The organism is Kistimonas asteriae, from assembly GCF_018263925.1.
GTDB lineage: Bacteria > Pseudomonadota > Gammaproteobacteria > Pseudomonadales > Endozoicomonadaceae > Kistimonas > Kistimonas asteriae.
Genome location: NZ_JAEVHF010000021.1, coordinates 1 through 57,671, shown reverse-complemented (window position 1 = coordinate 57,671; position 57,671 = coordinate 1). Strand labels below are relative to the sequence as shown.

55 protein-coding genes and 1 pseudogene (1 of these 56 running past the window's edge) are annotated in these 57,671 nt (G+C 48.4%); 25 read left to right on the top strand and 31 right to left on the bottom strand.

Annotated features, from left to right (window positions below):
• Nucleotides 1-718, bottom strand: partial view of an OmpP1/FadL family transporter gene (locus tag KHS78_RS19255; RefSeq protein WP_211830406.1) — the 5' portion only. Its footprint begins 515 nt before the window's first position; only the first 718 of its 1,233 coding nucleotides appear in the window; it begins with the start codon at nucleotides 716-718; its stop codon lies off the left edge, out of view.
• Nucleotides 719-923: 205 nt separating this feature from the next.
• Here KHS78_RS19255 and KHS78_RS19250 point away from each other — a divergent pair, with 205 nt between their 5' ends.
• From KHS78_RS19250 to KHS78_RS19235, 4 genes are all read left to right on the top strand, one after another.
• Nucleotides 924-1,847, top strand: coding sequence for a LysR family transcriptional regulator (locus tag KHS78_RS19250; RefSeq protein ID WP_211830404.1), 924 nt, complete (start codon nucleotides 924-926; stop codon nucleotides 1,845-1,847).
• 47 nt (nucleotides 1,848-1,894) lie between these two features.
• A complete protein-coding gene (locus KHS78_RS19245) occupies nucleotides 1,895-2,743 on the top strand; it encodes a pentapeptide repeat-containing protein (RefSeq protein WP_211830403.1) in 849 nt (282 codons plus the stop codon).
• 107 nt (nucleotides 2,744-2,850) lie between these two features.
• Nucleotides 2,851-3,339, top strand: coding sequence for a hypothetical protein (locus KHS78_RS19240; protein WP_211830401.1), 489 nt, complete (start codon nucleotides 2,851-2,853; stop codon nucleotides 3,337-3,339).
• Between the two features lie 192 nt (nucleotides 3,340-3,531).
• Complete coding sequence (locus KHS78_RS19235; RefSeq protein WP_211830399.1) at nucleotides 3,532-4,521, top strand: PfkB family carbohydrate kinase; 990 nt, start codon at nucleotides 3,532-3,534, stop codon at nucleotides 4,519-4,521.
• A gap of 208 nt (nucleotides 4,522-4,729) precedes the next feature.
• On the opposite strand, the gene KHS78_RS19230 is transcribed toward KHS78_RS19235, so the two are convergent.
• On the bottom strand, nucleotides 4,730-4,954 hold the full coding sequence (locus KHS78_RS19230; protein WP_211830397.1) for a hypothetical protein: 225 nt from the start codon (nucleotides 4,952-4,954) through the stop codon (nucleotides 4,730-4,732).
• Nucleotides 4,955-5,405: 451 nt separating this feature from the next.
• Here KHS78_RS19230 and KHS78_RS19225 point away from each other — a divergent pair, with 451 nt between their 5' ends.
• From KHS78_RS19225 to KHS78_RS19195, 7 genes are all read left to right on the top strand, one after another.
• Nucleotides 5,406-6,704 carry an SLC5/6 family protein gene (locus KHS78_RS19225; RefSeq protein WP_211830396.1) on the top strand — a complete coding sequence of 433 codons (1,299 nt, stop codon included), beginning with the start codon at nucleotides 5,406-5,408 and terminating at the stop codon, nucleotides 6,702-6,704.
• A gap of 81 nt (nucleotides 6,705-6,785) precedes the next feature.
• On the top strand, nucleotides 6,786-8,066 hold the full coding sequence (locus tag KHS78_RS19220) for an L-cysteine desulfidase family protein (protein WP_211830395.1): 1,281 nt from the start codon (nucleotides 6,786-6,788) through the stop codon (nucleotides 8,064-8,066).
• A gap of 73 nt (nucleotides 8,067-8,139) precedes the next feature.
• On the top strand, nucleotides 8,140-8,526 hold the full coding sequence (locus tag KHS78_RS19215) for a RidA family protein (RefSeq protein WP_211830393.1): 387 nt from the start codon (nucleotides 8,140-8,142) through the stop codon (nucleotides 8,524-8,526).
• A 243-nt stretch (nucleotides 8,527-8,769) separates the two neighbouring features.
• Nucleotides 8,770-9,510 carry a sulfite exporter TauE/SafE family protein gene (locus tag KHS78_RS19210; RefSeq protein ID WP_211830391.1) on the top strand — a complete coding sequence of 247 codons (741 nt, stop codon included), beginning with the start codon at nucleotides 8,770-8,772 and terminating at the stop codon, nucleotides 9,508-9,510.
• Nucleotides 9,511-9,547: 37 nt separating this feature from the next.
• Nucleotides 9,548-10,567: a D-cysteine desulfhydrase family protein gene (locus KHS78_RS19205; protein ID WP_211830390.1), complete on the top strand. Its 1,020-nt coding sequence runs from the start codon at nucleotides 9,548-9,550 to the stop codon at nucleotides 10,565-10,567.
• A gap of 59 nt (nucleotides 10,568-10,626) precedes the next feature.
• Nucleotides 10,627-12,042: a Na+/H+ antiporter NhaC family protein gene (locus KHS78_RS19200; RefSeq protein ID WP_211830389.1), complete on the top strand. Its 1,416-nt coding sequence runs from the start codon at nucleotides 10,627-10,629 to the stop codon at nucleotides 12,040-12,042.
• Nucleotides 12,043-12,107: 65 nt separating this feature from the next.
• Entirely contained in the window at nucleotides 12,108-12,494 is a 387-nt protein-coding gene (locus tag KHS78_RS19195) for a RidA family protein (protein WP_211830388.1), read from the top strand.
• Nucleotides 12,495-12,636: 142 nt separating this feature from the next.
• Here the strand turns inward: KHS78_RS19195 and KHS78_RS19190 are convergent, their stop codons facing one another.
• Both KHS78_RS19190 and KHS78_RS19185 read right to left on the bottom strand, forming a co-directional pair.
• On the bottom strand, nucleotides 12,637-12,945 hold the full coding sequence (locus KHS78_RS19190) for a hypothetical protein (RefSeq protein WP_211830387.1): 309 nt from the start codon (nucleotides 12,943-12,945) through the stop codon (nucleotides 12,637-12,639).
• A gap of 73 nt (nucleotides 12,946-13,018) precedes the next feature.
• Nucleotides 13,019-13,918, bottom strand: coding sequence for a LysR family transcriptional regulator (locus KHS78_RS19185; protein ID WP_211830386.1), 900 nt, complete (start codon nucleotides 13,916-13,918; stop codon nucleotides 13,019-13,021).
• Between the two features lie 178 nt (nucleotides 13,919-14,096).
• On the opposite strand from KHS78_RS19185, the gene KHS78_RS19180 reads away from it, so the two are divergent.
• Nucleotides 14,097-15,086, top strand: a complete 990-nt coding sequence (locus KHS78_RS19180; RefSeq protein ID WP_211830385.1) for a D-cysteine desulfhydrase family protein — start codon at nucleotides 14,097-14,099, stop codon at nucleotides 15,084-15,086.
• A gap of 74 nt (nucleotides 15,087-15,160) precedes the next feature.
• Here KHS78_RS19180 and KHS78_RS19175 read toward each other — a convergent pair whose 3' ends face one another.
• The 13 genes from KHS78_RS19175 to glmU form a co-directional block, all read right to left on the bottom strand.
• Nucleotides 15,161-15,412 (bottom strand): hypothetical protein, encoded by a 252-nt coding sequence (locus KHS78_RS19175; protein ID WP_211830383.1) that lies wholly within the window; start codon nucleotides 15,410-15,412, stop codon nucleotides 15,161-15,163.
• A 39-nt stretch (nucleotides 15,413-15,451) separates the two neighbouring features.
• A complete protein-coding gene (locus tag KHS78_RS19170) occupies nucleotides 15,452-16,153 on the bottom strand; it encodes a tetratricopeptide repeat protein (RefSeq protein WP_211830381.1) in 702 nt (233 codons plus the stop codon).
• Between the two features lie 69 nt (nucleotides 16,154-16,222).
• The gene (locus KHS78_RS19165; RefSeq protein ID WP_211830379.1) at nucleotides 16,223-16,795 is read right to left on the bottom strand and encodes a DUF2589 domain-containing protein; all 573 of its coding nucleotides are present in this window, start codon (nucleotides 16,793-16,795) and stop codon (nucleotides 16,223-16,225) included.
• 16 nt (nucleotides 16,796-16,811) lie between these two features.
• Nucleotides 16,812-17,264 carry a DUF2589 domain-containing protein gene (locus KHS78_RS19160; RefSeq protein ID WP_211830378.1) on the bottom strand — a complete coding sequence of 151 codons (453 nt, stop codon included), beginning with the start codon at nucleotides 17,262-17,264 and terminating at the stop codon, nucleotides 16,812-16,814.
• Nucleotides 17,265-17,415: 151 nt separating this feature from the next.
• The gene (locus KHS78_RS22700; RefSeq protein WP_211830377.1) at nucleotides 17,416-17,646 is read right to left on the bottom strand and encodes a helix-turn-helix domain-containing protein; all 231 of its coding nucleotides are present in this window, start codon (nucleotides 17,644-17,646) and stop codon (nucleotides 17,416-17,418) included.
• A 506-nt stretch (nucleotides 17,647-18,152) separates the two neighbouring features.
• Nucleotides 18,153-18,413: a hypothetical protein gene (locus KHS78_RS19150; RefSeq protein ID WP_211830375.1), complete on the bottom strand. Its 261-nt coding sequence runs from the start codon at nucleotides 18,411-18,413 to the stop codon at nucleotides 18,153-18,155.
• 22 nt (nucleotides 18,414-18,435) lie between these two features.
• On the bottom strand, nucleotides 18,436-18,651 hold the full coding sequence (locus tag KHS78_RS19145; protein ID WP_211830373.1) for a hypothetical protein: 216 nt from the start codon (nucleotides 18,649-18,651) through the stop codon (nucleotides 18,436-18,438).
• A gap of 145 nt (nucleotides 18,652-18,796) precedes the next feature.
• Entirely contained in the window at nucleotides 18,797-19,321 is a 525-nt protein-coding gene (locus KHS78_RS19140) for a hypothetical protein (RefSeq protein WP_211830371.1), read from the bottom strand.
• Nucleotides 19,322-19,600: 279 nt separating this feature from the next.
• Nucleotides 19,601-19,861: a hypothetical protein gene (locus KHS78_RS19135; protein ID WP_211830369.1), complete on the bottom strand. Its 261-nt coding sequence runs from the start codon at nucleotides 19,859-19,861 to the stop codon at nucleotides 19,601-19,603.
• A gap of 81 nt (nucleotides 19,862-19,942) precedes the next feature.
• Entirely contained in the window at nucleotides 19,943-20,197 is a 255-nt protein-coding gene (locus KHS78_RS19130) for a hypothetical protein (RefSeq protein WP_211830367.1), read from the bottom strand.
• Nucleotides 20,198-20,292: 95 nt separating this feature from the next.
• The gene (locus KHS78_RS19125; RefSeq protein ID WP_211830365.1) at nucleotides 20,293-20,703 is read right to left on the bottom strand and encodes a hypothetical protein; all 411 of its coding nucleotides are present in this window, start codon (nucleotides 20,701-20,703) and stop codon (nucleotides 20,293-20,295) included.
• Nucleotides 20,704-21,440: 737 nt separating this feature from the next.
• The gene (gene glmS, locus KHS78_RS19120; RefSeq protein WP_211830363.1) at nucleotides 21,441-23,273 is read right to left on the bottom strand and encodes a glutamine--fructose-6-phosphate transaminase (isomerizing); all 1,833 of its coding nucleotides are present in this window, start codon (nucleotides 23,271-23,273) and stop codon (nucleotides 21,441-21,443) included.
• Nucleotides 23,274-23,364: 91 nt separating this feature from the next.
• A complete protein-coding gene (glmU, locus tag KHS78_RS19115) occupies nucleotides 23,365-24,747 on the bottom strand; it encodes a bifunctional UDP-N-acetylglucosamine diphosphorylase/glucosamine-1-phosphate N-acetyltransferase GlmU (RefSeq protein ID WP_211830361.1) in 1,383 nt (460 codons plus the stop codon).
• Between the two features lie 224 nt (nucleotides 24,748-24,971).
• On the opposite strand from glmU, the gene KHS78_RS19110 reads away from it, so the two are divergent.
• The 4 genes from KHS78_RS19110 to KHS78_RS19095 all read left to right on the top strand — a co-directional run bounded on the left by KHS78_RS19110 (nucleotide 24,972) and on the right by KHS78_RS19095 (nucleotide 29,505).
• A complete protein-coding gene (locus KHS78_RS19110) occupies nucleotides 24,972-25,712 on the top strand; it encodes a TrmB family transcriptional regulator (RefSeq protein ID WP_211830359.1) in 741 nt (246 codons plus the stop codon).
• A gap of 235 nt (nucleotides 25,713-25,947) precedes the next feature.
• The gene (locus tag KHS78_RS19105) at nucleotides 25,948-27,264 is read left to right on the top strand and encodes a hypothetical protein (RefSeq protein WP_211830357.1); all 1,317 of its coding nucleotides are present in this window, start codon (nucleotides 25,948-25,950) and stop codon (nucleotides 27,262-27,264) included.
• A 365-nt stretch (nucleotides 27,265-27,629) separates the two neighbouring features.
• Nucleotides 27,630-28,766, top strand: coding sequence for a cellulase family glycosylhydrolase (locus KHS78_RS19100; protein WP_211830355.1), 1,137 nt, complete (start codon nucleotides 27,630-27,632; stop codon nucleotides 28,764-28,766).
• A 97-nt stretch (nucleotides 28,767-28,863) separates the two neighbouring features.
• On the top strand, nucleotides 28,864-29,505 hold the full coding sequence (locus tag KHS78_RS19095) for an META and DUF4377 domain-containing protein (protein WP_211830353.1): 642 nt from the start codon (nucleotides 28,864-28,866) through the stop codon (nucleotides 29,503-29,505).
• 30 nt (nucleotides 29,506-29,535) lie between these two features.
• On the opposite strand, the gene KHS78_RS19090 is transcribed toward KHS78_RS19095, so the two are convergent.
• A complete protein-coding gene (locus tag KHS78_RS19090; RefSeq protein ID WP_211830351.1) occupies nucleotides 29,536-30,441 on the bottom strand; it encodes an oxygenase MpaB family protein in 906 nt (301 codons plus the stop codon).
• A gap of 493 nt (nucleotides 30,442-30,934) precedes the next feature.
• Here KHS78_RS19090 and KHS78_RS19085 point away from each other — a divergent pair, with 493 nt between their 5' ends.
• The 4 genes from KHS78_RS19085 (at nucleotide 30,935) to KHS78_RS19070 (ending at nucleotide 34,732) form a co-directional block, all read left to right on the top strand.
• On the top strand, nucleotides 30,935-31,468 hold the full coding sequence (locus KHS78_RS19085; RefSeq protein WP_211830349.1) for a hypothetical protein: 534 nt from the start codon (nucleotides 30,935-30,937) through the stop codon (nucleotides 31,466-31,468).
• Between the two features lie 413 nt (nucleotides 31,469-31,881).
• Nucleotides 31,882-33,354, top strand: coding sequence for a DUF945 family protein (locus KHS78_RS19080; protein ID WP_211830347.1), 1,473 nt, complete (start codon nucleotides 31,882-31,884; stop codon nucleotides 33,352-33,354).
• A gap of 121 nt (nucleotides 33,355-33,475) precedes the next feature.
• Nucleotides 33,476-33,865 carry a DUF2721 domain-containing protein gene (locus tag KHS78_RS19075; RefSeq protein ID WP_343216942.1) on the top strand — a complete coding sequence of 130 codons (390 nt, stop codon included), beginning with the start codon at nucleotides 33,476-33,478 and terminating at the stop codon, nucleotides 33,863-33,865.
• A 246-nt stretch (nucleotides 33,866-34,111) separates the two neighbouring features.
• The gene (locus KHS78_RS19070; protein WP_211830345.1) at nucleotides 34,112-34,732 is read left to right on the top strand and encodes a hypothetical protein; all 621 of its coding nucleotides are present in this window, start codon (nucleotides 34,112-34,114) and stop codon (nucleotides 34,730-34,732) included.
• A 117-nt stretch (nucleotides 34,733-34,849) separates the two neighbouring features.
• Here KHS78_RS19070 and KHS78_RS19065 read toward each other — a convergent pair whose 3' ends face one another.
• From KHS78_RS19065 to KHS78_RS19055, 3 genes are all read right to left on the bottom strand, one after another.
• A complete protein-coding gene (locus tag KHS78_RS19065; RefSeq protein WP_211830344.1) occupies nucleotides 34,850-35,218 on the bottom strand; it encodes a hypothetical protein in 369 nt (122 codons plus the stop codon).
• Nucleotides 35,219-35,264: 46 nt separating this feature from the next.
• Entirely contained in the window at nucleotides 35,265-35,771 is a 507-nt protein-coding gene (locus KHS78_RS19060) for an ImmA/IrrE family metallo-endopeptidase (protein ID WP_211830343.1), read from the bottom strand.
• Between the two features lie 87 nt (nucleotides 35,772-35,858).
• Nucleotides 35,859-36,167: a PadR family transcriptional regulator gene (locus KHS78_RS19055; RefSeq protein WP_211830342.1), complete on the bottom strand. Its 309-nt coding sequence runs from the start codon at nucleotides 36,165-36,167 to the stop codon at nucleotides 35,859-35,861.
• A gap of 54 nt (nucleotides 36,168-36,221) precedes the next feature.
• On the opposite strand from KHS78_RS19055, the gene KHS78_RS19050 reads away from it, so the two are divergent.
• Entirely contained in the window at nucleotides 36,222-36,923 is a 702-nt protein-coding gene (locus KHS78_RS19050) for an ABC transporter ATP-binding protein (RefSeq protein WP_211830341.1), read from the top strand.
• Entirely contained in the window at nucleotides 36,916-37,722 is an 807-nt protein-coding gene (locus tag KHS78_RS19045; protein ID WP_211830339.1) for an ABC transporter permease, read from the top strand. The genes KHS78_RS19050 and KHS78_RS19045 overlap by 8 nt, the downstream gene beginning before the upstream one ends.
• Nucleotides 37,723-37,822: 100 nt before the next feature.
• On the opposite strand, the gene KHS78_RS19040 is transcribed toward KHS78_RS19045, so the two are convergent.
• From KHS78_RS19040 to KHS78_RS19030, 3 genes are all read right to left on the bottom strand, one after another.
• Nucleotides 37,823-38,860, bottom strand: a complete 1,038-nt coding sequence (locus KHS78_RS19040) for an RICIN domain-containing protein (RefSeq protein WP_211830337.1) — start codon at nucleotides 38,858-38,860, stop codon at nucleotides 37,823-37,825.
• A gap of 352 nt (nucleotides 38,861-39,212) precedes the next feature.
• The gene (locus KHS78_RS19035; protein ID WP_211830335.1) at nucleotides 39,213-41,312 is read right to left on the bottom strand and encodes an ankyrin repeat domain-containing protein; all 2,100 of its coding nucleotides are present in this window, start codon (nucleotides 41,310-41,312) and stop codon (nucleotides 39,213-39,215) included.
• Between the two features lie 233 nt (nucleotides 41,313-41,545).
• Nucleotides 41,546-43,597 carry a hypothetical protein gene (locus tag KHS78_RS19030; protein ID WP_211830334.1) on the bottom strand — a complete coding sequence of 684 codons (2,052 nt, stop codon included), beginning with the start codon at nucleotides 43,595-43,597 and terminating at the stop codon, nucleotides 41,546-41,548.
• A 344-nt stretch (nucleotides 43,598-43,941) separates the two neighbouring features.
• Here KHS78_RS19030 and KHS78_RS19025 point away from each other — a divergent pair, with 344 nt between their 5' ends.
• Both KHS78_RS19025 and dsdA read left to right on the top strand, forming a co-directional pair.
• Nucleotides 43,942-45,294, top strand: a complete 1,353-nt coding sequence (locus tag KHS78_RS19025; protein WP_211830333.1) for a GntP family permease — start codon at nucleotides 43,942-43,944, stop codon at nucleotides 45,292-45,294.
• Between the two features lie 79 nt (nucleotides 45,295-45,373).
• Nucleotides 45,374-46,729, top strand: a complete 1,356-nt coding sequence (gene dsdA, locus KHS78_RS19020; protein ID WP_211830332.1) for a D-serine ammonia-lyase — start codon at nucleotides 45,374-45,376, stop codon at nucleotides 46,727-46,729.
• 1 nt (nucleotide 46,730) lies between these two features.
• Here the strand turns inward: dsdA and KHS78_RS19015 are convergent, their stop codons facing one another.
• From KHS78_RS19015 to KHS78_RS18990, 6 genes are all read right to left on the bottom strand, one after another.
• Complete coding sequence (locus KHS78_RS19015; protein ID WP_211830331.1) at nucleotides 46,731-48,467, bottom strand: ankyrin repeat domain-containing protein; 1,737 nt, start codon at nucleotides 48,465-48,467, stop codon at nucleotides 46,731-46,733.
• A gap of 337 nt (nucleotides 48,468-48,804) precedes the next feature.
• Complete coding sequence (locus tag KHS78_RS19010) at nucleotides 48,805-49,599, bottom strand: CARD domain-containing protein (protein WP_211830330.1); 795 nt, start codon at nucleotides 49,597-49,599, stop codon at nucleotides 48,805-48,807.
• A 442-nt stretch (nucleotides 49,600-50,041) separates the two neighbouring features.
• Nucleotides 50,042-51,442 (bottom strand): ankyrin repeat domain-containing protein, encoded by a 1,401-nt coding sequence (locus tag KHS78_RS19005; protein ID WP_211830329.1) that lies wholly within the window; start codon nucleotides 51,440-51,442, stop codon nucleotides 50,042-50,044.
• A gap of 177 nt (nucleotides 51,443-51,619) precedes the next feature.
• A complete protein-coding gene (gene dsdC, locus KHS78_RS19000; RefSeq protein ID WP_211830327.1) occupies nucleotides 51,620-52,540 on the bottom strand; it encodes a DNA-binding transcriptional regulator DsdC in 921 nt (306 codons plus the stop codon).
• A 91-nt stretch (nucleotides 52,541-52,631) separates the two neighbouring features.
• Nucleotides 52,632-53,864 carry a BaiN/RdsA family NAD(P)/FAD-dependent oxidoreductase gene (locus KHS78_RS18995; RefSeq protein ID WP_211830325.1) on the bottom strand — a complete coding sequence of 411 codons (1,233 nt, stop codon included), beginning with the start codon at nucleotides 53,862-53,864 and terminating at the stop codon, nucleotides 52,632-52,634.
• Between the two features lie 156 nt (nucleotides 53,865-54,020).
• A complete protein-coding gene (locus KHS78_RS18990; RefSeq protein WP_211830322.1) occupies nucleotides 54,021-54,575 on the bottom strand; it encodes an RBBP9/YdeN family alpha/beta hydrolase in 555 nt (184 codons plus the stop codon).
• Between the two features lie 796 nt (nucleotides 54,576-55,371).
• Between KHS78_RS18990 and KHS78_RS18985 the strand changes: the two genes are divergently transcribed.
• Nucleotides 55,372-57,228, top strand: a complete 1,857-nt coding sequence (locus KHS78_RS18985; protein ID WP_211830320.1) for an ankyrin repeat domain-containing protein — start codon at nucleotides 55,372-55,374, stop codon at nucleotides 57,226-57,228.
• A gap of 321 nt (nucleotides 57,229-57,549) precedes the next feature.
• On the opposite strand, the pseudogene KHS78_RS18980 reads toward KHS78_RS18985, so the two are convergent.
• Nucleotides 57,550-57,671, bottom strand: a pseudogene (locus KHS78_RS18980) (IS1595 family transposase); the annotation flags it as partial.

Here is a 57,671-nt window from a genome sequence, read left to right as displayed (position 1 = left end):
CAGTGGATACCTTGCCTTCCAGCTTCAGTTTTACCTCGGAGCGGTAGCTCAAACCAACTCGGGTCGCATCCGTTGCCTGCCAGAGAATGCCGGCGTTCCAACCATAACCCCAGTCATCGCCTGTCAGCTTTGAGATATCACCACCATTTGGCAGAAAGCCAGGAATCGGTGTCGCTGATGAAGAGGTCAGTGTCGCATCCGCATAGACAAAGTTCACACCAAACCCAACGCTCAGGTCATCATTCACCCGGTAGGCAACGGACGGATTCAGGTTATAGGTTGTCAGCTCAGTTTCATCCGCAGCCGGCGTAATACCGGACGCATTGCCATAGTGCGTCGCCAGACCGAAGTTACTGAAACCACCGATACCCACAGTCCAACGCTCATCGATAGGGCGGACATAATAGAACGTTGGGACAACCGCTTCATCGGCGACATTCTTCGCCGTGCCACGACCTTCCAGCTCAACATCCACTTCCGGCTTGATGTAGCTGACAGCTGCCGTAAACATCTGGCTGTCCAGCAGGGACATGCCGGCGGCATTCCGTGCAATCACAGAGGCATCGTCAGCAATCGCCGCTTCACCGGCGAAGGCGCGTCCCAGGCCTGCAGCACTGTGCTCATTCACCTGGAAACCGGCCGCATTGGCCAGCATGGGAAGTGCCGCCAGTACCGCGACGGACAACGATGTACGGGTAAAACGGGGGGTGCGTGACATATAGGAAATTATCTTTGGTATGTGTGGGTGTGTTCCTGTTCGGTCTTGCTGCCGATGACAGGATACTTACAAAATGCAGGCACTCTACCCAGATAGCGGTTTGCTTCCTATTGATTTATCCAGCTACCAGATTTGCGTTTTATGCATATCACGCACAAAAACAAATTTACCTATACTTGCGCCCCACTGTACCGCTGGCCGCCCCATGGATATCGAAGAGCTCCGACGCTATGACCTGAACCTGCTGGTTCACCTGCATGTTCTGCTCCAAGAGTGCAGTGTCAGCCGCGCGGCCAGACACCTGAATCTCAGTCAGTCCGCCATCAGCCGCTCACTACAACGCCTGCGCGAGCATTTTCAGGACGAACTCTTCATCCGCCGTCCCCATGGTTTGCAGCCCACCGCCCGCGCGCTGGCATTACAGAGCGACCTGGCCACCCTGTTAAAACAACTTTCACTGTTGGTGCATCCGGCAGCCTTTGATCCGGCACAATGCAAGCGTCACTTCACCCTCAGCGCCATGGATCACATCGCTGTCCAACTGATCCCGGATCTGCTGGCCTGGCTTCGCCGGGTAGCCCCACAGGTTCGATTGGGTCTGCACCCCTGGAATAACGACAGCATTCGCGACATGGCCTCCGGCCGGTTGGATCTGGCGATCAACTTTGTCGCCCAGGATAGACCTGACCTTTACCAGCGAACACTGTGTCCGGCAACGCCCGTCGGCATGGTCAGCCATGATCACCCGCTGGCCAGCCAAACCGCTCTGACCATGGCAGAATTACTTTCAGTACCCCATGTAAAGGTCGACATTGCCGAGTTTTCTGAAATGGGGCGTTTTGATCGTGAGCTGGCGCGTAAAGGACTTGCCAGAACGATCATCCTTGAAACCAGCGATATCCAGCTGGGCCTTGAAGTGGCCGCCAGTAACCAGGCCCTGATGATTGGCACCCGGGAAATGTCGAAGGTTCTGGCCCGTCGCCACAACCTGGTGTTACTGGAATTGCCTGAAGGTGTCACCTTCATGCAGCTGAACTATCTGTTGACCTGGCATCGACTGCAACATAAAGATCCAGCACAGTGCTGGTTCCGACAGGTCATATACGACCATTGCCTTTCATTGCGCTAGTGGCAGGGCATGACCACCACACAATGAATCGATGAGATAAATGCCTCATGAATGACAATGAGCTGGAAATACGACTTAACACGTTACGAGAACGCATAAAAAACCAAAAAACAAAGGTTGTTGAACCCGTAGCGGACTCTCAGCCTCCACAAACGTTCCATGGTGATATCACACCCGGTTGCTGTATCACTCACCAAGATCTGTCCAGAATCCACTGGCAATCCGTCCGTGCCAGTGACCTGAATCTGAGCCACTGCACGTTCCGGAATGTGGATTTTACGGGTGCGGAACTGGAAGGGCTACACGCCACCCATTGTCATTTTGAACATTGCCGGTTTCGCAGTGCTGACCTGACAGCCAGCCGCTTTGAGCACTGCACGTTTTACCATGGGGATGAGCACCAGCGATGTGACTTCAGTTTCTGTAACCTGAAAGAGGCACAGTTCACCGAGTGTGACCTGTCCTTCTGTTCATTCAGCCGAGCCGATGCTTATGGCATCGAAATTGATCACTGCCGAGCCCAGGGCTGCGATTTCAGCCTAGCTTCTTTCAGTCGTATGCTGAGCCGGAAAACAGCCATCGCACTCGCCACTATCACCAATACAAACCTAGCCTACAGTGACTTTGAGGGCGTTGTACTGGATAAGTGTGAACTACCAAACAATCGCTGGATTGGCGTCAACTTCACCAACGCCAACCTTGAGGGAGCCAACCTCTGTGGTGGGACAATGTCATTTGAACATTGCCATGGGCTCAGTTTAGCGAGTGCAGACCTACGCAATACAGAACTGCATGGTCTGGATCTTCGTAAGGTCAATCTACAGGGCGTGAAAATTCTAGAATGGCAACAACAGTCCCTGCTGGAATCATTAGGGTTAATCATATTTCCTGACTAACCATAATCAACTAACGTTTTATGACGTTTATTTACCATCACTGTCTATACTTTTCTCCCGGGCAAACTGCCCGGTTTTAAGTATAATTATTTTGAGGAATAAAAGACATGAGACGCTTGCTATATGTCGTAAGTCTGTTTTTTTTAATAAGCAGTATCCCAGTTTATGCTTCTAAGGATCCTGATCTTATACGTCTAGAGTCATTTAATGATTTCCTGTCAGCAATCATCAGACAAACGGGTGACAGAACAGTATTAATGAGAGGAAGTGTTGAGCCATGGCCAGAGTCTTTACCTGCCCCAGAGCGCCCATGGTATGATGATGGCGTCGTACATATCCATTATAAATATGTATTCACTCCCACGATTACAGGTATTACTGGCGCCCCTAAAATCCTTTTATACAGTCGAGATACCATTCCTTATAAACGCATAGATGTTTACGGAAAATTGCAATTGTTCAGTCCAATACAAGACAGCAGTAACACCGGTATGATTCTGCTTCGCGCCGAAAGCATTAATGAAATAGATGCCGAGGATATTAATGCTGTCTCAATTAGAGATATGTCATCACATCTTTCCCAACAGGGGTGGTAATAGTTCGTTCTCCCCAATCTTTTTCAGCTAATTTCGGTTGCAAAAGACTGGCAGACTACCAATGTCGTTTGTCAGTCTCTATCCACAACCTGCCAAATTCATACTCAGGCTTTATCCTGAAAACAGAAACCGCTAAGGTTACGCCCCGACTGACGACTACCCTCCGGCTGTATTCAGGAATCTGCCGTCTCCATGAAAAGCAATGAACAACGCGTCCTGGATCTCATCCAACAAAACCCGGCGATCTCCCAGAAAGAGCTGGCAGAAAAACTGGAACTGTCCCGCTCTGCCGTAGCAGGCTACATTTCCCAGTTAACCCGCAAAGGGCAGATACTTGGCCGCGCCTATGTCCTCCCCGTACAAAAACGCATTACCGGTATTGGTGCACTGACCCTGAACCGCACCCTGTCCATTTTTGGCGCGATGGACAATGAGCACACCGCCAATGCCAGAACCTCGTATACCGCCGACGGTATGGCGCGACTGGTTGTTGAACATCTTGTTAACCTGGGCAACCAGACATCCTTGATTGCCTGGGTCGGCGACGATTACAAAGGCGACTGGCTGCTGGAAGATGCCCGGAAAATCGGTATTCAGGCAGATCAGTGCATCATTCTGAAACAAATGCAAAGCGGCTCCCGCACCCGGATTATTGAACGGGGCGGAAAACGACTCATGACGCTGAATGACATGGATATCTACAACCATGTCACCTTTGGTCACCTGAAAAGCCGCTGGCCCCATATTGCCAACTCCCGCCTGGTCTTCATGGACAGTGATTTACCGGAAGAAGCCATCAGCTACATTATTCGCCACTGCCGAGAAGAACATATCGACTTATTCATGGCGCCCTCCTCTGTGTCTAAAACACGACGACTGCCATACGAGTTGCAGGGCATCAAACTGCTATTGCTGACCCTGCCACAGCTGGAAGAGTTGATTGCAGAACCCGTCACAAAGGAGACGATGATAGCTGCGGCAAAGACTGTCCTTGCCCGCGGCTGCGGGGCTGTCTGCCTCATACAGCCAGACACCACACCACTGATACTGGATGCACAGGGTGACAGGCCTCTCACTATTCAGTTACAACATTCACAGCATCAGGCAGGCGACAGCACAGGGCTGATTGCTGCCACCATCCATCAGTACCTTGAGATCGGTGAAACCCTCTTTACGGGGTAATGGATAGCGTCCCACCATTCAACTCCCTGATTTTAAAATCAGGGAGTCCAGCCGTTAGAAACAGACAATTTCCCGGCACACCCAACAAATGTCTTCAAAATCAGGGGGGGCGCTTGTCAAATCGGTAAAAAACGTCAGAGGTGGAAATAGAAGTTGACCAAGAATACCGCCAAGATCATGGTGATCAGCCCCCGATGGTAATCAGGCATTAGCGGTTCATACTGGCAATATCCGTCCTTATCGCCGCCATTTCTGTTCTAATACCTGCAAATTCTCTGTGCATCTCTGATTTAACGGCCTCTATCTTATTATTCAATTCGTGATAGCGGTTATCCGTTTTCATCTGTACCTGCATGATGGCTTCCTGCATGGCAAGAATATCTTTCTTGCTGGCGTTATAGTCCGGATCCAGCCTTCGCGGCCAGCTCTTCATCAATGCTGATTCTCTTCAGCTCGTTGAACAGGCCCTTTGCCATCACCACGCCTCACCATATCAGGCACCAAGCCTAGGCCATGCGTTCTGAACATCAAGTCACGCTCGATGACATTCCTTCCAGGCCACTGAAATGACTGATTCTGAAACACACTGACTTATTTCTTAAAAACACCTTATTTTTCATCATTTTGACAAATTATCGTCTCTCTAAAAGTTTCGTTATCGACTTTTGTATCTGACGCAAACAGGCAAGCCAAACGATTTCACTCGCCCACCGAATATCCTTCACAATTCAATGGTCTTTGTTGATAAGCGTCAATAAGCCCCGAACCGGTTATCCCTAGGATACGCACCACCAACAAAAGTTTGTCGCGAAAACATTTGTTTACTCTTTTGAAGACCAACGCCGACTGACGGGGGAACGGAAGTCGGCCCGGGAGTGAATGTAATGACTGTTAATGCTGCTGTAGCTGCTCCGGCGACGGGGACAGGGGTAAACGCTGGCCAGAAAGTGGCCTTTGGCCAGCTCGACTGGGGCTGGGTTGTGATGAGTATCGGCATGGCCATCGGCGCCGGTATTGTGTTCCTGCCGGTACAGGTGGGCATGATGGGGATCTGGGTATTCCTGCTGTCTTCCCTGATTGGTTATCCGGCCATGTACATGTTCCAGAAGCTGTTCATCAACACGCTGGCGGAGTCCGACAGCTGTAAGGATTACACCAGTATCATCACCGAATACCTGGGCAAGAACTGGGGCATGGCGCTGGGCATCCTGTATTTCATCATGCTGGTGATCTGGGTGTTTGTTTATAGCCTGGCCATCACCAACGACAGCGCCTCTTACCTGCGTACCTTTGGTGTGACGGAAACCCTGCTGTCAGAGAATCCGCTGTACAGCCTGTGCCTGATCGCCGGCATGGTGTTCATCGCGTCCTACAGCGAAAAGATCCTGTTCCGTATTTCCGGTTTCATGGCCATGTCTGTTCTGGCGACTGTACTGGTGCTGGGCGCCTTCATGGTACCGCACTGGGACATGTCCAACGTCAGCGCCGTGCCACCATCCGGGGAACTGTTCAAGAACGCCATCATCACGTTGCCGTTTACGCTGACCTCCATCCTGTTTATCCAGTCCCTTAGTCCGATGACCATCGCGTTCCGGGAACATAGCCAGAATATGGAAGAAGCCCGGTTCCGCTCACTGCGCGCAATGAAAGTCGCCTTCGGCCTGCTGTTCTGCATCGTGTTCTTCTATGCCATCTCCTTCACCCTGACCATCAGCCAGGTGCAGGCGGTGGATGCGTTCAACCAGAACATCTCTTCACTGGCGATCATTGCACAATACATGTCCGGCTCCGTGACCAACGGCCTCGGCATCATGATCAATATCTTCGCGGTCGCGACCTCCTTCCTGGCGATCTTCCTGGCCTTCCGTGAAGCCTGCACCGGTATCGTGATGAACACGCTGCGCCGTCGCTACACCGACGACCAGATCAATCAGGGCACCATCAAGAAAGGGGTCACTGCCTTTATCATCCTGATCTCCTGGGCAGCGGTGATCACGAATATACCGATCCTGTACTTCACCTCCCTGTGCAGCCCGATCTTCGGCCTGGTGGGCTGTCTGATCCCGGCTTACCTGGTGTACAAGATTCCGCGCCTGGCCAAGTACCGCGGCCTGGCCACCAACATCATTATCGTCGTGGGCATACTGCTGGTGATCTCTCCGCTGCTGGCCTTTATCGGCTAAGCGAAAGCAACCACGACCATACGACTGAACAAAACAAAGGGCAGCCCAGAGGCTGCCCGACAGATTGACGAGGAATTTACTATGTGGCGCACTGAGTGGGAACAATACATCCGCATCATCAATGACAAAGTCATACCTTCCCTGGGCTGTACCGAACCCATCTCCACCGCCTACGCCACCGCACTGGCCGTGGAACTGCTGAACCGCACTCCAGAACAGCTCACCGTGCTGGTCAGCGGCAACCTGATGAAAAACGGCATGGGCGTGGGCGTACCGGGTACCGGTATGGTCGGCCTGCCGATCGCCGCGGCCGTCGGTGCTATCGGCGGTGACCCGGACGCAGGTCTGGAAGTGCTGAAAGACATCACCAGCGAACACGTCAGCAAGGCCAAGCAGATGGTGGAAGCCGGCCATGTTTCCGTCGCCATCAAGGACGTGCCCAACGTTCTTTACACCGAAGTGCAGGTCAGCGCCGGTGATGACAGCGCCCGGGTGATCATCAAGGATCACCACACCCAGGTAGTTCTGAAAGAATTGAACGGCAAGCCTGTCTTCGAGGCGAGCAGTGATACTGTTGCCACTGAAGAAGCAGCCGCACCGGTTCAGCTCACCGTTGCTGATATCTATGAATTCGCCACCCAGGCGCCGTTCGACCGGATTCGTTTCATCCTGGAATCCGCCCGCCTGAACAAGTCCATTTCTGCCGAAGGCCTGGAAGGCGACTACGGCCTGAAAGTCGGCAAGACCCTGAAGAAAAACATCACCCGCGGCTACCTGTCAGAAGACCTGGCCGTGCTGGCGATGATGCGCTCTTCTGCTGCCTCCGACGCCCGCATGGACGGCGTCATGCTGCCTGCCATGAGTAACTCTGGCAGTGGTAACCAAGGCATCGCCGCCACCATGCCGGTGGTTGCCGTGGCCGAACGTCTCAATGCCAGCGAAGAAACCTTGGCCCGCGCACTGATTCTAAGCCACCTGACCGCCATCCATATCAAGAGCCACCTGGATACCCTGTCCGCCCTGTGCGGCGCCACCACTGCCGGCACAGGCGCCAGTGCGGCTATCACCTGGCTGCTGGGCGGTGACCAGGAACAGATCCAGTGCGCCATCTTCAATATGGTGGGCGATATCACCGGTATCTTCTGCGACGGCGCCAAGACCAGCTGCTCCCTGAAAGTGTCCACTGCCGCCAATGCCGCGGTGAAAGCCGCCCTGCTGGCCATGGACAATATCCGGGTCACCCGCCACGAAGGCATCATCGAGGAAGATGTGGAAAAGACCATCGCCAACCTCGGCATGCTTGGCAACCAGGGCATGAAGGAAACCGACCGCATGATCCTGAAGATCATGACAGCTAAGTAAACCAACCTCACACGTTCATACGGCAGTGGTTCAATCGCCGCTGTCGTCATCTGTTTCTGAAAGGAGAAAGAGGATGTCAGAAGCCATCAACACTACAGCAGCACCTGCTGCCATCGGCCCTTACGTTCAGGCTGTAGATACCGGCGCCATGGTGTTCACATCCGGCCAGCTACCCATTGACCCTGCAACCGGTGAAATGCCTGCCGATGTCGCAGCCCAGGCCCTGCAATCCCTCAACAACGTGAAAGCCATTGTTGAAGCGGCCGGTCTCTCTGTCAGCAACATCGTCAAGATGACCGTATTCGTGAAAGACTTGAACACCTTCGCTACCGTGAACGAGGTTTACCAAAAGTTCTTCGATGATAGCAACGCTGGCTATCCTGCCCGTTCCTGCGTGGAAGTGGCACGTCTGCCCAAGGATGCCCTGGTGGAAATTGAAGCCATCGCACAACGAAAATAATCCCTGCCCATACTCCACTAAATGCCTTCTGTCGTATTTAAGACGGGAGGCATCATCCTCCCCTTCAAGTTCCCTCTTTATTTCTCGTTCCTCTTCCTGACCTTCAAACCTGCGAGATTTCTACCCTTTAAAAAGCGGCATAACAAACAGTTATACCCGCCCGAAAATTAGTGAATTGCCGCCAAGCCCCCCTCAATCGAATAATGCCAACACACCGAATACACACGGCAATAGACGATTATTATGGATTGGTTCCTGCTTTTACTGACGACGTTTTTCGCGGCCACACTTCAGGCTGCCACCGGTTTTGGCTTCGGCCTGATTGGGGTAACCATGTTTGTTATCCTGCTGCAATCCACCTCGGCCGTACAGATTGTCATTATTGTGACCTTCGCCATGTCCGTGCTGCACTGGCTCAAGATTCGCTCCCAGGCGCCCGGCGAGCTGGTGAAGAAGATCATGATCGGCTGTGCGGCCGGTTACCCCATCGGCATCGCCATCTTCAGTTACTTTGACCTGACAGCACTTAAGATTTCCGTTGCCGGATTGATTCTGTTTGTCAGTGCCCAGAACATCCTGGAACTGATCAAGACACGCCGCGGTTACGCCTCCAGCTTTTATCCCATGGGCTCACGCCACTGTGCCGGTGTCGGCACTGCCTCCGGCATCATGGCCAGCGCGCTCGCCATGCCGGGTCCGGCTGTCATCGCCTACCTGACCCGCTGCCCGATCGACAAAGACCAGATTCGCGCCACCGTGGTGACCTGCTCCACCTTCTCCTACGGCGTGGCTCTGATACTGCAGGCCGCCTTCGTCGGGATTGAGCCGGCCACCATGAAGATGTCCATGATGCTAATCCCGGCCGCTTTCGTCGGCGCCTTTTTCGGGGATTACATCGCCAAATTCATCAACCCGACCCTATTTAAAAACATCACCCTGCTGGTTCTTCTGGGCAGCGGTTTGAACATGCTCATCAACATCTGATTGCTCTGAATACCAATACCACGAAAGGATATTGACCATGTTGACCAACAAGTTCCCCAAGGCAAATCTGGCACATCTGCCGACGCCCCTGGAGTTCATGCCGAACCTGACCAAGCACCTGAACGGACCCAAACTGTGGATTAAGCGTGACGACGCCACCGGTCTGGCCATGGGCGGTAACAAGGTTCGTCAGCTGGAGTACTACGTGGGCAAGGCGCAGGCTGACGGCTGCGACGCCCTGCTGACCACCGGCGCCGTACAGTCCAACCATGTTCGCCAGACCATCGCCGCCGCCCGCAAGATGGGCTGGTATGTGGAAGCCCAGCTGGAGCACCGCGTCGACGGCCGGATGCCGGAATACGACAACAGCGGCAACCCTTTCCTGGACAAGCTGATGGGCGCCAAGCTGCACTACTACCCGGTGGGAGAAGACGAGGGCGGTGCGGACCAGGCCATGTACGACCGCGCCGAAGAACTGAAAAAAGACGGCTATAACCCGTTTGTTATTCCGCTGGGCGCAGTAGGCAAGACCCCGTGGGGCGCACTGGGTTATGTGGAGTGCATTGAAGAAACCCTTCTGCAGGCTACCGCTACCGGTATGAAGATTGATGCCATTGTGGTTCCGACCGGTTCCGCCAACACGCACGCCGGCGTACTGGGTGGCGTGATCGGCCTGGGTCTGGACATTCCGGTTTACGGCTTCTGCGTTCGTCGCGACATGTACGCACAGCATGAACGTGTTCTGGTCAAAACCCGAAAAGTTCTCCAGTTACTTGATATCGATGAAAACGCAGTGACCGGCGATATGGTCAAATGCGACGACTGGGTGCTGGGTCCCGGCTATGGTCAGCTGACTGAAGAGGTTGAGGAAGCGATTGCCATGCTGGGCCGTGAGGAAGGCATCCTGCTGGATCCCACCTATACCGCCAAGAGCATGGCCGGCATGATCCGCATGATCCGCGAAGGCGAGTTCACCAAGGATCAGAACATTCTCTACCTGCACACAGGCGGCACCCCGGCCCTGTTCGGCTACCCGGAACTGGTTGCCGGTAAGTAATCCTTTCATCCCATGTAGGGGGGGGCTGACAGAGTCCCCCAAGCACCGGAGCATTTCCGATGTCGCAGTCTCATAAGCTTGAGTTTTATGTGGGTAAGATCGGCGGAATCATTCCACTGGTCACCATGATCGGCCTGATGCTGTTGCTGACCTTCAACGGCATGGGTGGCCCGAAAGCGTCCTGGGCGCCGGGCTTCATGGCCATCATTTTCGGTTTGCTGTTAGTCAAGAATAAGCGGGATTACTGCCAGTCCATTTTGGACGGTATCTCTGACAAAACCGGCGTTGTAGTCATCACCGCCTGGATCTTCGCCGCCGTCCTCGGCGCCCTGATGAAAGCGGGCGGCCTGGTCGACGGCATTCTCTGGTTTGGCATGTCCACCGGTATTCAGGGCAGCCTGTTCCTGGTGATTGTCTTTGCGTCCACCGCCCTGTTTGCCATGGGTACCGGTTCCTCCAACGGCGCCAACCTGGCACTGGCCCCTATTCTTTTTCCTGCCGGTGTTTACCTGGGTGCCGATCCGGCGTTTGTCGCCCTTGCCCTGCTGTCCGGTGCCGTATTCGGTGACAACGTCGCGCCGATTTCTGATACCACCATTGTCGGCTGCACAACACAAGACGCCGATCTCGGCCAGACGGTTCGCGAACGTTTCCCGATCTCCCTCTCTGCTGGCGCCATTGCCCTGGTGGCACTGGTCACGTTTGGCGGTGGCAGCGGTGTCAGCGACATTGCCTCCCTGGATACAGCAACCCTGCGTCCCGAAAATCTGCTGATGCTGCTCGCGGTCGCCGCGGTGGTTGGCTCTGCGCTGACAGGCCGTCACCTGATCGAAGCCCTGAGCTACGGTATTGTGACGGCGGCTGTCGTGGGTATCGGTATCGGCTCTTTCTCACTGCATGACCTGTTCCATGTGCCTGCCCAGCGCGGCCTGACGAACGGTATCATTGAGAACGCCATTGCCGGTGTGACTGGTGCGGTACTGTTCGTCATCATGATTCTGGGGGTTATCAAGGTCTTCATGAACAGCGGCCTGATGGACAACATCCTGGCCTTTATCATGAAACGGGTTTCCAAAAGTGCCCGTGGCACCGAGCTGCTGATGTTCTTCTCCGCCTCTGCCTCGTCCCTGATCGTCAGCGCCAACGCGCCTTCCCAGTTGCTGGTTGGCCCGACCCTGGTGCGTCCACTGGGTGAACAGAATGGCATCTCACCAGAACGCCGTGCGAACCTGATGAGTGCCGCAGTCTGCTCTATCTTCTACATGATGCCCTGGTGTCTCGCCGTCATGGTCTGGTACACGTCCATCGAAGCGGCTGCGATCTCTTCAGGACTGGCCATTCCCAGCGCCGCCATCAGCTTTATGGCGCCCTATCCCTGGGCACTGCTAGGCGTAATGATGTTCTCCATCTTTACCGGCTGGAAGCGTTCTCCCAAGGCACCCCGTGTCATGGTCAGCGAACCCCAGCTGTCTTAACCAACACTATAGAATCCACACTGGCGGTGCCTTAAGCCGCCAGCACGAAATAACAGGTAAAAATGATGTCCGATACTATCGCTACTGAAAAAGCCCCCGCCGCCATTGGTCCTTATGTGCAGGGCGTTGACCTGGGCAACATGGTCTTCACCTCCGGCCAACTGCCGATTGATCCGGCCACCGGCGAAATGCCGGCAGACGTTGCCGCACAGGCACTGCAATCACTGAAGAACGTGCAGGCAATTATCGAAGCATCCGGTCTGTCCGTACGAAACATCTTCAAGATGACGGTCTTCGTTAAAGACCTGAACACCTTCGGTACCGTAAACGAGGTTTACCAGACGTTCTTTGAAGAGAATGACGCGCCATTCCCGGCTCGTTCCTGCGTGGAAGTCGCTCGCCTGCCGAAAGATGCGCTGGTTGAAATTGAAGCGATTGCACTGCGTAAGTAACCGAAAAATAGCGTTTGTTTTTCGGATGATCTGACCGTTTTACCTGTCATCACCAGTAATAGGGTGACAGGTAAAACAGGCAATTAGCCTGAACGTTCTTTAACAAGAAACCATCTGCTGAAACGTATGTTTATCCACAGCATTAGTGCAGAACTTTTTCACCGGTGGGTTCCGGTATGGTATCTACCACGGTTTCCTTGACCGGCTTTTCGGTTTCCTTGGTTTGCGGACGGATCTTGATCTCCACCACCATACCCATCAATGTGGCCGCGCGGGACATGGTTCTGAGATCCAGCTCATAAGGACGGTCCATATCCATAAGATCAGTCAGTTGCGCATCCGTGAAACCCAGCCGGGCGGCGAATTCCGAAACGGTCTGCTTACTTTTTTCCAGGTAATTGGTGATATGGGTCACCAGCAGGTAACGCAGGGGGTATAAGTCGTCAGCCATGACATCCTGTTTTATTTATTACTGTTATTGTGCCAACAGAGTATCCCCCCTTCCCCCGGATTACCAGTGAGCGTCAGGCTGCCAGGTGTTCAAACAGCAGGGTATTGAACGCCTCGACCACCACCGGCTGCACAACTTCCTTGGCCTGAACCACAAAATAGTCCCATTCCGTGACCGGTTCGAAAGGTCGAATCACCACGCCACCTTCCCGTTGGTGGACAATAAACGGATCCAGCACCGCGATACCCACACCTTTTCTCACCAACTTGAACAGGGTGTTCTGCTCCCGGGCTTCCAGCACAATGTGACGTTTAATCCGTTGCCGAAGAAACACTTCTTCCACCTTTGTGCGAAACGGACTGCCATATCCCAGGGTCATGAACCGTTCATGGGCCAGATCTGTCGGCATTAATGAGGCTTTCTCTGCCAATGGGTGCCCTTCCGGCAAAACAACCACCGCCCGGTTGCGGCACAGCAGTCGGCTGTTGAATTCGGTATCGGTTGGGTCAATATCCGTGACAATGGCGCTATCGACCTGACGAGCCCGCACCATATCCAGCAGCTGCACCCGGGGGGCTGATTCCAGTTCGATTTCCACATCCGGATGTTGCTGACAAAACTCGGCAATGACATCCACCAGGAAACTGTCGGAACAGATCGGCATCACACCCAGGCGCAAGTGCCCCTTGTTATTGCGTGCAATAGCATCGGCCGCCTTGGCCAGGCTGTTCATCCCGACGAAGACCCGTTCCACATCCCGGTAAAACAGATGAGCTTCCGGCGTTGCTTCAATCTTGTTGTGGGTGCGGATAAAAAGGGAAAAGTCGAGACGATATTCGAGGTCTGAGAGTAACCGGCTGACGGCTGGCTGGGAAATGCAAAGCAGTTCCGCCGCCCCAGTCACCGAACCGGACAGCATGAAGCTGCGAAACGCCTCAATCTGCCGGATCTTGATCTTTGAATCCGCGGTCATACCTGCACACTCGTACTGCAACCTGTGAACCTTGCAATGTACCGGTTATCCGGAATGGCATATTGATGCATATCAGGCGGTGGATTCCGGTTTCGATTAACGTCATTGTTTACGTATTAATCTTTCAAGAAAGTATCTGTCCGTTATGCTGTTAACGGCGTCCAACGTGAGAAGCACCATGTCACTGACTGCATTTCCCAAGGTTTCCCTGGGGCACTTCCCTACCCCCATCGAACCGATGACACGGCTGGGTGAAAAACTCGGCGGTTATCACCTGTTTATCAAGCGGGACGACTGCACCGGTCTGGCTACCGGCGGCAACAAAACCCGTAAGCTGGAATACCTGCTGGGCGATGCACAGGCTAAAGGCGCCACCGTTTTGCTGACAGCTGGCGGTCTCCAGTCCAACCATGCGCGCCAGACCGCAGCGGCGGCGGCACGGATGGGCCTGACATGTGAGCTGTTTCTGGAAGAAGTTCCGGGCACACCGGAAGAAAACTACCATGACAACGGCAACATCCTGCTGGACAACCTGCTGGGCGCAACGATCCATCACCATGAAGCCGATGCGCCATTAATGCGCAACATGGTCGCCCGTGCCGCGACATTAAAAGAACAAGGCGAAGTGCCATATATCATCCCTGTCGGTGGTTCCAACGGGGTCGGTGCACTGGGTTATGTGGCCTGTGCGCTGGAAATCGTCCAGCAGGCCTGTGATATGAATCTGCATTTTGATGCGATTGTGGTGGGTTCAGGCAGTGCTGGCACCCAGGCGGGACTGTTGGCAGGCCTTGCGCTGGCGGCGGTAGATATTCCCGTCATCGGAATTAACGTCAGTACCAATGAACTAAGCCAAAAGCAGAAAGTGAAAGCAGTACTGGAAGAATGTTATCCACTGCTCAATCTTGAGCCTCTGCCTGATACCGCCATTCAATGTCTGGATAGCTATTTCTATCCCTCCTACGGCGTGCCGAATGATAAAACGCTGGAAGCCATAAAGCTGCTTGCCCAAACAGAGGGGCTGTTGCTGGATCCAGTTTATACCGGCAAGGCCATGGCGGGATTACTGGATCTTATTGGGCAAAATAAGATCCAGAAAGATCAAAATATTCTGTTTGTTCATACAGGAGGGCAAGCTGGCCTGTTCGCTTATGCTTTGTCTATATAAAACATCATCTATAGCAACAACTGAACAAACTAAGCATCGACTGTAGATAAACGTGTCTCTTTCAAAAGACACGTTTATTTGCCATTCCCATTTACACTCAACCAAAAATTTAACACTTGACCTACACCAGCAGTTAGAACACCGATAAGAATATCAATTTGATCCATGAAAGAGTTTTCCCCTTTCTGCATATTTAGCTCGTCACTTGCTTCAACATAAATAATTGCTCCTATAATAATGAAATAAGCTGTGACAAATAAAAAACTAATAAAAAGCTGCGGCATCAACGAGTACACTTCTGAAAAAGCCAACTTATTATCATCCATGAGTAATACTCTTGCAATTAAAATCGATATAGCAATTTATTAATGCGTATTCAACTTCAACATTGATTTCGAGAGCTCAACTCCATGCGCCTTTTCCTTCGTGGTTAAAGTATATGTATTTTCAATTGCCCTAATGGTTCGTTCAGCACCTTTGTAACCATGATCGAATGCTGATTTAGCCAAACCATAAGCAATTACGGGATTAGACTTTCCCCCTACTTGCCCCATGGAATACATCATACTCAGGTCGTTCATTGCGTTTGTTACGCCACGTTTTGCTGCATTTAGGAAGTGACTAGCTGCATATTCAAAACTCCTCGGCAAATTTTTACCATTGTAATACTCTCTCGCCAAAAGATACTCTGCTTTAGAATTACCTGTTTGGGTACTCGCAGTCATCAATTTGATCGCATAATCAATAGACCGCTCAACGCCTCGCCCTTCCAGATAGCAGATAATAAGATTATATTGAGCCGTTTCATGGCCTTGTTTGGCAGCCATTTCCCACCAGTGCATCGCTTCTTGCAGGCTATTTTTAGCTACTGCAATAACGCCTAATGCAAATTGTGCGTTAGCATTCCCCTTACAGGCTGCTTTCGTATAAAAAATAATCGCGTCATGTAAGTTTTTTTCTATCCCTTCACCTATTTCCTTTTTTCTTCCACATTGGTAAGCGTAAGCTCCATCCTTATCATCTTTCGTTAATGCTTGTAGCTGTTCAAAACTTAACGTATTGGGCATTACATTATTCTCATTAATAAACTTCTAGAGCGCCCCTCTATCTGATAAATCAGATGAAGGGCACTACTTTTAATCGCCAGATGCCCGTTTTATAGCAATAGGCTCAACAGCACTGGCCAATAGATCCATTAACTTAGACATTCCTTCTTGAGGTGGTTGTTGCTTGGCAACAACCTTAATGTCATATTTAGCTGTATTATCTGTAGAACGTGTGTTTTCCCGTTGGGATGACACCTTGCCTGTGAACTTCGCACTACCCCAACCCCAGTTCGCTTTGGCTTCAAGTTCAGCAGAGGCTGAGTTTGTACTTTTACTGCTAGTTGAAGCATTAACCTCCATTGAAAAATCAATGTTAACCGATTCAATCAAAAGTGCAGGAATGGGTACCAAACCCAGCAATGGAGCTTTGATTGAAACAGTTTGTGATTTGATTTCACCAGTACCATCATCAACCGGTCGCTCCAGATCAAATTCCAGGCACTTGGTTTTAGACGCATCACCGTCTTTTGAAAAGCCAATCTCATGGATAAAGTTTACCATGCAACTTGCAAGGTCATATTGTGCTTTACAAGAAGCAGCCAGGGGTCCACCAATCAACTCTTCAAGGGGCAGTCCACGTAAACTATTAGCGATTTCACTCATGAATATTTCCTCGTTATCAGGGAATAGTTTTTACAACATGATTATTAACACGCACCAAACCTTCTGGTGGGTCATCTTTTACAATTGTTACTTTTACTTTGCAGTTCTTCTTTTTATTACCTAATAGTCCACCTCCCATCACATCCATCTTAAGTTTTTTTCCTCCAGCCTCTTTCTCACTACCAACATCAGAAAGACTGGCTTCAAACTCAATTTCAACACTATCAAGGCGCAAAGAATTAAGAGGTACAATACTGAACAAGGGTAAATCAACTTCTTGTAGTGTTGCGTCATTAACATCAGTATTAGGAATCATGACTTTGGTTGTTTTAGCAACAAACCTGTTTTTATTATCACGATCAAAATAGCGGGAGATCGTCTTTATATGTTGACGTTCCATAATCTCTCTGGCACCGATCATCGCATTAGTGATACCATCAACCAAATCATCCAGCGTATTATTCGACATGAGCACAGCTACCTTCTTAGATCAATAGACACTGCCGCAATGGCATGCATATAAATGCAGCAGCCCAGATAAAACCCCGATTTTTTCGCTAATAAAATCCAAGCAATGACTTGGCTGAAAACTAAATAGCCCTATATAGTTGGTTATATTACTATTCATTCTTAATCCTCAAAATCAAATCATAATCCAAGCTATTAAATATATTTAATAGCGAGCTGAATTTTGGAATTACTTTTCCATTTTCAATTCGTTCGATTGTTGAGACAGCAACACCTACATCCAACGCTAATGATTCTTGGCTTCTATTAGATCTCACTCGTATGATTCGACAGATATCACCAACCCTCTTGGGACTGGACAGCTGTATCTCGCTATTATTCATTATTATTTATTTCCTTTTTTTAATAATTCTAAAAGCAAAGGACCAGTAACGTAACAGCATGCATGCTATTGATTTTTTGAAGCAAGATATTGACCAGCTATTCAACAAATAAAGGTATTAATGATATTATTCAACTTGGAAAGTTATATTAGTAGTAACAAACAATTTCACGATTCTTGGCAGAGCACTGCCAAAATTTCAATCATAAAGCATCATTACTTGAAAAAATAACCAGCATTCAAAGGATAACCAAATAAAGTCACAAGCCACCTGAGGTTGGCAACTTATAATTTCAAGGTATAGCAGCGCTAAAAAGAAGTCTGTTGATGTAAAAACAAATTACCATCATCCTTATTACAAGCGTTTTTCTCTTTCGAAGGATACAGTCAGGCAAAAAGGAAAGAAGAAATACTGCGAACCTACAGGATCTGCTCAATATGCATAAGTAGGACTGTGCAGGCTCGCCGTATAGAAGGGATATTTATAATTACCTGAGACAGGGCTTATCAATCAGTATAATTACCGTTAGCATGGTGTCCTAAAAACTCTTCATATTTTTTCTGGTATTCAGTAGCTTCCTCCGCTGAATATTGTTCTTTCACATGCTGATGGAAGGCTTTTGACATTTTATCGGTGGCACCTACATGCTGCTGCCATAAAGTCTTTCCAGGTGAATACCATTCTTTAGCCTTCTGCGTTTCTGCCTTCTCATAAAGCGAGACTTGCACTGTCTCCAGCGCAGCTTCAAATTGTTTATCTGTAATCATAACTTAAACCTTTCCTAGTCCATTAATTTTTATAAATCTCAATAAAATCAATATATTTCATGCCACCATTGACAGAAATAGTTACCAAGTATTTTCTATCATCTGCAACATCAACTACATAAACGCCTTTTCCTTGTACTTTAGACTCCACCCAGTTTTTTATATAATTTTCGTTTCCTTGATCGATTTTAAGATTATTAATACAGTGACGCGCGTCAGATGTAATACTTACAGCCATTTTTTCCTCCCAGATACTTTAACCAGTACGTTTATTGCTTTCAACTAAGCAATAAAACATTGAACTTTAATATGTGTTGATAATTATATGTCAAAGAACAAAACACAAACTTCCACTCACTATTATTAGCCTGCCGGCACTATAATTATGAATGAACTCTCGTTATATATACCATATGACGTATATCTTTACTGACGTAATCAAGTATTTTCTCTTCAAATGAAGGACTCCATTTATTGGGCTTGTTTTTCATCGCACTAAGCAGCTTATCCAGCTGATCCTCCCCCATTTTTATAATATCATCGACACTATCTGCTAGTTTGTCACTCGTTAGATCCTCTTTAGTATTTGCCAGTTTAATGCAATCAAAGATCTTAGCTAATACCATCTGTATGGCTTCAATTGGTTTTGTCGGTGCGCTCGTCATTGCCAAATCAGTCCACTTTACCAGTAGATCCCTCAATATCGCGCTGTCTTTAGTCCAATCATATGTAAGATGATCCGTTTGCTTTGCCATATAGTTAATAGCAGCAATTGCTTTTTTCATCCTAATTTCTGCATGATTTTTGAACTGCGATTCATAAATAATCCACTCATCTAACGCATGCTTCTGCGCATCAGCCTTGGTTTCATCGTATAGCTTTCTTAATTCATTTGCAGTAATAGTCATACAATCCACCTCTATTAATTTGTATTAAGGACATCCCAACAAGTCCATTCATAATGACAACTCTATACCATGCGATATATTTAACCTGTATTCGACACCATATATTTCAAAAATCGCTTTGAACAAACTTAATACAATGCTCATTGCGAACATTACACAAACAACAACTCAATTAAACTTCATGAGCATTAGTGTCCGTAGCATCATGGCGACAACACTGTAGATAATGTCTAATAGAGCTAACACCAACTTTTATCATAAGACTGTGCGAGAAATTATTTATATGATATCTAACTTGGGTTCTTCATTATTTCCTTCTATTACACCCGCAACAATAGAATCAATCGTAAGAACCCCATGCAGTGTTGCCCAAGCCTGCTGGTTATTACTATCGAAAAGTGTTACCGCAATATTGCCTGGAAGATCAACATTACTAACTAACACCGTATCAAATGGTTGCAATGTAAGTTGCTGTTGAATACCGTCAACATCGTAATAATCAAATCGTGCTTTTATATTAGTATCATTAACAAATTCCATAATCACACCTTCTACACTTATCGCGTACTCTAAGAATGTATCGAACATTCAATATATGCCCAAATCAGATAAAGGCATTTGTTATCTGACAGTAAAATAATCATCCCACGCATTTACTAAACGGTTAATTATATTACTGGGAACATCATCTCTATTGAATGTTTTCGTATGACCAAAGTAATAAAATTTTCTATCATCAGTAGCCATATGATCGCGAACCGGCTCATCAATACTTCTACTAAAATGTATTTCTGCATAGTTTTTATTCTTATAGTAAACCCACGACTCATTAAGTGAATCATCCTCAAAATTTGATACAATCCAATCAGGCATCATTTTATATCACCATTTTTCAGAAATAACGTTTTCAAAAAATCTATAAAGAAACCTGGACAAACAATAACCGCAGGTTTCTTTATATTCAGCATCTATCAGGCATCTTCAATAGTAATCTTGCAGTGTGTTCCCCTGGCATTACCGTAAAGCGCCTGACTCTTAGGATCCTTCATGCTTCGGCTGACTTTATTTGGCATTTCCTTTCCTCCGACCACTGACTGCAGTTCACCACTGCTATCATGTAACCAGGCAACTATTGTCGACATGGATAGAGAAATATTGTACTCAACACCCTCAATCCTCTGCCCGTTAGATCGAATATCCATATATCGCTTACTACCTTTCACTTTGTAATAGTAAGCACCCTCAAGCTTTGGATACTTTACTGGCTCAAGCTTGACTGCATCTTCTTTTTTACCTCCTCCGTAGAAAATATCATTTCCATAAGTAAGATAACCAAAATCCTCTCCATTATTGGATAATTTCATGATTTTATAACTAGCCATTACACTTCCTCCTATTAGAAATAACATCACACATGTGACACATAGATATTTTTATGTTTTGTAATCATAAAAGTTCAATAGACATTTATATGCTTCATTCTCCCATCTATTAAACTGGGCAACATTAAACGCTAAGTAACAACAATAGAATCAACATACTTTATTAATGACTCTACCGTAATCGACACAATATAATGGCGATCATATGGTACGCAAACAACATATGTCCCACTGTGCTCTGCCTTCATTGCAACCCAGTTTTTTATATGGAGCTCACTAAATATTGATATCCTGAATGTTTCTATATCATCCCTTGCTTCAGATGTTAAACAGACTGCCATATATTCCCTGACCACCTTTTCAAAAGTAAGCTCTAATCGTTAAAAATTATTCTGTTATATATAGATTACTTCTACCAGCTTCATTCGATGTTTTATCAAACTAATCACTTACAGTTTCAGAGTAATAGAGATAAACCAAACATTTAACAGCATGAATGCTATTGATAAATATTCCTGAGTAATTAATGCATAGATTGTATATAGTCGACAAAGAGATTAAATCTATATCGCGCTAATCTATAAAACAGATAGAGTAACATTTGCAGTCAGAAAATTGGAATTTAACAACACACGACAAACATGCTTTTTTATTCTATACAACTTTACCCTTTAGAAAAATCGCCATCCTCAGAGTTTTTTACAGGGAAATAAAAAACGGGGCTTTCGCCCCGTTTTTTATTCGACGGTTACTGACTTTGCTAGGTTCCTCGGCTGGTCCACATCCGTGCCTTTAATGATGGCCACGTAGTAGGACAACAGCTGCAGCGGTATGGTGTACAGGATCGGCGCCACGATATCGTGCACCTTCTCCAACGGAATCACCTGGATACCGTCACCAGCCACCAGCCGCGCATGACGGTCAGCAAACACATACAACTGGCCGCCGCGGGCGCGGACCTCTTCCATATTGGACTTCAGCTTTTCCAGCAGCTCGTTGTTAGGGGCGACGACAACCACCGGCATATCGCTGTCGATCAGCGCCAGCGGCCCGTGCTTGAGTTCACCGGCTGCATAGGCTTCTGCATGGATATAGGAAATTTCCTTCAGCTTCAGCGCCCCTTCCATGGCGATGGGGTACATGGTGCCCCGCCCTAGGAACAGGCTGTGATGCTTGTCCGCAAAGGCTTCTGAGAGCTGTTGGATAGAGTCATCCAGCGTCAGCACATTGCGGATCATGTGGGGCAGTTCACGCAGTTCTCGGACAATTTCCGCTTCCTGTTCGGCATCAATCCGACCGGTGGCCCGCGCTGTGGCAGTAACCAGCATAAGCAGTGCCGTCAGCTGGGTAGTGAACGCCTTGGTGGACGCGACACCAATCTCTGCGCCTGCACGGGTCATGAACGCCATGTCGGATTCACGAACCAGGGAAGAACCGGGCACATTGCAGATAGTCATGCTGCTCATGAATCCCTGTTCCTTAGCCATTCGCAAGGCTGCCAAGGTATCCGCCGTTTCGCCGGACTGGGAAATGGTCAGGAACAGGCAGTCGTCAGGGACAAAGGCCTTGCGATAACGGAATTCTGAAGCGATCTCTACCCGACAGGCAATGCCATAGGTTTCAAACCAGTAACGGGCGACCATTGCGGCATGATAGCTGGTACCACAGGCAATGATCTGTACCGCACGTACCCGGCGCAGAATTTCCACTGCACGGTGTCCGAAGGATTCAAGCACGATCGTATCTGCCGTCATGCGATCTTCCAACGTGCTGGCAATCGCATCAGGTTGCTCGAAGATTTCCTTCAGCATGAAGTGGCGGTATGGCCCCTTGTCACCGGCTTCGTGGTCCAGATCACTGTCCACTACTTCACGTTTGACCGGCAGGCCGGCGCTGTCGAAGATACTGACGCCTTCACGGGTAATTTCCGCGACATCCCCTTCTTCCAGGAAGATGAAACGATGCGTGACAGGCAACAATGCCAGCTGGTCAGACGCCACAAAGTATTCGCCAATACCCACACCAATAACCAACGGGCTACCTGAACGGGCCACCACCAGCCGCTCGGGATTATTCCGATCCATCACGACCGTGCCGTAGGCACCTTCCAGTTGATGCACGGCTTTCTGCAGCGCTTCCAGCAGGGAAAGCCCCTGTTTCTGCTCATGGTGCACCAGGTGGGCAATCACCTCGGTATCGGTTTGAGACACAAAGGTATAACCCTGCTCCTGCAGGTAATGCCGCAGCAGTTCATGGTTTTCGATGATGCCGTTGTGCACCAGCGCAATATTGTCGCCGGAGATATGGGGATGGGCATTCGCCTCACTGGGCGCACCATGGGTTGCCCAACGAGTGTGAGCAATACCGGTTCCACCACTGGCCGGTTCTTCGGCCAGTGCGTCTGCCAGTGCCTGAACCTTGCCCAGGCGACGCAGGCGAGCAATGTTGCCGTCTGCACCAATCACCGCCAGACCGGCAGAGTCATAACCCCGGTATTCCAGTCGCTTCAATCCTTCCACGAGGATCTGAGCCACGTCCCTTTGCGCAACTGCGCCCACGATGCCGCACATAATTCTGTTCCTGTACTCTAAACGACAGTATTCGTTTTTGGCTGAAAGAAGAAATATGTCGTTTTCTTTCAGCCCATCGGTTAGTTGGCCTTCAGGCCTTTTTTTCCGGACGTTTCCAGCCCTCTATGTTTTTCTGCCGTCCCCGGGCCACACTCAGGTTTTGTCCCGGAATATCACGGGTAATGGTGGAACCGGCGCCGACTGTTGCGCCTTCACCCACAGTGACCGGCGCCACCAGCGAGGAATTGGAACCAATAAAGGCGCCATCACCAATCACCGTGCGGAATTTGTTCACGCCGTCGTAATTGCAGGTAATAGTGCCCGCACCGACATTCACGCCCGCGCCGACGTCTGCATCACCAACATAGCTCAGATGGTTCACTTTGCTACCAGCGCCAATCACCGTCTTCTTGGTTTCAACAAAGTTGCCGACCTTGGCGCTATCCTCAAGATGGGTGCCGGGGCGGAGACGGGCAAACGGCCCGATATCACAATTAGATGCCACCACGGACTCTTCAACAATGCTGTTAGCCTTGATACGGGTACCCGCGCCGATCATTGCATTACTGATTACACAACCGGGGCCGATTTCCACGCCATCTTCCAGCACGACAGCGCCTTCAAATACACAGTTAATGTCGATTACAACATCATTGCCTGCCTGAAGAGTGCCGCGAATGTCCAGACGACTCGGGTCAAGCAGGGTGACACCATCCGCCATCAGTTTTTCCGCCTGCTGGCGCTGCAACTGACGCTCCAGCGTAGCCTGCTGGGCACGGTTATTCACACCCTGAACCTCTGTCGCGCTTTGTGGCTGGGCATGCACCACGGCAGTACCTCCGGCTACCGCCATGGCCACGATATCCGTCAGGTAATATTCACCCTGTGCGTTCTCGCAGGAGAGCTTGTCCAGCCAGGTATTCAGGTGCTTGCCCGGAATCGCCATAATACCGGTATTGATTTCGGTGATGGCGTGCTGCTCCGGCGAGGCATCCTTGTCTTCCACAATGGCCTGGATGGCGCCGGTGGCATCCCGCACGATCCGGCCATAGCCGCTGGGGTTGGGCAAGTTGATGGTCAGCAGCGCCAGACGTTCACCGTTGCACGCCGCGGCCAGGGACTCCAACGTCGCGGACTGGATCAGGGGCACATCGCCGTACAACACCAGCACAATATCCGCCTCACCACAGGCCGGCGCCGCCTGCATGACAGCATGGCCGGTGCCCAACTGTTCTGTCTGTTCCACCCAGTTGACGGCATAATTGTCCAGCCGCTCGCGAACCTGGTCCGCCCCGTGGCCAATCACCACGTGCAGACCACCGCCTGCATCCGTCCGCTTCGCCTGCAGTGCCTGGGCAGACAGGATGACATGCTCCAGCATGGGACGGCCGGCAATCGGGTGAAGCACTTTTGGCAAGGCGGATTTCATCCGGCTGCCCTGGCCCGCGGCCAGAATAATGGTTTCGATTTTCATGACAATTCACATAATCCGATGATGGCATCCAGCCCGCCCGGACAACATTTACCGGAAACCACTGGACACACAGTCGCTGTACCACAGCAAAGAGCCTGCCACGCAGGCAGGCCCCAGAAATTCGATCAATCTGTCAATGTTTCATTGACAGTAATACTAGCTTAAAGCCATATTATTCGGTTTAAGCTTCCTGACAATAGGTTTTGTCATACATTTTTTGACAAATGAATCTCGATACCCTCAAACAGCTTGATCTGGATGACCGCGAGATCAGCATCTACATGACGCTGTTCCGCCTGGGGCCGGCCTCTATCCGCGACATTGCCGGGCAGACCGGCGTCAACCGCGGCACCACCTACGAAACCCTGAAGCGCCTCGCCGCCCGGGGTATTGTCAGTTATTTCCCGAAAGGTAAGCGCCGGGTATTCCGTGCGGAAGATCCCGAACGGCTGCTACAGCTGGCGGAAGAAAAACAAAACGCCCTGAAACACACCATTGAGCAGCTGAAAACGGACATTATTCCCGGCCTGCACCACCTGAAACCCGATTTCAGCAGTGGTAATGTCAGCTTTTATGAAGGCGATGACGGCATTGAGTTGGTATTGAAAGATATCCTTGCGACGGTCGCCACACAGCCTGAGAAAACCTATTCGGTCTTTTCCTCCAAGTCACTGCGCCAGCACCTGTACCGTCCGTTTCCCAACTATACGACGCAACGTATACGGCAGAAGATCAGCGTTAAGGTCATCGCCCTGGGTGAAGGGGGTGAAGATGCAGAGTTTTCCGAACGAAAGTGGATCCGCACTCAGGGCCAGCCGGATGCCAGCTATATCGCGATTTATCCCCCAAAAGTCGCCATGATCTCGCTGGCTTCCGAGAACTACCCGGTGGCGACGGTCATTGATTCTGTCGAAATTGCCACTGCCCAGCAGGTGATATTTGATACGCTCTGGCAACTACTCTGACATCAAGTAACCACAGAAATCTGGTGGAAATTGAGTTCAGAGGCTAGCCCTATGCAAACTGAATACGACCAGAACGCCCATAACAATAAAAGAGCAAAAAACCATAACAAAAAGAAATAGTTAATTAGTCAAATCACTACAGTAAAAAACAATAAATAACGTCACGGGTTGAACCAATACCAGCATTGGAGAGTCTTATTTATATGTATCAAAAGGAAATTGAGGAAAATCCATCATGGATAGAGTCAGGCATAGCTTCCGTCATTCATCTCGAAGTCTTAAAAAAAGTCGCACAAAAACTGTCAAAACACCCAATAAGGGCAAAGTATCAAAAGCGGATGTTGAACCGCATAGCTCCCAAGGATCAACTCTTTCTACAGCTAAGCAACCATTAACAGACTTTATTGGTGCTCGCGCAACAAAAAGCACACTAATCAGGATGGAGCAGGTCATACTTGCTGGTAAAGATACCACTCCATCACAACCTGAAACCTCAATGGAACCAATCTGTGAGCCTGAGACGAGCGCCCCTGAAACGACTCCATCGTCTTCCCTCTCACATAAAGCATTCACAACTCAAACTCCCAACGCAGAGCAACATACTCGTGTGGCCACTATTTTCACATTGAGTGGCCTGAAGAATACCTCTGTACGAATGAAATGGATGAAGCCACTACAGAGGCTTACCCGCACAATTTCAGCTGAAACGATCACTTACATTGAGAGTATGAAGGAGCAACCCTTACAGGACCTTTTATCCCAGTGCAGTGTCAAACAACAATTAGGTTTAGCCAAAAAACACAGTGTAGCGTTGGCAGAAACTGCCCCTCAATTCGAACCAGAGGCGAGCGAAGAATGCCAGAAGTTCTTTAAGTACAGTAAAAGATACCTATTGAATGGCGAAGGAAAAAGCGTGCTGGAACAATGCCTGTCTCCAACCGTCGCCGCTACCATGAAACAAGGCCTACCTGATATACCGGTGAAGTACTTTCTCCCTAATTACCCTTCATCGTTCGTCGCACTCAATCAAACACATCGTATGACAGATGCAACACATATACCTGACCCAAAAACAGGAACCGATGAACGCCATGTTGAAGAAATGGAAGAGATAGATGACCTGGCTGATGTGGAGGGCCAGGAAGGAATGACCGCGACGGCAAAGACGGTCAAGATACCTTTCAATCCCAACAGTGAGTTGCATAAAACCATGATTATTCTTTCGCGGCTCAATGATATGTATCGATCAGTCAGTCTTGCCATCACTGAACATGCTTCCCAATTGGCAGGAGAAGAGAGGTACGAGGAATCCACTCGTCTGCTTGAGCAAGTTAAAATGATCAAGGAAAAGATCAAAACCATTGACCTCAATATCCTGACATTGATGCATGCCCTGATGAAAAAAGAGTGGCCAGAGCATTTTTCCGAGGGTTCTTACCAGCATGTTGTGATTATCGATGAGCAAGGTAAAAGCTGTTTGAATCTCGACTCTTACCAACCCAGACGTGGCTATTTGGATATGGAGCCATTAACGCCTGTTGGACCACTTTGATGCACTCAACAGCAATGATCCTTACTCGCTGTGATCAGTGTATCACTGATCACAGCGGAATTTGACTCAGTAGAAAAGGCTACAATCCACCAAAACATCAGCCAAGTAGCCTGGTTTTTTGACCATTAAGACGAATCGTTCAGTAGTGCCAAGCGTTACTAGCTGACCGGCAACCTCCTTTGGTGTCTGCACTCATTCTATTTACAGAACCTCTCAATATAGGCGTCCATGTTTGAATATTAGATAGAATTGCCTACATTTGGGGCGTCACCGACAACACCTCCCTTCTGCAACCTCGCCAGGCCACTATGATCTCCTCAACCACAGATGCATTGCTGCGACCATCGCCCCTTCGCTGGCTGTCGATGGTCATTTTAACCGTGGGAATGATCCTGACCAACTCCCTTTATGGTCAGGACAAACCCATTCCAGCACTCAGCTATCAGCAGATGATAGGAACAGGCTTTGCTACCAGCTGGTTCAAAACAGAACCTCCCGAGACGTCAGAACTGCCCGACAGCCATCTTATTCAAACCATGATTGATCTTCGCAAAGCCGGCTTCAGTAATCTCCGTTTAAGAGCCAGGGCGGATATCTACGGGTTTGCCGACGTCATCACGGACACAGGCACTGAACCCACACAACACCTGGATAAAGCCACTATGGAGCGCTTCCTGACGGAGCTGGAGCGTGTCATCACTATTGCCAATAACCATGGCATAACGCCCATCCTGTCATGGATTCATCACGAAGCGGAAAGCCGTGCCAGCGCACAGGATTGTGAAAACTATGTCGCCTGGTGGTCAGCGGTTGCCAGGCATTTCAGGGATTTCCCCCAAACATTAGGATTTAACCTGATGACCGAGATTGGAATCCAGGGGTTTGGCGGCCTGCGCGTTGATCCATCGCTCTCCAATGAATGGATGCGCCAGGCGATAACCGCCATACGGTCCACCGGTGATAACAACGCCACCAGAAATCTCATCCTTACCTCTCCCCTAAAGACCGAGAAAGGACTCAAAAAGTTGGAAAGTGACCTGTTTAGCAGGGCGCACATACTGGCCGAATGGCATCGTTATGCCTCTGGCCCAAACCAGCAAGGGGGCAGCAAAGACTGGCACGGTGACGGTTCGCCAGAAGAGCGTCGTATTTTACTGGATGCCGTGTCAACAGCGCGGCATTTCCAGCAGTCCACAGGCATTCCAACCTGGCTGGGTGCCTGGATGCCCTGGGACAACGCCAACGCCTCGCTTGATCAACAGGAAATCGACGCATTTGCCACCTTCTTCACCACCACCCTGGCCAGCCACCAGATCCCCTGGTCCATGAATGAACTGAATGCGGTCTACAGCATCAAGGATAACCAGTGGCGAAAAAGGGTCAGAACCGGCCGGGAACACTCTCTGGTTATTAATATGGAAGATGTCATAAACGCCATTGAAAAAGGCCGGAAAAAAGGGGAAAAAATGGCATCGAAAGACATTTCTACCATTGGAAAATAAATCAGAGATTTCGGTTGTTACGACTGATGTCGTTTACACTAACCACTACACTATAAACGACAATTGACATATTAATACTCACTTTCGGGAGCACCGAATGAACATGACGCGCCTTGGCCTCACCGCCGCCATTGTCACCACATTAACCGCCTGTAGCAGTCTGCCGGAAGGCCGCTGGCAGGAAAGCACGCCAGTGGCCGGCACCAAGGCCATGACACTGGATATCCAGAAAGATCGCATCTCGGCCTATGCCGGCTGTAATCGGATGATGGGCAAGGCCCAGATGGAGGGTGATCATCTGGTGGTCGACAATATGGCCACTACCCTGATGATGTGTCATGGCAAAAACGCCAAGCGGGAAGAGGCCCTTAAGCAGCTACTGGCCAGCAAACCTGTCGTTGAGCAACACGATGACCAGCTAACCCTGTCCTCAGGGGATGACAGCTATACCTTCACCAAACAACCGTCCATGGAAGACGGGACAACCCGCTTCGTTTACGTTGCACCGGAAAAAGCCCCCTGCGTGGGTGTGGCGCCAATGCAATGCCTGCAGATTCGCGAAGACAAGAACCAGCCCTGGACACTCTATTACGGCACCATCGAAGGGTTTGCACCGGAGCCCGGCATTGCCTATCGCCTGCGTATCAAGGAGTTCGATGTCCCCAATCCGCCGGCTGATGCTTCCAGCAAGCGCTGGATCCTGGATATGATTGTTGAGCAGGAAGTGGTCACACCTTAAGGGTGGACAAAGCGCCGTGAATGCGGCGCTTTAATTTGTTGGCTCCAGTGGCTTACGGGCATAAATCCGATCAACCAGCACTTTGGGACCAAGGCGCATCCGCTGGTATCCATCCGGGTAGTGGATATAGTGGTTAACAATTCGGCTATCAGCAAAAGACCGCTTTTCCCAGAGGTGACAATAACGGCCTAACCATGCCCTGGTTTTCATCAGGCCAATAATGCTGCGCTGCTGCCATACCGTCGGTGCTTTCAGCCCCAGAGCCTCAAGCAATTGTTGATCATTAATCAGCGTGGCCACCAGTGTTTGGGTAAACGGCCTGAACATGGCGGGCAACAAGGCCGCAAGCCCTCCTAATATACCGGCTGTGACTTTCCCGGCTTCCGGTGTATAGGCCTGATGCATCTGTTCATACGCTATCTTCCATTGCTCAAACGCCTCATACGAGGACGGAATATCCTGTATATTCATCGCCTCGCCAAGACCATAAAACTCCCTGTATAGCGCTTCTTTTTCGTTATGGGTCATGGTTCGCCAACCAAAAGTCGCATTCCAGCGTACCGTTTCAAAAATAAACAGCGAAAGGGTGTAGAGAAATTCATCGTTGGGAATCTTGTAAAAACCATGAATCTGGTTGAGATGCGCCGCCATCTCCCTGCCAGCCGGGCTATCAGGCCCCGGCTGCATGATTTCCCGCAGAATGGCCTTGGTATCATCCAGGCGTTTCGTGCTTTCTTTCTCATAACGCCCGGTTTGGTGCAGTAAACGGGCAATGCCGGGAATACCAAAGGTTTTCAACTGGGCCAGTTCGCCGGCTATCAATGTATCCAGGGGAAACTCATGCTCTGCCATGATCCGTACCATCTCATGATGGTCCTTCACCGGATCAAGGGTGGTTAATTGCTGGGTATGCTTGCCTGTCCGAAATGAAAGCATGGTTTACCTGCATCCTGAAGTGTTTTTTATTTTTCTCTAAGCCAAGCTTAATATTCGGCATCAGAAGATGCCATGAATCTTGGGGGCAAACCCATCCTAATTGCAGTAAGGCAACTAAAACTTCCTGCAGGAGATTTACTTTAAATCTATCCCTCCTCTTTGACGAGCTTTAGCTTTTCAAAACTCATTAAGTAGTCAGAAATAACGTAATAACTGACTCAAACAAAAAAACATTCTCCACATAATAAATGATTACAGGAACAACTTAGAAATCATCATAGGCATTCACTCTAAACGCTTCCAAAACTTTTCACTTTTGTCAATGAACTATTAATATCCAACCCTGTCTTAAAAGCTAACTAGTTGTTTAGTATTCTGGATAGCACCTCTAACAATCTAGTTACCTTTTGGCTTTGCAGCCTGGTTCACACTGGCTAGCTGGTTTTTGGATAGATTTTTTATCTATCATTTGATCAACATGGAGGTTTATAGCATGGCTTCACCAACTCTTAGTAAGACTACTACTCATCTACCGGATGATGCACTTCTAATAGCGGATCTTAAAGCATCTCTTTTAAATAAAACGTCTGACCCTGAAAGAAAGGCATTTTGTCGAAAAGTACTTCAAGTATTAACTGATGTAGTTCCAGAGGTATATACCGACAGAACATTTTACAATCCTCAACTAAACCAAAATTGGCGCACGAATGTACAGCTATCAAATGTCGTTAAAAACGAATCGACCATTCTTAGTGAACTCAAGCATACACCTGCTCTTCACAAAGCACTTGTAGAAACCGGTATAACAACCTACGACACCCTTTTAACATCAGATTTGTTATCCCTAGAGGAAATCAAAAAACTTGATAAAAAAGAACTGAAAGAAACGCTCAAGATCAAAGAACTGACAGATCTGGAGAAAAATGAAATACTCATGGGGCTTATAAAGCCTGAACAAATCGAACAGCTAAAAGCTGTCCTGCAGCACAAATCAGTAAATCAAAGTAGAATAGCTAACTTAATGTAATTTACTGATTTATTTCAGTTAATATACCTTTCACAGCTCGGGTCTTTTCAACCTTGATCTACAGGCATTCCAATATAGGGATGCCTGTAGAAACCAAAACCAGATTCTCAGTGCAACGACTTATTCCACGCTGTCGCAACAGGCCGGCTCAACCACTCCCCCCTTTCGAGCAGACTACAGGAGTCAAAGGCTGGTCATTGAATCGCTCCCCCCGATGGATGCGAAATCATGGTTTGTACAGGTACAGACTAAAAGCTAAGCCGTGCGATGTGACGGTGAATACACTGTCACAAGTGGAAGGCTATACGGCTTCCTGTGTATGATTCATAACACAACACCTGAAAACCGTTCCACCTCCGTGACCGGCCGTTGTGCTTCAGGACTTCATTCATGCTCAGGGAAAACGATTACCAATGAGCCAGAGAAAAAAACGCATCTTGTCACTGGGTCTGGTTGCCGGTGTCATCGGCGCCACCGCCCTACTGTTACCCGCCATCAGCGGACAGCTGATCAACGGGCAGATCAGCCGCCAGATTCAGGCGATTGCCGATACCAATCACTACACCGTCAGCCAGCTGGAATTGAACAAGGGTTATACCGAAACCCAGCTGACGGCCCGCCTGGAAGGTAAGGATCTGCGCGAACTCAACGGGGAAAGTATTACGCTTGAGGGTACCATCCACCATGGCACCCTTCTGTCATTGCCTAATATGGCTACGGCATCACTGGATCTGCATTACGCCATGACTCAGGAGCCCATGGAGCTGGATGTTCCCGGCAAACTCACATTCATCCAGGGCTGGGGCGGACGAACCCGGGTGACGGTTGAAGCTGGTGAATACAGTATTCCGCTGGATCCGGAGAGTGATCTGCAACTACAGATTGCCGGCACACAAGCAACTTACGACAGTGACATGCAGGATGGCAATGGCACCACCCTCAGCCTGACACCGGCTGACTGGAAAATGATTGAGCGTGGCGAACAGGTGGGCGGTATCAATTTCTCTGAGGGGATTCTCACGCTTGAGAACGGTTTCAACCAGTGGCTGATGACCGTACCGGAACTGACCGTCACGGGTGTCACGCCCATGGGTGTCCAGACCCTGCTTTCAATCGCCGACCTGAAAATCAGCAGCCATGAGCAGGTGGAAAACGACCTGCTGTCATCCACCGCCCGGCTGGAAACCGGCGCCGTGGTGATCCCCGTGGCGCCCATTCCGTCAGGCAAGGAGTTTATCAACAGCCTGGCGATTCAGCTCTCTGCCGAGAACCTCAGTGTACCGGCCCTGCAAAAACTCCTCAGTATTGGCCAGTCCATGGACTCACTGGAAGCCGAGCAAGGGCGTGATGAATTGCTGGCGGTTGCTGTCGAGTTCACCCGGCATCTGCCGCGTTTCGCTATCGACAGTATTGATCTGGATACCGTGCAAGGCAGTGTGTCCCTGGGCTTCAGCGTGCAGGGCAACCAGCATACCGGTGACCTGCTGACAAAATACCTGAACGAGCCCCCTGTCACAGAAGCGGACAGTCAGGCCATGAGCCAGCAGGCCTTGAACGCCATCAACAGTACTGTCTCTTTCTCAGCAACGGATTCCATGATCAGCTGGGGGTGTGAACACTTTGGCAGCGCCGCTGCCATGGCCGACGGCAACCCGCCCAGTCACGCTAAGCGAATGGCCAGCATGTGCCAGGAAATGGCCATTTCCGGCGATTTCCTGATGATGGCCTGTGACACGGAAGTGGACATAGCGCGTAAACAACTCTGCCTGACTGCGATGGAAGAGGTTCGCAAACCCTGGGTGGAAGAGCGAAAGCTGATGTTCCGCCTGGAGGAAGGCATTTTCAGCATCAATGATGTGCCGGTTGAACTCCCTGTCGGCCTCTAACCTGAGCATCGGGCATCACGCACATTTCTGTTAGTGATGCCCATCATGATTCCATGGTAAATTACGCACCGGCTGCAGAGTGATCCTGCAATCGGTGTACCATCCAGCCCAGGCAATTACCGTGGAACTGACGCTTACTACCCCCGCCCTGTTTTTCCCTGCAATATCGTTGCTGTTTCTTGCCTATACCAACAAATACCTGTCGCTGGCAGCGCTGGTTCGCAGCCTGCACCAGTCGTTCAGAGAAAACCCGCAGCGCAAGTCCCTGTCGGGACAGATCGACAACCTGCGTGTACGGATGAACTACATCAAGCAAATGCAGCAGCTCGGCATCATCAGCTTTATCCTGTGTGTGGTGGATATGTTCCTGCTGTTCCTGAATATGGAAGCTGCAGCAATGGTGGTTTTCGGACTTTGCCTGCTGTTCCTGCTGGCATCACTGGTTGTCTGTGCCTTGGAGATCCATATTTCCGGCGCAGCCCTGGATCTGCAGTTGCGGGCAATGGAGTAATCAATAAGCTTGAAGCGACATCAACATCTATGGGTAACATGTCGCTTCATGATTTCGCAATATCGCGTTAGGTAAAATCTATTCTTTTAATTTCCACATACTTATATCAACACACAACTTACTTTCACCCATTAAATACCTAACATAATACAAGAGATTTATTAGAGTTAATAAGCATATTGTTATTGATATGTAATTAAGTAAAAAATACATTATATTTCCGTTACATACTTCGGAAGACTTAATATGGATAGCACACATGGAATTTTAAACACCATACCACAGGGTTCTAAGCTACTTGATACAAGATCTGATGACCTCTCTACCTCATCCAGAAAAATTCCATTATCAGCATCAAATACGCCTAAAAGAATATTATTATGTAGAGAAACTTCATCAGACGATAGTTCTACATCCGATAGCTCTGAAGAAAATGGTTTTGAGGGTAATCTTTCTGCGAAAGATTATTGCCTATTCATTGCAAAAATACTTTTAACAATTCCATTGTTTATTATTGGTACTGCGATTGGTGCTATTTATGGCGTTGTTTGTGGATTCTGTGTTGGGCTATTATCAATGCCTTGTAGAAGTATTGATTCGGAAGTACTTTCTCCAGCTCAAAAAATCTGTATGACACCCGTCCTGTGTTTGTGCTGCCCTCTTATATTAACCATAACATGGACTGCTGATGGATTATTTTCAGGCGGCTATGTTTTTTGCAGTAACTTGTGGAATGGCAGACCCATATGGGTAGACATAGATCAAATGAAAGAAAATGAAAGTAGGCCATGCATACCGCCAATACTGAATACTTTGGGTCAAGATTGTGTTAGCGGTATAGATATAAATACCATAACAAGGCGATAGCTCATCTAAAACCCATTATTTGTCAACTGGGAACAATGTTCCCAGTATTAACCTGCTATTTGCAACCTGAAATGTGGGTCTTCCTTAGCAACATTCCACCTTAAAAGGCGGAATAAATTATTTTAGGAGGTCATGTCGACCATTAAACAAGTCAGAAGCAATGTAGCGAATGATGGCGTACGTATAGATCAAACTGCCATTAACGAAAATGCCGAATACCCACTCATCCAGATGAAACCCATACGGTTTGAACCCCTGCAGAAGAATAATGCCGGCCAGGAAAACCACTTGAATACGGAGCAGGGTAAACGTCTTACTGTCGAACTGCTTGCGATGCTTCCGGCGGGCGCGAATCTCCTGCATGCGCTCCAGCAGCAGCTGATGGTTGGTTTCCCGCAATGCCTGCTCGCTAACCGTACCGAAACGTTCCGGTCGCTTCTGGCTCCGGGAGGCGATGCGCTCCAGCAAGGCTTCATCGTTCGCCACGTCGACTACCTCTTTTTTTATTATTGTTTCATCCCTGACAAGCCTGTTATGTCAGCTTGAGAATATCTGCCCGCACCCGCACGGCTTCAGCACTGACCCCATAGGTCGCCGCCACCAGCTCAGGCTCCCCTTCCCACGTCATCCAGGTGTGTCGGAAATGGTTCTCCGGCATCAACAGTTCTGCAGCAAAATGATTGGCTTCCTGCTCACGGGGCGTGATGGCGCCATCGCGGTAATCAACATGGCTGCCTTCCAACTCACGGTGCAGAAAAATATGGCCGATTTCATGGGCCAGGGTAAACATCTGACGACGCGGTGCATCCTGGTGATTGATGTAGATGGTCTGCTGACGGTGATTGACGGCCCCAGAGACCCGATCCGTGTCCTCATCCGGCTCGAACTCTTCGATGGTGTAACCGAGGTAATGGATAATCTCTTCCAGCGGCGTCGGGAACTGTTCACGTACACCGACATTGATCAGCAGCTCCGTGGCCAGATCCCGTATCTGCTGGCGGTTATACCGTTGTTCTTCTGCCTGTATTTGAACGGACACCTTATGATTCCTTGTTATTTCCGGCAGCGCGTGAGGTGAACCTTACCCTGTTTCAGGTCGCGATGACCAGCCACCCACACGGGCGGATCAATCATTCAGCTTCCGGGCGAGTTCGCCAATCTTGCTGTTGGCTTCTTCCAATACTTCCATACCCAGTTCTGTGATGGCGTAGAACTTGCGCTGGCGCCCCTCCGTCACCCGGGTTTCTTTTACGATCAATCCGTCGTCTTCCATTTTGTGCAGCAACGGATACAGCGTGCCGGGACTGATCTTGTAACCGTGGTCCTGCAGGTGCTCCATCAGCCAGGCGCCAAAGAAGGGTTCCTGACTGGCATGCCGCAGGATGTGAATCTGGATAAAACCCAAAAACAGCTTACGAAGGATCTTTTCTTTCATGGTCTTTTCTAATATCGTATTTCGATATCGCAAATTGATAATTTGGAATCATACATGGCGCAATCGGTTGCCACAATCCAGCTACAGAAGCTTTCGGTTGGCCCACCGGATAAACGACTGCTGCATGACATCTCACTGACCGTCCAGCCTGGCGAAACCCTGGTGTTTCGCGGCCCTTCTGGCGGCGGCAAAAGTACCTTGCTGAAAACCCTGCTCGGTGGCTACCCGTGGTCAGACGGCGTGTACCTTCTGGAGGGAGAATCCATAACGGCTCAGACCATCGACAGGGTTCGAACGGCTATTGCCTATATCCCGCAGCAACCTGACCTGGGCAATGGGTCGGTTCTCCACTGTTTGCAGCAGCCGTTCAGCTGGCGCAGTTTTCGAACAAAGTGCTTTTGCCGAACAACGCTGCTGGACTGGTTCCAACAACTCGCGCTGGATGAAACCTTACTTCAACAGCCCTGCTCCCGACTGTCGGGCGGACAGCGGCAACGTATCGCCATTATTCGCGCACTGATGACCGGGCGCCGTATCCTGGTAGCGGATGAACCTACCTCTGCACTAGACCCTGAAGCCAGTCAGACCGTCAGGGAGATATTGCTGTCTGGCCGCTATACCGTTATCTCCGCCTCCCATGATGCCGATTGGATTCAGCAATGCTCGCGGAGCCTCACGGTCAAGGATGGCACGTTACTCGACGACACGGCTCAACGGGCCACAAACGCTTCTTCCATGGTGACTGAGCATGAATAACGCCGCCACGATTCCGCTCACCCAGCTGATTGCCTTTTACGGCCTGCTAATCATTCCGTTTGCCATACTCTGGCAGTTGAAGCTGGGTGACACCCTCCGGAAATTTTCAGTCAGCCTGTTACGGATGACGTTTCAGCTGGGACTGATAGCCCTGTACCTGGAGTTTCTGTTCCGCTTTAACCACCTGTGGATAAACCTGGGCTGGCTGCTGGTCATGCTAATCGTCGCCAGCAGCCTGATTGTGAAACAGGCAGGTTTATCAAGACGACATCTGTTTACGGCCTCGTTCACCGCCCTGCTGGTAGCAGCATCCATCGTGCTGGCTGCCATGCTTCTGCTGGTCAAACCAACGCCCTGGTATGACGCCCGCTACCTGGTGCCGCTGGCCGGCATGCTGCTGGGTAACTGCCTCACGGCCAATATCCTTACACTGGAGCGTTTCTATCAGTCCATCGACAGCCAGTATGACCGTTACATGAATGACCTGCTGCTGGGCGCCAGTCAGTGGGAAGCAGCTTTACCCTTTGTCCGTGAAGCGCTGAAAGCGGCGCTGAACCCAATGATTGCCACCACGGCCACCCTGGGCATTGTCTACCTGCCCGGTATGATGACCGGCCAGATTCTCGGGGGAACGGATCCTATAACTGCCGTCGCCTATCAGGTCATGATCATGGCGGGGATCGCCGTCAGCACGGTGATTTCTACAGTACTGACCCTGATATTGAGCCTGAAGGCAGGTTTCGATGGGTTCGGCCTGCTGAGACCTTCGCTATTGGTCAGTAGTGCTACGGCAGAATAACCAGAGGGTGATCTGCTCGTTCAACAGATCACCCCAATTTTGCACTATACGTTAGAAGTATCCGCGCGCTGTATTGACGATAAAAACCTAACAATCATCATCATTGCTCTGGTGTTATCTTTTTTATTTTCCACAAGCCTGCTGTACCAGAACATTCTCTCTTCCAATTGGTTAGTTTTCCCTCTTCCTGCTGTAAACATCTCGCATCAAAAACATCAATTATCCGGTAGGCATCATCAACAGGTTCAACACTCCAGTGCAGGCTCTCTTTTTTCTTGCAACTGAAAGCACACACATCGCTCTCAGGTGGCTCGACATAGCCCTTGTCCTCACAGGGCCAGAGATAAACCATTGGCCATTCATTCGCAGCCAAACACCGCTGATTGGCGCGATTCACCAGCCTGTAAAAACGATTGTCGACTTTTTCAAAGTGCCAGTGCTGCCGGTTGTCATTCTCAGCACAGGCATGAATTTCGGCAAAATCTGCCGTGGCACTCTTATAAGCGTCCTTCGCCAGACAGGTTTGAGTGGCTGCATTCACGATGATATAGGTGCCCTCCTCAAACTCGCTCGCCGTCTTGTGGGAAGGCGGGTATAACTCATCGATACGCCTGACTTTTTTTATCGTCTGGTCAGGCAGAATGTCATACAGGTCATCATAGATTTCCTTAAAGCGGTAAACACCATTTTTGTGACCTGATTTCAAAAACCGCAGGGATGCAAAGCCGTTGTAACGGGAAGGAATCTCGACGGCCTGATAAGGCTGGGTCTTCAAATCAATGGCGTAAACCCTGAAACCTGAAAACCTTCCGGGCGAATTAATCGCTATACGCCTTCCGATCCATTCCAGAGGATTACTATCTGCATCCCGGTCAGACCGGGCAAAATAAATGACATGCCGGTGTTTGTTGTAAATAAAATCAGAAATCCTCTGTTTCTGGCTGGTTATCTGAACAACATCGCCTGATGACACATCCTTGATGAATAACTCATTGGGCCCATGTTTCTCTTTATAGAGTAAGGTCGTTATTTCGAGGTCGCTGTCGGATAGAACCGCTTTTTTCTCAAGATAAGCCGGTGAATGATATGAGCAGCTGGGAACGCACCCAGAGAGCATCAACACCAGCAGGGAGACCATTATCACCCGATAATTACGAACGGAGAGTAACTGTTCATTATATTTCATTCAGGTACCATCTGCAGGGCTATCAATCCATATCTATTATTTTTAATGCATCACACAAGCCACAACAACAGTAGGACTGATGCAACCAACCTTCCTTTGTTATTGTAAGCTACTTTTTCGAATCGACGCGCGGTCAACCTGTATGTTTCAGTTTTCCAAAAGGTACACTCAATACCGCGGCATACATCGATGAATCTCTCATGCTCAATGAAATGCCTGTATGACGTCTGAACAGCGGCCTGGATAAATCTCAATTACCACGGATGAGTATTCATATATTTACGATATAGCGTTTGAGGCTGTTTCAATCAACGTCCTCCATAGAAGAACTCGCCTGAGTCTCTTGATTCTCATCTAGTAATCTAACAAGCTCTTCTAAACTATTTTCTTTGGCATAATCTAAAGCAGTCTTGCCATGCTTATCTTTGATAGACTTATCTGCCCCGACATCTATTAACTTTTTCACAATAAAAATCTTATCAAGCATTGGGATTTCCTGCTTGAATTTACATACCAAAATCAAAGCGGACTCATCAAGAGTAGATTGAATATTAACATCCGGTTTCCGATAAAGAAGATACTCAACAGCTGTGCTCAAACCATGAGTTGCAGCAAGCATCAGTGCTGTACGACCTCTATCATTTCGCTGATTAATATCAGCACCACACTCTAACATGAAAGAATATTTATTTTTACTGGGATGACCTGCATATCTGGCCAATCTATCAGGGAGATCAACTACCCCGCCTTTAGCAATCAGGCCTTTCATTAGCTGTTCTGAAGTAGAACAACGTTGCTTCATTGCGTAGTGTATTAGTAGTTTTTTATCAAAATCATAGTACTCCAGCAACCAATTAATGGTAACAGCCCCTTTAGCAACAAGCTCTGTCATTAACCGGCTTGATGTCAAACACGCTTGTTCCAATGCATAGCGAACCAGAGGCTCTACTTCAAATTCGGCGTTAGCCAGCAAATATCGGATGACCAAATCGTTTTCATCCACAGAGCAGGCAACCCATAAAGGGCTTTTTTCTATTGGGGTATCTTGTGGATTAATAATTGCACCTTTTTTTACCAGGTGCATAACCGTTGGCATGCTTTTACTTTCACACCCATATACCAGTGCTGTTTTACCCTCTTTATCTTGAATCTTGACATCACTGCGATACACTAATAACTGCTCGACCGTTTTGTAATGCCCTCCTGCAGCGGCCATCATGAGTGCAGTTTGACCCGTCCCATCTTGAGTATTGATATCAACAAAACACTTTCTTAAACATGTGACCAATTCCAAATGGCCACCTGTAGCAGCCAGCATGAGCGCGTTTTCCCCTTTTATATTGCGAATATCGGGGTTTGCATACCAGCCTAAAAGGGTTTGCAATGCCACCAAATCCCCATCTTTTGCAGCATACATCAGTGCCGTTTGACCTGTAGATGCATGCACTGCATTTACATCAACCTTCGTCTGTTGTAATTCCATCGGCCCATCAAGCTTGTAATCAGGCTTCGCCAGTCTATAAACATAACGGCTAAAATCAGCGTTTTTAGATTTTAAAAGTGAAACTATCTCATTTACTGCATTTAAAAATACACCTAGCTCACCTAGCTCTCCCTTAGTTATACCTACCGTTCGGGCAATCACCCTTTTAACACTTTCTGTTATGATTGGAGTTACATCTACGTCTTTGGCAATTAATGCCTCTATCATCGCCAATCCACATTCTTCCTTATAGTGGTTATAGAGATATTCTATCGTTTTACAACCTGAATGATCGACAAACTCATAATCAAATTCACTTGTCTGCATTAGCTTCCAGGCAGTTTTTGGCAGCTTTGAACTTAATGCTAAATGAAACAAACTCTGTGTTGAACTAGGATCAGGGTGCAAATTAATATTTCCATGACCTATCAACCAACAGGCGATAGCTTCAGCATTTTTTATTTCATCAGGATTATTAGGCTCAACCCTCAATATGATATATTCTAAAATAACTATTGGGTGCTCTATAGTTCTTTTCTCTACGCTACCATCTGCTAAGTAGATACGTCTAGTAAGTGCATGTGTTGCCGGAGACTTCACCGCTGTGTTAGGAGACAGATTATTTTCTTTAAAAATTTCCTGAAATAATTTTAACCCTCCCTTTGATATAGCCTTTTTTATTTGATTAGCGATTTTTGATTTTTCATCTACCAATAGTGTTTCCTGAGGCTGCGTCACCTTTCGGCTGGTAGATCGAGAACCTTTCGGTCTTGCACCGGAAGATCTCACTGCCGCTTGGTGGCCAGAAGTTTCGGCTTCCTGTACGCTCATCTGGGCAAATCGCGCTTCTGCCTGTTCGGTGGCGGATGGTTGTTGCTCCTGTTGAACAGGAGAAGGTGTTCTGGTCTCTCTTACCTCCATTCAGTTAATCCTCGCTTAGCTAAACATTAAACGGTTCAGGTTCTTGCATTCTGAATCTCTATTAATAACAAATGTTTGGACAGTAACAGAGGTGATATGTTCATACAACGGAGTTACTGGCAGTGCTTGGCTCAGAGAAAACGCAACGCTCGTCAGTATTGAGCTAACGATTTACGATCATAATACTTGTGATGATTCATCTACTCAAAAAGCGCTTTAATACTGTCCTGATCTTATTCTTGTTTTTCATCCATAGGTAAATTGAATGAGTACTGATGACCTTCCTCCAGCGTTCCGAGAGAAGCGAGATAACCAGCTTCGTATGCGGCTGCCTTCTGTTCCCACACAGTATCAACCTCAATCGCGATCAGGCTCTGACCCGCGCTTATATCCTCTATGTTATGAGGTTGGACTATTACACTCGTGCTTGCGCCTGATGGACCAACGTCATCGGTTGAAGACATACTTTTTGAGCGACCTGCTACTTCCCCTTTTGCAGCAGAAGTCTCATGACCTGGTATATCGACTACGGTGCTGGCTGCAATCACCAGACTCGTGGTTGATGTTTGTTTTTCCATACGCTGCTGCTCTTTTTTTGTCTCCTCTTCTGTCTGAGTGTTTTTTTCTTCTTGTTTACAACCCTCTGTTTGCGTGCTCTCTGTTACTGTTTCAGCTACTACCGTTGTAACTGGAGAAGTGACTGTTACATCAAACGTGACCTTCCGATTTTTTTCTTGCAGCATCTTTTTCTCACTTATTGGAATACTCTTGAGAGCTGCACGCCGTTCGCGCAATTTCGTTAGTTCTTTACTTTTCATAATTAGTTGTCTTCTCAGGCATTGCCTCTTATGGGAAGTTTCTACATCAATGTGTTCATCTTCAATAATACTGGTGAGCATTGATGCTTCATCGTAAGCATCATACGTTGTTATACTTAGCATTTTATCTTGATACATTTTATCAAGTTCCTTTTGTATGGCGGCTATTGCACTTTCCAACGGTTCAATTTCATTTGAAAGTTGCTCTAACTCCTTTCGCTTTTTCCTGTTGTCCGGCACATCTGTAGATGATGCTGCCACAGGTTGTGCCGTCGATACTGTCGCTCCCTCTTGCGGCAAACCAGACCTGTCAGGTGATTCAGCAATGCCTGTCTCGTTTCTGCCCGTAGAGGGGGCAACAGCCTGTGGTTGAGACTGTTCGTTTTCCGCTTCAATATCCTCTAACAACGGCTCTAAATCACCACTTGCCAACTGATGATAGAGACGCTTAAACGCCTGATCATTCCTCTTTAAGCTTTCTTTGTTTGTTATTAGATCAGCCTCTAAATTAGCAACCCTACCTGGGGCTTCCTTATAAAAAGTACGCAACTGTTTTTTTCTGTCCTCAATTAAATCATCACTTGCATCTTTAGCATCACGTTTTAAATATTTTATTAATTCTCCTTGTTCATATGCCAAGACTTCCCCACAGAAATCACGTTTCTTTCTTAACATCTCCACATCTGACTCTATACAGACTTCATCCTCAATTAAAATAAACCGTCCCCCTAATAAAGACGCAGACTCATCTTTTAGCCTTTTTAGATTGTCCAGCTTTTCAAGCTTTTTTAGCTCTAACTTTTCTAACTCTCCTAACATTCCCGACTCTCTTAGATCTCTTAGCGTCTTCAATTTCTCTGTCGAGTCAATAGATGTTTTTATGGAGGGTGGCTCTGTTGGCTCTTTACTCTCTGTTTGTATATATTTTTCTGCAGTTATTAGTTCAGCTCCCGCCTGAACGCCTGTATCTGCCACATTACGTTCAGCTTGCTGGAATCTGTGGCATAACCGGTCAGATGTACAACCATCCTCATGTATAGCCTCTGTTTGTATTCCAATCGATTCAAGATGGCGTTCAACTTGTGCGGTTATTGAGACTTCATGTCTTTCCTGTTCTTCTGATACAGCCTCGCCTTTCCCTGTGGGTAGCTCTATATCAACTGGTTCAGTTTGCCTCTCTTCAGCCTTAAGACACAATACCGATTCGCTCGCATCCTCTTCAAAGTTTGATCCAGCAGGCTCCTTAGGTTGGCATGGTTTACAAGAAATACAGGATGTAAAGCAGGCTCCAATACTATTTGCTCTACCTCGTAAGGTTCTGCGGGAATCGCGGGATGAATCACCCCCCCCTGTCACGCTCTCGGAATGAGCAAAACGAACCTTTCTGAAAATGTGCTGGGATGTTTTAGGTGAAGCAGAATATGCAGGTGGTTGACTGCTACGTCCCTGTTTCAAAAACCGGATCACTGCTGCATAACCTCCTTAAATAAACAGCTACTAAAAAATATCCTCATGACAGTAGAGGATATCCTTACAGCTCTCAATAACAACCATGTGGCATATCACTGACTTCGAATAACCAGAGCGTCAGTATGACTGATGCTCACACTGACTTTCGATAGTTTAAGGCTCACGCGGATTTGAACGCGGGTCATCCGTCTGCAACCATGACTCATGAATGAATTATTTTCATCCATGGGCTGCAAATATATCGATTGTCACTGTACACACCTTTCCTTAGATTGCCCTCCCAAGAACCTACCTATCTCACCACCGATGCCGGAGTGGCATTGGTAACAGGAGTGACCTTTATGCCACTGGCTATTATGCCGGTCGGGCTGGTTATCAGTATTGCAGTGCTGGTATTTGCCGCCGCGTTCAAAAAAATTCATCCATTCTTTGCCCTGATTGCCGCCGCCATTATTTTCTCCCTGTTCTCGGGTATGAACCCGGATCAGGTGTTTACCGCCTTTTTCGATGGTCTGGGGGATACCGTTGCCAGCGTGGGCCTGATCATCGCCATCGGCACCATCACCGGCATGCTGCTGCAGAACTGTGGCGGTGCCGAAGCCATGGCACGCGCTATCCTCAAGCGCACCGGCACCCGTAACGCCGACCTGGGTATGGCACTGACCGGTTATTTCGTGTCACTGGCTGTCTTCTGTGATGCCGCCTACGTGATCCTGGCGCCACTGGCCCGCAAGCTGAGTGCGCTGTCCCAAACCAGCATGGCGACCATGGCGCTCTCCCTGAGCTTCGCCATGCTGACCACCAACCAGCTGATTCCGCCTACCGCCGGCCCCATGGCCGCTGCCGGTGTTCTCGGTGTGGATATGGGCATGGCGATCATGCTGTCCATGCTGGTGTCGATCCCGGTGATTGCCATGAGCTGCTTCCTGGCCCGTCGTTTTGGCCGGGATTCCCGCTATGAATATTTTGTCGATGAAGACACCCTGTCCCTGCTGAGTGATGAAAACGCATCCGGCCCATCAGCCACGGAAGCCTTTCTGCCAATCCTGCTGCCCCTTGCGCTGATGATGACCAAAACCTTCTACGGCATGCTGATGCCAACAGAAGGCGTCGTTTGGGAAGGTCTGACGATTCTGGGCCAACCGGCCGTTGCCCTGCTGATTGGTTTGCTGCTGGCCGTTCGTACCTACCGTCGGGTCAAGCCTGAAGACAAGCAGGTGGCAACTTATGACGGCGTGTTCGGCGATGCCCTGAAAACCGCCGGCCAGATCACCCTGATTGTCGCTGTCGGCGGCGGTTTCGGCGGCCTGCTGAAAGCCTCGCCCCTGCAGGATGTGATGACCAGCCTGCTGGCCGGTTTCAACATCGGTCTGCTGGCCCCCTTTATCATCGGCGTGGTACTACGTACCGCCATCGGCTCCGCCAGCATTACCCTGCTGACCGGCGCAAGCATGATCGGCCCGATGCTGGGCGTACTGGGCCTGGGCTCACCGGAAGGCGCCATCATCGCGATGCTGGCCCTTGGCGCTGGCGCCAGCATGATCGTCCACGGCAACGATAACTACTTCTGGATGGTGTCCTCCTGCTCCGGCATGAAGACAGAGACCGCCTTCAAACTGATTCCGAAGACCAGTGTCATCCTGTCGCTGACAGCCCTGGCCGCCACCTGGCTGCTGAAGCTGGTGCTGATCTGACGCCCCTGAATGCACTGAATCAAACGACAACGTTTTACTGTTACTGAACTGAAGACCGAACCGGTTAACGAGGCATAGTATGACCAAGACCACCGAGCAATGGATCAACGAACATCCGCTTATCCAGGACATGGTTGAACTGAAGGAAACCCAGTGGTTCAACCCCGGTGTCACGACGCTGGAAGAAGCCCTGCCTTACGTGGGCCTGAATCAGGACGATATCAACGACGCCAGCGCGCGCCTGGACCGCTTTGCACCGTTTATCCAGACCATGTTCCCGGAGACAGAATTCTCCAACGGTATCATTGAGTCACCGGTACGCGCGGTACCCGCAATGCATTCTGTCATTGAAAACCGCTACAGCGTTAAGCTGCCCGGCCAGCTGCTGCTGAAACTCGATAGCCAGCTGCCCATCTCTGGATCCATCAAGGCCCGCGGTGGCATTTATGAAGTGCTCAAGCACGCGGAAACCCTGGCCATCAATGCCGGTCTGCTGACCGAGCAGGACGATTACGCCAAGCTGACCACTGATGAATTCCGCCAGTTCTTCAGCCAGTATTCTGTTGCTGTCGGCTCTACCGGCAACCTGGGGCTTTCCATCGGTATCATGAGCGCCCGTCTGGGCTTCAAGGCGTCTGTGCATATGTCTGCCGATGCCCGCCAGTGGAAGAAGGATATGCTGCGCGCCCACGGCGTTGAGGTGGTGGAATATGAATCCGACTACAGCATTGCCGTTGAAGAAGGCCGTCGTCAGGCAGAATCCGATCCGACCTGCTATTTCGTCGATGACGAAAACTCCACCAACCTGTTCCTCGGTTATGCGGTTGCTGCAGAACGCCTGAGAAAACAGCTGGATGAGATGGAAGTTGTGGTGGATAAAGACCACCCCCTGTTCGTCTACCTGCCCTGCGGCGTTGGCGGTGGCCCAGGTGGTGTGGCGTTCGGCCTGAAAATGGCATTCGGTGATAACGTGCACTGCATCTTTGCCGAGCCGACCCACTCTCCCTGCATGATGCTGGGTGTTTATACCGGTCTGCATGACGAAATCTCCGTTCAGGATTTCGGTATCGACAACATCACCGCCGCGGATGGTCTCGCCGTAGGCCGTGCTTCCGGTTTCGTTGGCAAAGCCATGGAGCGCTTGCTGGATGGTTACTTCACCGTGACCGACGAGGAAATGTACTGCCTGCTGGCCCTGATGAACCGTCACGAGAATATTCGTCTGGAGCCGTCTGCCCTGGCGGGTGTACCCGGTATCGCACGCGTTCTGAGCGAAGAAGAAGGCTACAAGGCCCGCATGGCGTTCAGTGAAGAACAGCTGAACAATGCCACCCATATCGCCTGGGCCACCGGCGGTAACATGGTGCCGATGGAAGAAATGCGCAATTACATTCGCAAGGGACGTGATTATCTATCTACCGAGATAGCTAACTAATTTAACTGATCCTGCGGGCTGTAACTATATTGGTTACAGCCTGCCATACCCACCCTGTTGTGCTGACAACAGTCTGCCATGCCTCCCTCATGTAGTGCGTTAGTCCTGAACTCGTAGAAGCCTGAGGCTCTACGGGCAGGTATTGGATAAATCGGATTAAATCCTGAGGCAGTGGAAGCGCTTTGCATCGGGCTTTGAATTCTGCGGCATTTCCACCCGAGCACTTTATGAGTAGACGCCTGATAGCAGGGCGACACACCTTCATAAAGTTGAGTTGATTCAGCTCCACATGTTCCATAATTCGCTTTAATGTCACATCCGTAAAATTCGTTGAAATACTGTCTCTGGTTTGGGGGCTACTAAATAAACCTCGAACGGTGTCTTCATTTCCATTAAATGCCATGACTTTAATATCGATATTTGCACCAGCCTCTAGCAGCAAAGAAAAAGCTTCCCTCGATGACTTAGCAATATCTCTTGCAGTGGTGCTGTTGGCGTTCTTAATTAAGGCATTATACAACGGCGTATGTTGCCCAAAATCCAATACATCCATATCAGCGCCATATTGAAGCAGTAAGGAGGTGGTTTGAGCACTGGTACATACATGCAAATGTAATGCTGTACGCCCTATGTTATCCTTTAGCTCCAGATTGGCACCATTTTCCAACAGCAACTCAGTGATCATAGGTGCAGACCGAGACAGCATTGATCGCCATAACGCTCCATTGGAGTCCAAGATATTTTTACTGAGAAGATGCAAAGGGGTCAGTCTCTTTTTATCTTGTGCATTTACGTCAGCCCCAGCAGCAAGCAGCAGCGCCACATTAGATATGTACGGTTTCATAACGGCCTTATGCAGGGGGGTTTGCTGTTGTTTATCTTTCACATTAACATCTGCTCCTGCTTTCAACAGCACCTCTGTTGTTAATGGGTTATCATACGTAGTAGCACGATGTAATGGTCGCTTTCCTTCATTGTCACCAATATTACAAGAAGCACCAGCCCCGATTAACAGATCAGACATTTCATCTACATCACTATCCATCTCCGCAATTTCATGAAAAATAGTGCGCCCTTCACTATCAGCCTGATTAATATTTACATGGGGCTGTTTTAGTAAACATTCGAGAATTTCAGGCTTACGATGCTGGCAGAATACAGCTTCCCATATTAGTTTGTGGTCTTTTATTTGCGCATCACTGATAAAGTACCCGCCTTCTACCAACACCTTAACAACAGAAAAATGCCCTTCTCTGATTGCACACCTCAATGGGGTAAGACCTAAACAATCAGCTATATTCTGTTGAGCACCGGCATCTATTAATGCTTTGACGATGGAAGCAAAACCTTTTTCGGCAGCTATATGTAATACTGTGCGCTGAGCATCTCCAAACACCTCATTAACACCATCTGGTTTATCTATGCACATACATGGTAATAGAGCCTCAACACCCTCTACATGGTTAATCGATACAAAATGCTGCAAAAGTCGAGTATGAGCCCCTGATGTATCTATCTCCCTCTCAAGATCATCATCAGTTATTCCCCATTCAACTTTGACTTCCTGTACTAACCGATTTAAGGCTTGTAGATCATAAGAAGTGGATATAACACGACCACCAGCGCCAGTCGATGTAGAAGTGCCGACTGCTGCTCCATTTTGCGCACCTGCTGTTGAAGTCGTTACTGTATCAGTTGTGGTTGTCGTTACTGGAGTGGTAATCGGTTTCCCATTCATGAGGAAAATCCTCCTTAGAAATTCAATAAAAAATTTAACTCGTTATGATGTCATTTATTCCCGATCATCATAGGCATTTAATCATTTACGGAGATTACATACGTCAATGAACAATGTCGGCGACTTCCATTGTCACCCTTTACTCTGAATTTGAATCCAGTCTATCGCATAGGATTAGGCAATAAACTTGCTGGTATACTGCTGAGATCTTTTCATGCCGTCATATACCATAAAGGATCATAGCTCGATTAAGCGTGATACTCAGTAATAGAGACTCAGCATGATTAAAAAGTGGACCGAAACCTGATTGATCCGCTTATCAGCTATCAACGGTAACTTATTCCTTCCAACCTTTCTCACTACCCTCTTCCTCAACAGAATAAGGCATTTGTTTAAATCTTTGTTGCAAACTCACATCAGGGCGACTTTCTGTTATTGAAAATTCCGGCATATTTAAATTTCTTATGCCATATGGACTGCAATGTTTTGACAGTGATTCTTTAAAAACCTTGTAAATTTCAAATTGTCCGGTAAGCGATGCGCATGCTTCAAGTTTACTACGTAGCAATGAAAGCAATGCTCTAGCCTTATCTTTGCTTATGGATTTGTTTTCATTAACAGCTTTATCTGCTTCATCAGTAGTTATTATCCCGTTGTTCCTTAATGAGTCTGTTATAGTAGTAATACTTGAGTAAGATAATAAAACTATAGCGTCATGCTTTTCAGTTAAAAATTTAATAACAGGACTCTCTGGCTTAGCTGCTGCCAAAACTGGCTGAGGACTTACAGCATATGCCGCCTGCGGCCCTGCAGGGTAAGGTGCAGATGCTACTATTGGTTGCTGCGGATACGCAGGTTGTGGCTGAAAAGGTGCCGGTTGCTCTGGTGCAGTAGATACTCCTAAGGGCATTACTTGATACTCAGGGTGGTCCCTAAACTTCTGATTATGCAGGGTAACGACTCGACGCAAGATATTTGTTTGAATCCGACAATCTTGGTATTTTTCTAATACTTCATTGATAGTCTTTACTCCTAGACGGCATTCTTCCTCGACTTTAGCTTGTACATTTTGATCAAAATCACCTTGACTCTGAGACTGATGGTATGAGGGAGGAAGGGGACGTGATTGCATAAAATTCTCCTTTTGATAAAAATTTATCAATATAAAACAGCTATTAGAAGGAGTTCCATACAAATCAAAAAATGATTAAATCATAAGAAATGTATAGCTTACTCCTCACTTATAAGAACATCGTACCGGCAATAAGTTCCAATTCCAGATATATATTGTTGCTTTAACAAACAATACTAAAGAACAGGCTTATGAGTTAATACAGTGCACAACTATATTCAGGTTTTCGTGAGTATCCAAGCAGAGTGTTTCACAGTTTGTTACCGTTAAAGCTTCAAGGTGGTGAACGTACTGTTATCGACAAGACAGGTAACAGAAATACATAATAACAGTCATCGGTGACGCGGCTGCATCGCAGAAAAATAAAAGATGTATGACTAAAAAGATAACACTCTTATAAAAATCGGGCTGTCACTGTATTTTCTGATAAGGTTGAAAGGTATCACAGGTCTGTGGTCTTCATAATTGTTGGCTGACATTGAATAAAAGAAACAATCTCACCGGGTAAAGGAAGTTTTTCAGTTATATATTTGAATGTCTGGTCATCTCTACGCTTTGCTTTGATATGGCCACGTATAAAAATTCGACATAGGCTTTTAAGGGGAAAGGGTAGTTCTTTTGTGTAATTTAACAGGCTCTTGATTTCCTCCATCATATCTACGGCTATCCCTTGTCCCTGCAGATTTTCTACCAGCATTGGAAGCTGTTGTCGTACTGTCTGCATGTTCTGGCCACCAGGTATATCAATACTCGCATCCGCCTCCAACAACAAGATTAGGTTTTCTATAAGTCGTCTTCCATGACGCGTTCTATCTTCAGAATTCCCTAATATCTCCAACGCGCTATGCAATGGTGTATAGTTCATGCCATCCTTTACATTGATATCGGCGCCATATTGCAGTAGCAATTGAACAGCCTCCGGGAAAACTGCTGTTACTACGTTACCTAGTGGGGAAAATTCTGCATTGTATATTACATTATCTGTGTCAGCGCCAGCTGACAGTAGTGCCTCAAAGGTATTCAATGTATTGGATTTTTGATTAGAACTCGCAAAAAGCAACGGTGTAGCAAGCCCTTTGCTCCTTGCATTTACAGCGGCACCAAACCCAAGCAATGTGCGGACTATCTTCCCGTCACTGTGTCCAGCCGCTCTACTCAATGCAGTCTGCCCCTCCTCATCCCTCTCATCAATGGGTATACGGCATGCAGTCATTACAAACTGTACAGCCTGACAGGAGCCACTCAGGGCTGCCAGATGCAAAAGTGTATATTTTTTATTACGTGTAACGCATTTTGTATCCGCTCCTGCATCAATCAACGCCCTGGCAGCAGCAAAATTATTCGATGTAATGGCACACGCCAATGACGTAAACCCTTTCCTATTCGGCTGTTCCATGTAGGCACCATCTTTGATCAACAAACGGATAAAGATAGGTGGAACATCCCTGTCTATGGCAGCCACATGTAGTATGGAATCACCATTATTATCAATTCTGTTAATGTTAAAATTAAAACGTTCAGCAGCGAGACCATTCATCAGATTTTCATACTCCCGTAGCTGACTAGAACGTATCACCTCATACAGTAACGTTTGCCCATGGTTATTAACGTAATCATTAATTTCAATTGCTCTAGTTTGTTTAACAACTCTAATTTTGCGTTCAAAGTAATGGATGCTGGCAGGAGATACATTAAGTTGCAGGCCTTCGGTAGACGTATAATTGAGTTGCAAGGTTACGGTAGATGTAAAGCTGAATGATCTGATAGTGCATGCAGGGTCTGAGAACTCATATTCTTCTTGCGGCACGCATTGCAAGAAGGACGCTAATGTTTGCCTGATCATAATTCGCATTACCGTTCGTAAGTATTGCCATTATTCATATTGACCCTGACAACAACACGAAATTCCATTAAAGGTATAATGATGTGTAACCAGTACGCCAAATACCAGTAACAACCTCCACGACCTGACGTTAAATCGTATATCAAAAGACATGCTACTGATTACCAGGTGTATGTCTTAATAACCAGGGTGCTCGATTTCCCTGACCTGCTTTAACAACCATTCCGTGAACGCCCTGATTTTTGGTTCATTAATCCGCCACGGTTGCGACAGCGCATAATACTGGTGCGGAGATTTCACCTGCATTCCACCAAACGGCGCCACCAGCTCACCGCGATCCAGCCGTTTTTGTACCAACTGTCGTCTTCCCATCGCGATGCCACCAGCATTCAGTGCGGTTGTCACGGCAAGGTCTGAACAATCAAAGGTGAAACCCGGTATCTCGCTGATATCACCGAAACCGCTGGCTTTTGCCCACAACGCCCATTCAGAGTCATGCGCCGCGTGGGGCCACGCTCTTGCATCATGGAGCAACAGGCAGTCTCTGAGGTTTTGCGGGTTTTCCAACAGCTGATAACGCGCCGCATACTCAGGCGTACAGACGGGAAACAATGACTCTTCCATGATCCAGGTACGGTGCAGTCCCGGATAATCATCCCCGGTGTAATACAGTGCGACATCCACCGGCTGGACGCGGAAATCAATATCTTCATTGCCGGTGCGGATATCAAGGGTGATAGCAGGGTATTCAGCATGAAAGTCCGGCAACCGGGGCGCCAGCCAACACTGAGTGATACTGGGCCGGGCAAAGATGATCAGTGCACCACTGAGTTCATTGTTTCGGATCTGCTGGATTTCACCCTGAATATCCTGCAAGGAACCCGACAAGACCCGGTAGAGTCGCTCACCTTCATTACTCAATTGCAACCGCCGGGGATAGCGCCTGAACAGGTCAAACCCCAATTGCTTTTCAAGCTTTTTGATTCGATGGCTGACGGCACTAGGCGTCAGACAGAGTTCTTCCGCCGCCAGGGTAAAACTCAGGTGGCGGGAAGCACATTCAAAAGTATGCAGGTAACCGAGCAGGCTGCCGCTCATAAGCCCGTCTCCGGAAACATCATCGGTTCAATGGACAAACGATTTGTGGACGCCGGTAGAATACGCATCAGGTGACGTTTAGCACGCTGGGTTATACATACTGCCCGGCACAATGTCCGGATGCCCAGGCCCATTGAAAATTGAAACCGCCCAGGTGACCTGTCACATCCAGTACTTCTCCAACAAAAAACAGGCCCGGCTGCCGCTGACTTTCCAGTGTCTTGGAGGAAACATCATCAGTCGCTACACCGCCAAGGGTCACTTCCGCCTTCTTATAGCCTTCCGTGCCAGAGGGCGTTAACGACCAGTTTTCCAGGCTGGCGGCCAGCGCCTTCAGTTCTTCATCACTGTACTGATTCATCGGTTTATGCCCCTTGTCGGTCAAACGACGCAGGTTGCCATTTTCACAGAGAATCAGCGCCAGACGACGGGTCAGGTATTCGGATAACACCGTTCGGGTCTCCGCTTTCGGGCGTTCCTGCTGCTGGGTGCGCAACCAGGACTCTATATCAACCCCTGGCAACCAGTTGATCGAGACGGTCTCACCCTCTTTCCAGTAAGATGAAATCTGCAGAATCGCAGGCCCACTGACGCCCCGGTGGGTAAACAGCAGTTTTTCCCTGAAGGATTGATTGCCACAGCTTGCCACCACTTCAGCACTGACACCCGCCAGTTCACCAAACCGACGCAACCAGGCTGCCGGCATGGTAAACGGCACCAGTCCAGGACGGCGCGGTACCAACGGGTGTTCAAACTGGTGGGCAATGTCGTATCCCAAGCCTGTGGCACCCATGGTGGGAAACGACAAACCACCCGTCGCAATCACCAGGGACTGACAATGGAACTGTCCGATAGAGCTATCGATGCAATAACGCTGTGTCTCATGATCAGCAACAGGCTTAATGGTCTCGACGTGCGTTTTTAACCGGATAGTGACACCCGCATCCCGGCATTCTGACACCAGCAGATTCACAATATCACTGGACCGGTTATCGCAGAATAACTGGCCAAGGGTTTTCTCGTGCCAGGCAATACCATACTTATCCACCAGCGACTGAAAATCCCATTGGGTATAGCGTCGCAGGGCGGAAATGCAGAAGTGCCGATTTTCAGACAGGTAATTCGCCGGCTCGGCATAGAGATTGGTGAAGTTACAGCGACCACCACCGGAGATCAGGATCTTCTTGCCAATCTTATTGGCGTGATCGAGGATCAGTACCTTACGCCCCCGCTGCCCGGCTGTCAGCGCACACATCAGTCCTGCCGCGCCTGCACCGATAATAATGACGTCGTAGTCAGGTAACAGGGGTTGGGAAAGCGGCATGATGATGAGGATCCTGGTCGTTAAGCAAGTGAAGCGGTCTTATTGTGCCGCGCACTATAAACCAGTGCTTCCTGCAGAACCAATGCGTAATTCACCCTGCTGATACGGCTGTCAGGAACAGATACCCCCCTTATTGAAGCAGCAATTCAGACAACATTACTGAATACCCCATTTCTCCAGCACTGCATTCGCCAGTTCCGGGAACCGGGTTTTACGCTTGCCGCCGCCACCAAAATGATTCTGATCAGTATATTCGTAATATTCCGTCTGCAACTGCTCATGAACATGGCGGGCTTCAGCGATAGGGATAAACGGATCATCGACAGACGCATATTGGATGATCCACTGCTGATTCCGGCGAATGGATTCCCAGTCCCACGGCGTATCAAACCAGCCGCCTTCCCGCTCATCCTCCATGCCAAGATCCGTATGGTACGCGGCAACGATGACCGAGCCGATGATGGGAAACTGTTCTGCAAAGCGCATCGCCGCGATGGCGCCGGACGAATGCCCAATGAGAATAGTGTCCTCACCGGCCTGCAGGTCATTACGAAGAAACGGCAACCAGATTGACTGGTGGGCAATGTCATTGTCAGGAAAGGTCGTTCGTACCACCTCTATGCCTTGCTGCACAAAGGACTCAGCCACCTGCGGATACCAGTGCATATCCGCCGTACAACCGCCATTACCATGTATAAAGATAACCTTCACAGTACAACTCCTGCGTTAGCCTCACCCACCAACAGCAAACGCCGCTCACATTACCCGGAAACGCCATTACGGCAACGGACACTCACCCATCTTATAGCTGACAACGTCAGGATTAGAACAGGCGGAACAGGCATTGCTTTCTGATCTCTGCTGCCTTGTCTTTGTCTGTGCACAGACAGGATCATATTGAAAAGTACACACTTCAGGACGTGGTTTCTCACACACTTGCTGCCCGACAGTGGCGCATCCGCTGACCACGAGACCCACCAAAGCAACCATTGATAAAGATTTCAACATCGCTGCGACTCTTTTTGCTGACCTGTTTTCGATCATGATTCTGTTACAGAGCGGATGAGAAAAAAAGGAAATCTTCAGGGCGAGCAAATCAATAAATCTGCCAGTAAGACTGCCGTATTGAGCACACCAGCGAGACATAGCGCTAACGCTACACTGGTTGGCTAGAAACACTTGATCTTATACCTGAAACAGGCGGATTTGCGACAGAAAAGCACCCAATGATGACCAGGCTCCGTATACAAAACAGGTTGAGGCACTATCGTCGCTGATCCGCCCATGGAGCTGAAGCATCTGCCGTTAGCCAAACTAACAATTGAGTTATATAGACAAGACAAATCAGCCTCCATCATTCAAGTATGACTACCGGCCACAAGGTTCTGTAGGCACTATCGAGCTATCTAGACACACAGCGTTGTACCTGAAATATGGATTTAAGGAACTTCTATTTAAACTAGCGATCTTAAAGTCACCATATGTATCAAAAACAAGGATGTTTTATATGCTATTAACACCAATCCAACCCCAGGCATTGCTAACAATCGGAGTGCCAAAAACACCTCTAGCACCTGCTGGATCAATAACGGCAGTAAACCCAACCATTACAGTAGCATCTGTCACACCAGTAGAATCCAGCAAACCAAGAACACCTGATACACGACTTATTCAAGCAATATTATATTGTGATCGCGTAGCCTCCCATTACATCATCTCCGCGTATTATAAGGCGCCTCAGCTATGTAGATCGGCATATCACTGGGCAACAACCCCAACAGCTCAGATTAATACACAAGAGCTTCATGACAGGCTAGTCGGTGAATCTCACGAAGATAATATATTTTATTATGACATAGCTAAAATAAATTCGTTTGAATACACGAACACGCTAATTGATCTCATCAAAAGAGGCGTCTACATAAATAATCAAATACATTTTGCTACAGAGGAAGCAGTAAGAGTCCATGGGGGACTACCCGGAGAAGAAACAGGCTTTACAGAACAAATAACGAAATGGGAACAATGGAGAGATATCAAACGAATCACTGACAGTGATCAATATAAGGAGCTTAGGCCTCTGGACATTGCTCTTTTATTAAATAATACAAGACTTGCAAAAGCGCTCATTGAACACGGCGCCGATGTAAACGTACTCATATTCGGCAACCATACACCACTATACCATGCTGCCAGCACTGATAACCTTGAAATTGCTGAGTTACTGATTCAGCATGGTGCTGATTTAAACAAGACAGGACGTGAAAAAAACACGCCTTTACAGATTGCCATTAAGTACGGACATTTTACGATGGCTAGATTACTAATACACTATAGTGCTGATGTAAATAAATCCGGGAGCGAAAGAGAAACAGCTTTACATACTGCCGTTAGAACAAGAAAACTTAATTTTGTTGATCTTCTTGTCAGATCAGGAGCAGATATAACAAGGGAAAACGACACAGGTGTCACTCCGCTTCAATTAGCTATTGAAGGCCATTTAATAAAGATCATTCATTACCTTGTTTGTAAGACAGGGGATAATGTAAATACAATGGATTATCAAGATACCACGCCATTAATGATTGCAACTAAAGAAGGATGCAATCAATCAGTTAAAGATTTTCTTGAAAGAGGTGCCGATGTTGATGCTCAAGATCATACAGGCATTGCAGCTTTACATATTGCGGCGCGTGATGGGCTTACAGATATTGCCTGTATACTTCTTGATCACAACACCAATATAAATATTCGTGCAGATCGTGGAGATACAGCATTACATTTTGCTGTTTCTATGGGAATGACAGAATGTGCCTGCATGCTTATTGATCGAGATGCACATGTAAACCTGACCGGAAACGAAGGAACGGAAGACGAAGATACACCATTACACGCAGCTGTCTCTAATTTAACGGGTAATCAGAGAAAGGCTGCTTCAGCAATGAGTCTAACTATCAGAGATGAATATTTTCAACAAGCGAAAAAGCAGGAAGAAATTATCAAAGCACTGGTAAAAGCTGGAGCAAGAACCAATTATGTCGATAAAAAAAATCAAACACTGCTAGATATCTTAGAATCAAACAATGAGTTGAACGGCGAATCTTTCGATGAATCGATCGAATTCACTAATGAAGGCATCGTCAATATACTTTCCAACCCACCTCAAACCAATGCTTTTCCGATGTCACAGTTATTATCTCATCAATGTCGAAGTGTCATAAGATACACCATGGGATACCATGTATCGGTGGATAGTATGATAGATCAATTAACAGTGCCTAACTGGGAAGATCCACAGCATCAAACTTTAGATGCACCCACAAATTTCAAAGACTTTCTAAAGTTCAAAAATCCTCATGAATAAGTAGCTGTGCAAAAGCAATCTAATTATTATCGCCCACAGAACGTGGATGATAGAGTGAAAAAATTCAGTATCAAGGGGATTAAAGGTCGTAGATAATTAAGAACCTACTTACACGACCGCTAGCTGATAAAATGAACAGCAACATGAAAAGTACAAGATCCCTCTGTCACAAAATTCCTTCAGATACATATCTTTCGATGTGTTATCGATAAGACTTCCGGATCACGAGAAAGCGAGTCTGCAGCCACATTACACCAGCGTCAAACGCTATGATCACACGCTGGATACACCTCATGACAAGACTGAGATAAATATACCTGATTACCACTGTGGCTCAGCCAGCTTGAGAAGCCTTGCTGGCATGGGGCAGGTTCGCGCAGCCATGTAACCCAGCCTTGATACCATCGCCTTCAAATCAAAGCGCCGGTTAAATCGATAACAGT

Excerpts from the sequence above, each read along its gene's own strand:
- KHS78_RS19250 (WP_211830404.1), top strand. The coding sequence starts at position 924 with ATGGATATCGAAGAGCTCCGACGCTATGACCTGAACCTGCTGGTTCAC.
- KHS78_RS19245 (WP_211830403.1), top strand. The coding sequence starts at position 1,895 with ATGAATGACAATGAGCTGGAAATACGACTTAACACGTTACGAGAACGC.
- KHS78_RS19240 (WP_211830401.1), top strand. The coding sequence starts at position 2,851 with ATGAGACGCTTGCTATATGTCGTAAGTCTGTTTTTTTTAATAAGCAGT.
- KHS78_RS19235 (WP_211830399.1), top strand. The coding sequence starts at position 3,532 with ATGAAAAGCAATGAACAACGCGTCCTGGATCTCATCCAACAAAACCCG.
- KHS78_RS19230 (WP_211830397.1), bottom strand. The coding sequence starts at position 4,954 with ATGAAGAGCTGGCCGCGAAGGCTGGATCCGGACTATAACGCCAGCAAG.
- KHS78_RS19225 (WP_211830396.1), top strand. The coding sequence starts at position 5,406 with ATGACTGTTAATGCTGCTGTAGCTGCTCCGGCGACGGGGACAGGGGTA.
- KHS78_RS19220 (WP_211830395.1), top strand. The coding sequence starts at position 6,786 with ATGTGGCGCACTGAGTGGGAACAATACATCCGCATCATCAATGACAAA.
- KHS78_RS19215 (WP_211830393.1), top strand. The coding sequence starts at position 8,140 with ATGTCAGAAGCCATCAACACTACAGCAGCACCTGCTGCCATCGGCCCT.
- KHS78_RS19210 (WP_211830391.1), top strand. The coding sequence starts at position 8,770 with ATGGATTGGTTCCTGCTTTTACTGACGACGTTTTTCGCGGCCACACTT.
- KHS78_RS19205 (WP_211830390.1), top strand. The coding sequence starts at position 9,548 with ATGTTGACCAACAAGTTCCCCAAGGCAAATCTGGCACATCTGCCGACG.
- KHS78_RS19200 (WP_211830389.1), top strand. The coding sequence starts at position 10,627 with ATGTCGCAGTCTCATAAGCTTGAGTTTTATGTGGGTAAGATCGGCGGA.
- KHS78_RS19195 (WP_211830388.1), top strand. The coding sequence starts at position 12,108 with ATGTCCGATACTATCGCTACTGAAAAAGCCCCCGCCGCCATTGGTCCT.
- KHS78_RS19190 (WP_211830387.1), bottom strand. The coding sequence starts at position 12,945 with ATGGCTGACGACTTATACCCCCTGCGTTACCTGCTGGTGACCCATATC.
- KHS78_RS19185 (WP_211830386.1), bottom strand. The coding sequence starts at position 13,918 with ATGACCGCGGATTCAAAGATCAAGATCCGGCAGATTGAGGCGTTTCGC.
- KHS78_RS19180 (WP_211830385.1), top strand. The coding sequence starts at position 14,097 with ATGTCACTGACTGCATTTCCCAAGGTTTCCCTGGGGCACTTCCCTACC.
- KHS78_RS19175 (WP_211830383.1), bottom strand. The coding sequence starts at position 15,412 with ATGGATGATAATAAGTTGGCTTTTTCAGAAGTGTACTCGTTGATGCCG.
- KHS78_RS19170 (WP_211830381.1), bottom strand. The coding sequence starts at position 16,153 with ATGCCCAATACGTTAAGTTTTGAACAGCTACAAGCATTAACGAAAGAT.
- KHS78_RS19165 (WP_211830379.1), bottom strand. The coding sequence starts at position 16,795 with ATGAGTGAAATCGCTAATAGTTTACGTGGACTGCCCCTTGAAGAGTTG.
- KHS78_RS19160 (WP_211830378.1), bottom strand. The coding sequence starts at position 17,264 with ATGTCGAATAATACGCTGGATGATTTGGTTGATGGTATCACTAATGCG.
- KHS78_RS22700 (WP_211830377.1), bottom strand. The coding sequence starts at position 17,646 with ATGAATAATAGCGAGATACAGCTGTCCAGTCCCAAGAGGGTTGGTGAT.
- KHS78_RS19150 (WP_211830375.1), bottom strand. The coding sequence starts at position 18,413 with ATGATTACAGATAAACAATTTGAAGCTGCGCTGGAGACAGTGCAAGTC.
- KHS78_RS19145 (WP_211830373.1), bottom strand. The coding sequence starts at position 18,651 with ATGGCTGTAAGTATTACATCTGACGCGCGTCACTGTATTAATAATCTT.
- KHS78_RS19140 (WP_211830371.1), bottom strand. The coding sequence starts at position 19,321 with ATGACTATTACTGCAAATGAATTAAGAAAGCTATACGATGAAACCAAG.
- KHS78_RS19135 (WP_211830369.1), bottom strand. The coding sequence starts at position 19,861 with ATGGAATTTGTTAATGATACTAATATAAAAGCACGATTTGATTATTAC.
- KHS78_RS19130 (WP_211830367.1), bottom strand. The coding sequence starts at position 20,197 with ATGATGCCTGATTGGATTGTATCAAATTTTGAGGATGATTCACTTAAT.
- KHS78_RS19125 (WP_211830365.1), bottom strand. The coding sequence starts at position 20,703 with ATGGCTAGTTATAAAATCATGAAATTATCCAATAATGGAGAGGATTTT.
- glmS (WP_211830363.1), bottom strand. The coding sequence starts at position 23,273 with ATGTGCGGCATCGTGGGCGCAGTTGCGCAAAGGGACGTGGCTCAGATC.
- glmU (WP_211830361.1), bottom strand. The coding sequence starts at position 24,747 with ATGAAAATCGAAACCATTATTCTGGCCGCGGGCCAGGGCAGCCGGATG.
- KHS78_RS19110 (WP_211830359.1), top strand. The coding sequence starts at position 24,972 with ATGAATCTCGATACCCTCAAACAGCTTGATCTGGATGACCGCGAGATC.
- KHS78_RS19105 (WP_211830357.1), top strand. The coding sequence starts at position 25,948 with ATGGATAGAGTCAGGCATAGCTTCCGTCATTCATCTCGAAGTCTTAAA.
- KHS78_RS19100 (WP_211830355.1), top strand. The coding sequence starts at position 27,630 with ATGGTCATTTTAACCGTGGGAATGATCCTGACCAACTCCCTTTATGGT.
- KHS78_RS19095 (WP_211830353.1), top strand. The coding sequence starts at position 28,864 with ATGAACATGACGCGCCTTGGCCTCACCGCCGCCATTGTCACCACATTA.
- KHS78_RS19090 (WP_211830351.1), bottom strand. The coding sequence starts at position 30,441 with ATGCTTTCATTTCGGACAGGCAAGCATACCCAGCAATTAACCACCCTT.
- KHS78_RS19085 (WP_211830349.1), top strand. The coding sequence starts at position 30,935 with ATGGCTTCACCAACTCTTAGTAAGACTACTACTCATCTACCGGATGAT.
- KHS78_RS19080 (WP_211830347.1), top strand. The coding sequence starts at position 31,882 with ATGAGCCAGAGAAAAAAACGCATCTTGTCACTGGGTCTGGTTGCCGGT.
- KHS78_RS19070 (WP_211830345.1), top strand. The coding sequence starts at position 34,112 with ATGGATAGCACACATGGAATTTTAAACACCATACCACAGGGTTCTAAG.
- KHS78_RS19055 (WP_211830342.1), bottom strand. The coding sequence starts at position 36,167 with ATGAAAGAAAAGATCCTTCGTAAGCTGTTTTTGGGTTTTATCCAGATT.
- KHS78_RS19050 (WP_211830341.1), top strand. The coding sequence starts at position 36,222 with ATGGCGCAATCGGTTGCCACAATCCAGCTACAGAAGCTTTCGGTTGGC.
- KHS78_RS19045 (WP_211830339.1), top strand. The coding sequence starts at position 36,916 with ATGAATAACGCCGCCACGATTCCGCTCACCCAGCTGATTGCCTTTTAC.
- KHS78_RS19040 (WP_211830337.1), bottom strand. The coding sequence starts at position 38,860 with ATGGTCTCCCTGCTGGTGTTGATGCTCTCTGGGTGCGTTCCCAGCTGC.
- KHS78_RS19035 (WP_211830335.1), bottom strand. The coding sequence starts at position 41,312 with ATGGAGGTAAGAGAGACCAGAACACCTTCTCCTGTTCAACAGGAGCAA.
- KHS78_RS19025 (WP_211830333.1), top strand. The coding sequence starts at position 43,942 with ATGCCACTGGCTATTATGCCGGTCGGGCTGGTTATCAGTATTGCAGTG.
- dsdA (WP_211830332.1), top strand. The coding sequence starts at position 45,374 with ATGACCAAGACCACCGAGCAATGGATCAACGAACATCCGCTTATCCAG.
- KHS78_RS19015 (WP_211830331.1), bottom strand. The coding sequence starts at position 48,467 with ATGAATGGGAAACCGATTACCACTCCAGTAACGACAACCACAACTGAT.
- KHS78_RS19010 (WP_211830330.1), bottom strand. The coding sequence starts at position 49,599 with ATGCAATCACGTCCCCTTCCTCCCTCATACCATCAGTCTCAGAGTCAA.
- KHS78_RS19005 (WP_211830329.1), bottom strand. The coding sequence starts at position 51,442 with ATGATCAGGCAAACATTAGCGTCCTTCTTGCAATGCGTGCCGCAAGAA.
- dsdC (WP_211830327.1), bottom strand. The coding sequence starts at position 52,540 with ATGAGCGGCAGCCTGCTCGGTTACCTGCATACTTTTGAATGTGCTTCC.
- KHS78_RS18995 (WP_211830325.1), bottom strand. The coding sequence starts at position 53,864 with ATGCCGCTTTCCCAACCCCTGTTACCTGACTACGACGTCATTATTATC.
- KHS78_RS18985 (WP_211830320.1), top strand. The coding sequence starts at position 55,372 with ATGCTATTAACACCAATCCAACCCCAGGCATTGCTAACAATCGGAGTG.